Here is a 57671-nt window from a genome sequence, read left to right as displayed (position 1 = left end):
CGGTGCTCGGGGGGCGGCGGCCCGGCGCCGACGACCTGCCGCGCCTGGAGCAAACCCGCGCGGTCGTCACCGAGACGCTGCGCCACTCCCCGCCGGGCTGGCTCTTCACCCGCGTGACCACGCGGGACACGGAGCTGGCGGGACGCCGTCTCCCGCGTGGGACGACGGTGCTGTACAGCCCGTACCTGCTGCATCACGACCCCGCGTCGTTCCCCGAGCCCGAGCGGTTCCTCCCGGAGCGCTGGCTGCCGGGGCGGGCCCCCGCCGGGCGGGAGCACGCCATGGTGCCCTTCGCCGCGGGGAGCCGGAAGTGCCTCGGTGACGGCTTCGCCATGGCGGAGGCGACGATCGCCCTGGCGGTCGTCGCCGGCCGCTGGCGGCTCCGGCACGCGGCCGGTCCCGCCGAGGAGTCGCGCCCCGCGGTGACGCTGGGCCCGAGGGCGCTGCGGATGATCTGCGTGCCGCGTACCCGCGAGCGGGTCGGCACGACGCACCGTACGACGTTCCGTGAACCGGACTCCCGAACGGCAGGTGACAACGGTGTCGACGACGCATGAGGAAATCACGGTTCCCCGGCAGGGCGGAATTCACAGTTCCAGCCTCAGGGAGCTGATCGACGCCCATCTCTACATGCCTTTCCCTTTCCAACGGAACCGGCATGAGGCGGAGGCCACGGCGGGCGTGGAGAAATGGCTCCGGGAGTGCGGACTTGCCGACGAGCCGGGCGTGCTGAACATGATCGCGTACACGCGTCCGGCTGAACTGGCGTCGTTCAACAGCCCGGCCATGGACGCCGAAATCCTGCAGATCATGGCCAATCAGATAGCGTACCAATTCGTCTACGACGACCGAGCGGAGGAGGTCGGCCGCCATTGGCCGGAAGGGCTGCTGCCGATGCTCTGCGAGAGCATCGCGATCCTGCGGGACGACGCGGCCCCCAGTACCGCGCTCGGCTCGGCCCTTGCCGACCTGTACCGCCAGGTCCGGGAACGGTGCACGCCCGCCCAGGCGGCGCGATGGGCCTGGAAGAGCCGTGAGTACGTCCATGGCCTGCTGTACGAGGCGGTGGCGCAGACCCGTTCGGCGCCACCGCCCATCGAGCTGTGCACCTCGGTCCGCTCGCTCACCGCGGGTGTGGAACCGTTCTATCCGCTGTGCGAGGCCTCGCACTCCCAGGAACTGAGCGCCGCGGAACTGCACCACCCCGTCATGCGACGCCTGGAACGGCTGTCCGCCGACGCCGCGGTATGGATCCCCGATCTGTTCTCCGCCGTCAAGGAGCAACGGGCGGGCGAGATGATCAACCTGGCGCTGGCCCACCAGTACACGGACCGGTGCTCCCTGCCGGTGGCGGTCGCGCGTGCCATCGGGCAGATCAACAGCACCATCAGTGAGTTCGAGGGGCTCCACGCGCAGATCGAGCCGGAGCTGAGCCCGGCCGGCGTCTCCTACGTGGAGGGCATGATCGGCTGGATGCGCGGTTGCTACTACTGGTCCCGCACCGTCCCCCGGTACGCGGAGGCGACCACGGCAGCCGTGCTCCAGTGAACTCCGGCGATTGGCCCTCACTCCGAGGGCCAATCTTGCTTGATTACCAGACAGGCGGGTGGTCAAACCAACAGAGTCGTCGATTCACCCATCCTCGTTCTCGTTCTGTATCAATGCGGCCGATTGGGGGACGTTGAGGGCGTACGCTCGGCGCTGCCTGCGAACCAGCGACAGGAAGCGGTAAGGCACATGGCGCCTGAGTCACGGCAATCGACCACCCCGTCCCGGCCGTTGTTCGAACGCCAGAGGGAACTCGACGCGCTCGACGCCGCCATGTCGGAACTGCGTGCCTCTTCACAGAGCGGCGCGCCCGGTCACGGCGGTCTGCTCGCCTTCACCGGTCCGGGCGGCCTCGGGAAGACGGCACTTCTCTCCGCGGCTCGCGCCCGGGCCACGGCCCACGGGTTGCGAGTGCTCTCGTGCCGGGGTGGCGAGGCGGAACAGGAGCTGGCGTTCCGTGCCGTCCGCCAGCTCGTGCAGCCCACTCTGGCCGCAATGGACGAGTCCGCTCTTCACAAGTTCATGGGGAGTTGGTACCCCATCGTCGCCACCACCCTCGGTCTGGAAGCGGCACCCGATGGTCATGTGCCGGACCCGACCGGGGTGCGTGACGGTCTGGACTGGGTGATGACCAGGCTCACGGCGACGAAGGGGCCGCTCGTCCTGCTCCTCGACGACTTGCACTGGGCCGACCTGGAGTCCCTGAGCTGGCTCACCTCGTTCGCTCCCCGCGTCGCAGACCTGCCCGTCCTGATCGTCGCCGCCTACCGGCCCGCCGAACTGCCGCCCGAGGCGGCGGCGTTCCGCGCTCTGATCGAGGACCACGGCCGCCGTCCCTACTCGCTGGCCCCGCTCACCACCGCGGGCGTGGCACGGATCGTGCGGGACGTGGTGGGAGAGCAGGCCGACGACGAGTTCTGCGCGGAGTGCTGTGCGGCCACCGGCGGCAGTCCGTTCGAGACCGTGGAGCTGGCCCACGGGCTCGCCGAACGCAAGTTGAAGGGCACTCGGCAGGACCTCCCCGCCATGCGGGACATCGCGGCGGCGGTCAAGGGCCCGGGACTGCTGGAGCGTCTGCGGGGGCTGGGCACCAGCACCGTCCTCTTCACCCACGCGGCGGTCGTCCTGGGCTCGCCGTTCTCCCCCGAGCTGGCCGCCACGCTTTCGTCGGTCGGCAGCCAGGCCGCTGCCGAAGCGGTCGAGAAGCTGCGCGCCGCCCGCATCGTCGCCGAGGGCCAGGCGCCCGGAGGCGGACTGGACTTCGAGCACCCGATCATCGCCAAGACGATCTACCGGTCCATCTCACCGGCCTTCCGCAGCGGGCTGCACAACGCGGCGGCGGTGGCCGTCCGCGCGGCGGGGCACGGTCCGGCGGCAGCCGCCCGCCACCTGCTCGAAGTGCCTTGCGAAGGCAAGCCTGAAGCGGTCGACAGCCTGCGGGAGGCCGCGCACGAGTACCTGCGCGCAGGGGCGCCGGAGGCGGCCCGGCGGCTGCTGAACCGGGCCTTGCAGGAGCCGCCTCTTCCGGAGCAGCGTGCCGCGCTTCTGCACCAACTCGCGTGTGCGACGTTCCTGATCGAGCCGACAGCCACGGTGCATCATCTGCGGGAGGCCCTGGCGGAGCCCGGTGTCGACCCCGAGCTGCGCGCCTCGATCGTCTACCGGCTGACCCAGGCGCTCGCCCACACCGACCGGATGGCCGAGGCCGCGACGGTGGCCGCCGAGGAGGCGCACAAGGCGGCCCATCCACGGATCCGGCTGCGGATGCAGGCCGACCATTTCGTGTGGAGCATGTTCCGCACCGACGAGACCGACTCGCCCGCGCGCTCGCGCCGGTTGACCCGGCTGGCCGAGCGGCTGCCCGGACGTGGACCCGAGGAACGCTGGATTCTGGGACTGCGAGCCTGGGACGCCCTCCTGCGCGGAGAGCCCCAGAAATCCGTCCTGCGCTACGCCGAGGAAGCCCTGCGCGACGGCATGAGCTGGACCGACGAGAACCGGGGCTTCGAGGTGCCTGTGTCGGTGGCCCTGGCGTTCATGTACTGCGACCGGCCGCGGCGGGCCGAGGAACTGTTCACCAAGGGCATGGCCGAGTGTGAGTCGAAGGGCTGGCGCGGCTCCCACCTGGCCCTTGGACAGACCCTGTTCGGCTACATCCGCTACCGACGTGGCGACCTCATCGAAGCGGAGGAATGGGTCCGCGGAGGCCTGCGCACCGCCGAGCGGGTCGAAGGAGCCGTGCCCGCGCAGTGGTTCGCCATCGGCATCCTCATCCAGACGCTGCTGGCCCGCGGCCGGACCGCCGCCGCGCGCCGGGTCGCCGACGAGCACCACTACGGCGAGGTGGTCCCCAACGCCGTCATCTACCCCGATCCGCGTACGGTCTACGCCGAGCTGCTGCTGGCGGAGGGGCGCCGGGCCGAGGCGGAGCGGTTGCTGACCAAGGTCGGGAAGTGGCTGGACGGGCGGGACTGGCGCAACCCCGCCTGGTGCCCCTGGCGGATGGATCTGTCGACCGCGCTCGCCCGGTCCGCCCCGGAGCGGGCGGTGGAGACCGCCCGGGAAGCCGTGGCGCGGGCCCGGGACTTCGGTGCGGCGTCCGTGATCGGCCAGGCGCTCCGCACCGAGGCCGAGGTGACGGGCGGGCCGGCGGCGCTGGTCGGACACGGCGCCGCGCTGGCCCGCCACGGCCGGCTGCAGGATGCCGCCGACCGGCTCTACCAGGGGCTGGAGGTGGCCGTCCACTGTGGTGCCACGGCGTTGGCCGCCCAAGCCAGGGAAGAGCTGTCGACCGCCGGGCTGCGGCCGTTGCCGTTGCGGTACACGCAGACGGACTCGTTGACGGCGCACGAGCGGCGGGCCGCCGAGCTGACGGCGCAGGGGCAGCCGGCGTCGGTGGTCGCGAAGGATCTGCGGCTCACGGAGCAGGGGGTGCGGCAGTTGCTGTCGGCCGCGTACCGCAAGCTCGGCACCGACCCGGCGGGGCTCGCCGAGGCGCTGGGGGCTTCGCGGGCGCGTCCGTGACGGGGGTTCACTCGTGTGGCGCGGGCGTGGCAGCGGGGTGACGATGGTGGTGTGGATGGCGCCTGGACCTGCGAGAGCTGTGGCCGAGAGGCACCCGCCAGCGCGCAGAAGTGCCGCGTCTGCGGATCGTGGCTGCCGCCTTTCCTGAACGAGGACGAGCGGCCGTGGTGGCGGCGTCGGCGCCGGCGGTCGACCTGGACGGAGCCGCCTCCGGAGAGCACGGTCGGCCGGCCCGTCGTCCGTGACCCGACCGTCGTCACGGAAGACCGGACGGACACGCGGATGAACACGCGGACCGATGACCGGTCCGTGGAACCGCCGCCGCGCCCCGTGAGGCAGCCTCCCCCGTCCCTCGTCCACACCGGCGGCGGCACCATCGAGGGCGTGGCGCAGAACGTGCGGATGCGCACCGAGGTCGACGAGGGTTCCGGCAGCACGGTGGTGTGCGACTTCCGGGTGGAGATCCAGGAGCGGCGGAGCGGTACGCCGCTGCGGCTGGTGGCCGTGGAGATGCGCGGCGACCGGTTCGACGGCGCCGTCCACGACGGCGACTGGGTGCGCGCGACGGGTGAGTTCAAGCGCGGGACGCTGCGGGTGCGGCGGCTGCGGAACCTGACGACCGGTGCGGAGGTGTCGGTCGGCCGGACCAACGTGGTCGCCATCACGGTGATCCTGGTGCTGTTCGTCGCCTACATGGTGTTCCTGTTCGGGTTCGTGGGCCGCTGACGGGGTGTCGTCGGTCACCGGCGGCCGTGGATGGGGACGCGGAGGTCCACCAGTCGGAAGTCGCCGTCGCCGCGCGGCTCGACGTAGGCCAGTGGCGCGTAGTGGTAGTGGACTCCGTGGGGGCGGCGTGGGAGCGGGCGGCCCCCACGGCCGCGGGGCCATTCGACGTCGCCGGTGAGGACTCGGGCGGGGATGAGCCAGTGGTCGCCGTGCCGGTAGACGCGGGAGCGGTCCTCGCCGGGTTCGAACCAGATCTCCACACCGTCCTCCAGGGGCAGCCATTCGGCCTCCCGGACGGGTAGGCCTTCGCCCTGTTCGTCGCCCCAGGCGTTGGTGCCGTGGTCCCAGCGGCGCAGCAGCGGGTGGTGGCGGGCGGACTGGCCGGCGGTTCGCAGGTAGGGGTCGTGTTCGGGTTCGGCGTCGAGGCGGACCTCGTGGCCGCCGTAGTCGATCTCCTGGACGGTGTAGAGCCGGCAGCAGCCCTCGTCGGGGTAGTCGGCGGCGCCGCGGCTCACGGTGGCGTCGTCGACGATCTCCACGACATCGCCGGTGTCCACGCCGAGCTTGTCGTCCCGGCCGAGGGAGTCGAGCAGGACCGTGGGGCCCTGGATGTCGCGGATGGGCAGGACGACGGAGCCGTTCTCCCGTGACCATTTGAAGGTCGCCGTGCCCTCGGTGCCGCCGCGGTGGATCTCCACCCGGTACAGCTGGTTCTCGGGGGCGCGGTAGCCGGAGGACGCGGGCAGGGCGCCGGGGGCGAGGGTGGTGGTCTCCTCGGGGCGCCGGGTGCGGGCGGCCAGCGCGCCGCGTGGCTCGAAGCGCCGGCGGATGCGTTTGCGTACGTAGCGTGCGGCGTCGTGCGCGTCGGGGGCGGAGCCGCCTTCCATGGGGAGCGGGCACAGCTGCCAGACGACGCGGGTGCGGGCGGTGGTGTCGGGGCTGTCGGTGCCGAGGGCGACCTCGCGGATCCAGGGCGCCTCCAGCGCGGTGACGAGGCGTTCCCACACCCGCAGGTAGATCAGGAAGGGGCCGGAGGGGAGCCGGTCGTCGTCCCGGCTGGGGTCGAGGTGGCCGTCGGGCTGCTCCCAGTAGTCGGTGCCGTCGCACTCGCAGAGGATGCCGTCGACGTACATCCGGCCCGGTGCGACGGTGAAGGTCTCTCCGTCGCACCCTTCGACGCCGAATCCGCCGATGCCGTCCGGGTCGTCGTCGGGCGGGTAGGCGGCGGGGCCGAGGACGTCGGCGGCGAGGGTGCGGACGTAGTGCAGGAGGATCGCCGTCTGTTCGTTGAACTCGGCGTCGAGCTGGACGCGGCCCTGCTGGGAGAGCACGGCCGAGAAGCGCTGGGCGGGGTCGAAGGTGACGCGGGAGAAGTCGCCGTGCATGGGGGATGTTTCCTGCCTGTGGGGGGTGGGCCGTGCGGCGGCTGTCAGGTGACGAAGAAGATTCCGGTGTCGCAGCCGGCGGGGGTGTACTCGGCGAGCCGGGTGCGCAGGTTGTCCTCGCGCTGGGGCTGGAACAGGTGGTGCAGGGCGCCGGGTTCGCCTCCGTCGTCGGCGCCGCGGCGGATCTCCTCGGCGCAGCCGTCGGCGAGCCGGACGTAGTCGGGCAGGCCGTACCGGGTGCCGGCGAAGCGCAGCCGGACGCGGTCCGGGTCGCCCGAGTGCTCGGGTTCGCAGCGGAAGCGGGGCGGTGTCCGTGAGCCGTCGGGCACCCAGCAGTGGCGGACGGAGCCCTGGTCGTCGCGGGTGATCCGGACGTCGCCGTCGAGGAGGGAGTTCTCCAGCACGTCGACGGCGCGGGCGCGGACCGCTCCGATGACGGTGGTGCGCCGGGCGGTGAGGAGGACGTCGGCGGGGCCGCCGTGCGGGGCGGAGAGCGCCGTCGCCTCGCGGTGGGTGGCGTCGAGGACGGTGTCGTGGAGGGTGATCCGGCAGGGTGTGTCGCGCCCGGTCACGGTGATGGCGCCGAGGACGCTGTGCCGCACGTCGACCCGGTCCGGGCCGTCGTCGATCTGCAGGGCAGGCGCGTCGGGTGCGAGGGGGGTGCCGTCGGAGGTGACGGCCCAGCCCGGTACGAAGGTGCAGTGCCGGACGGTGAGACGGCTGACGCGGCCGGTGACCCGTACGCTGCCGCCGGTGATCAGGAGGCCGTCGAGGACGATCCGGGCGCCGGGTGTGCCGGGGTGCCCGTGTTCGCTGCCGGTGATCCGCAGGGACCGGGGTTCGGCGGCGTGCCGCCGGGTGAGGCGGACGACGGGGCGGACGCCGTCGGCGGCGCGCAGGGTGAGGTGGTCGCCGGGGTCGAGCCGGATCCGGGTCAGGTCCTCGTGGACGTCGTTGGCGGTGATCTCGACGATCGCCTCGGTGTAGCCGCGGTCGCCCTGTTTCTCGGCGCGCCAGCGTTCGAGGGCGTCGGCGATGCTGTGGTGGTCGTCCGGGTCGGGGCCGACCCGGTAGGTCGCCGTCTTGCCGCTGGTCTCCGTGTCCGGGCGGGGGTATTCGCCGCCGCCGAGGTCGCCGGAGAAGGCGTGGTGGTAGGTGACCCGGACGCCTTGGGCGGGGGCGGCGCCGGTGGGCAGGGCCAGGCGGCCGAGGACGGGGTCGACGGCGACGCGGCCGGGCCGGGGCCGGTACCGCCAGTCGGAGAGGTCGGCGGCGACGATCCGGTCCGGCGCCACCAGGTCGTCGCCGGTCCACACGCACAGGCTCTTGCCGGGACCGTAGAAGTCGTACGGCCGTTCGGCCAGAGCGCGCCGGCCGATCGGCTCCGGGACGTTCGTCTCGTCGGCGACATGGCCGCTGGACGGCTCGGGCACCGGGGACGTGTACAGAGGCGTGTCGAGGGCGAGCACGTTGAAGGTGTAGCAGGCGTCGTCCCGGTCCAGGCAGTACGCGGGGGCGCGTGTCACGGAGTAGGTGCGCAGCCGCCACACGTGCAGGCCCACCGACTGGAGGCCGTACCGGCCGGGGCGGCGGACGGAGCCGGGGCGGGGTACCTCCACGGTGCGGGCCAGCGGGTCGAACGGGCCGCCGACGGAGTCCAGGGCGGCGGCCCGCCGTACGTCGGCCAGGGCGCCGTGGGCCGCTCGGCGGCGGGCGTCGCGGTCGTCGGAGGTGTACCGGCGCACCGGCTGGGTGACGGCGAGCGCGTGGCGGTACTCGACGACCCGGGCGGGCCAGCCGGCCACGCCGGACGCCAGGTCCTCCAGGAGGGCGAGGGTGCCCTTGCGACGGCGGTTGGCGACGGTGTCGGCGACGTCCCGCCGGGGTACGGCGGCAGCCGGCAGGCCGGTGGCGCGGGCGGTGTCGTCGGAGAGTGCGGCGGCGATTCCCGGCAGGACCTCGTAGCCGACGAGGTCGCCGATGTAGGGCGCCACCCAGTCCTCGCAGGTCTCGATGAACCAGTTGTCGTAGAGGCGTTCGATGTCCTCCTGGAGGACGCGGGCCTGTTCGGCGACGACGGTGAGCAGCGCGTGGAGGGGGCGGCCGCGTTCCTCGTCGTGGCGGCGGTGCACCGCGGGCAGCAGCGCGTACAGCTCGTCGGGGGTCATGGGATCCTCCGCAGGATCAGGGTCCCGGGCACGGCGGGGTCCAGCAGGACGAGTTGGGCGGGGCGCAGCAGGGTGCGCGCGGCCGGGCCCGTGGTGCGCGGGCGGGCCGGCCGCGGCCGTCCGGGCCCGTCGAGGACGACCGTGGGGGCGTACGCGGAGTCGACGACGGCGGAGGTGCCCTGCGGGCTCGACGTCTCGCGTACGGCGCGGGGGCCGGCCGGCAGGCCGGGCACGACGGAGACGGCGGACGGGTGGGTGGCGAACCGGGCCACCTCGGCGGCGGTGGTGCCCTCCGGTACTCCGCCGAACGCGTCGACGTCGACGAAGTCCACGCCGGGCACCGAGTGGGCGGCGGCGACCACGGCGCTGAGGTACACGGGCTGGGCCAGGCGGGCCGCGTCGAAGCCCAGCCGGGCGGCCAGCGCCTCGCGCACCCGCCGCTCGACCCGCTCCGGGTTGTGGCCGGGCAGCGTGCGGACGCCGAGGACCAGGACGAGCCGCACCCGTTCGCAGGGCTCGACCCGGACCGGCAGGCCGGGGTCGCCGTACCGGCGCAGTGCGGTGCGCAGCGCGGTCAGCAGGGGTGCGGCGGGGTCCAGGGGGGCGTCGTCGGCGGCGGCGACGGTGATGTGGACGAGTGAGCGGTGGTCGTCGGTGACCCGGCGGGCCACGGCCTTGCCGACGCCGGCGAAGGCGCGTGCGAAGGACTGGTAGTCGCGGACCGAGACCAGCCGGTCGAAGGCGGCGAGCCGCAGCGGGATGGCCTGCCGCAGTTCGGCCGGGCCGTCGGCGTCGGCGCCGCCGGTGGCGGGCAGCGGGTTGGTGACGCCGCGGACGCCGAGCGGTTGGGTGATCACCTGGCTGATCCGGCCCGCCGGGACGTTCCCGGCGCGGCCGCCGCCGATGCGGTAGCGGGCGGTGACGTTCTCGCTGCCGGTGGGCAGGCGCGCGCCGTGCCGGCCGTCGCCGAACTCCACCACGGCCTGGCCGTCGACGGCGGCGGCGAGCCGGTACACGGGGTCGGCCGGGCCCGCCTCGCCCAGGTCGGCGGTGCGCCGCCACGCCACGTCGTCGACGCGGACGGTCAGCGCCTCGTCGCCGCCGTCGGCGGTCGCGGACGGCAGCCAGACGAGCGGCCCCTGCCTGAGCGGCAGCGCCTGCCCGGCCCGGCCGGCGTCACCGCTGCCGAGCACCTCGGTGACGGTCTCCCCGGCGGTCGCCTGGACGACGTTGCCGTGCACGACGGCGGTGTCGCGCCGGTAGCGGTGCGCGAGCGGGGCGGTGAGCAGCAGCGTGGTGCGCACCCGGGCGTCGGCGGAGGTCCCGTCGAAGGCGTGCCGTACCCCGGCGAGGACGGCGAGTTCGGCGCCGGGGACGCCCGGACGGGCGCCCGGGGCCGCGCCGTCCTCGGGCACGATGTCGGTGCGTTCCCCGGCGACGACGACCAGCCGTCCGGGGGCCAGTCCCTCGAAGGTGCCGTCGAGGTCGACGGCGTCGCCCTGGACGTCGGTGAGGTCGGGTGAGGGCGCGAGGACGAGGGGTGCGGGCGCGGCCCACACGGTGGTGGCGCGGCGGGCGGCGACGTCCTCGGCGTCCTCGGTCCACGGTGCGTCCAGGCGCAGCCGGGTCACCCGTACGGCGTCCTGTTCGTTGGCGACGGCGATCCGGTCGGCCTCGGTGACGCGCAGGACACGGGTGCGGGAGCGGCCCGCCACGCGTACCGCGATCCAGCTGCCGGGCTGGATCTCCTCGTACACGGCGTCGAGCAGCAGGACGCGGGCGTCGAGCGCGGCGTCGCCCTCCGCCGGGGCGGGTACGGCGGCGCGCAGCAGGCGTTTCACCCGGGCGTCGTCCGGGACGGCGGCGCCGAGCGGGGTCGTGGCGAGCCGGAAGTGCCAGACGCCCGGCGCCGGTCCGGCCGCCGGGGTGACGGCGGCCAGCGCCTCGTACAGGGCGGCGGTGAGGCCGGGCCGGTTGCCCGCGAGGAGGCGGGGCAGCGCGTCGGAGCCGGGGCCGAGGACGTCGCGGACGGCGGGCGGGCCGCCGGGCGGGGGTCCGCCGCGGCGAAGGGCCTCCAGCAGCGGGCCGACGGTGTGCAGGACCGGGCGGTCCGGTGTCTCCAGGTCCCGCAGCAGCGCGTCCCGCTCGGTCCCGGCGGTCGGCGCCTCGGGTTCCCGGGTCAGACGGCGGACGGCGTCGCGGACGGTGGCGAGGCGTACGGCGGCCCGCTCGGCGAGGGCGTCGGCGTCGAGTTCGTCGGCGGCGGCGGACAGCCGCTCGCGCAGCCGACGCAGCCTGCGGTCGAGGCGGTCGGCGAAGGTTTCCGGGTCGTGCAGTTCCCCGGCGCGCTCGCGGACGTCCCGCAGCAGGTCGAGCAGTTCCTCGAAGGGGCCCCGGGAGCGGGCCCGGCCGGCCGCGTCCTCCATGTCCTCGCGCAGGGCGTCGACCGCCACGTTCAGCTGCCGGGACGGGTCCGGTACCCGCAGCCGTACGGTGGTCCGTCCCAGCGCGGGGTCCCGCTCGACGTCCGCCACCAGGCGGGTCTGGTTCAGCCGGCGGTCGGGGTAGGTGAACAGCAGGCGGTCGCCGGGGCGTACGGGGTGCTGGACGCCTTCGACGTCGACGGCCGCGGTGCGGACCGCCGCGTGCGGGGCGAGCGAGGCCGGGCGGGTGGTGCGGACGGGGAGCCGGTTCCACTCCGCCCTCGCGGTGAGGTCCTTGGCCGTCTCGAACGTCAGGGGCAGGCCGCCCGGTTCGGGCTCGCTCCTCACCTGGGAACCGGCCGGCAGCACACAGGAGGCGCCGGGGTCGAGGGTGTACGCGAGGTGGGTGGCGGCGGCGAGGGCGGGGCGGGGCCGGTGTCCGACGAGCCGGCCGAGCCGGACCAGGGAGTCGTGCTCGGTGGCCGTGCGCAGGAACCCCTCGTTGGCGATCCGCTCCTGGTAGAAGGTCAGCACGTCGGCGACGACGGCCCAGGCGTCGAGCAGGGCGATCGTGGGGTCGTCCGGTTCCCGGGTGGTCAGCGCGGCCAGGGGGCCCTCACGGGACGTTGCGGAGGCGTGGCCCGCCGCGGGCAGCCCCGTTTCGGCGGGGTCGCCGTCCACCAGGGGCAGCCGGGCGAGCATCGCGTCGAGGAACTGCCGGTGGGTGCCGACGCGGTACGACAGGGCGGGCAGCCCGGGCCGGTTGCGCGCCGGGGCCGGGCCGTCGGTCGGGGAGGTGGTCATCGTCCTCCTCTCAGGCGCAGGGTGAGCCGGCCGTTCTCGGGCCGGGTGACGTCACCGTCGAGCCGGGGAATCTCCAGGGGCCGCATCCGCAGCTCCCCGGAGGGCGGCACGTCCGGGACGCGGAGCGCGTCGTCGTGGACCCTGCGCAGGCGGACGACCTCGGCGTGCCGCACACCGGGGACGTCCATGCACAGGGCGACCAGGACGCTGGTCCGCACCGGTGTGCCGAAGGTGAGCGCGGAGGGGTCGAAGAACCCCGGCCGCCCGCCGGAGCCGCGTCCCGGCAGCAGCAGCCGCAGCAGGGCCGCGCGGATGTGGCCGGTGAGGTGGTGCGGGTCGACGAGGACGTCCAGCGCGATGTCGAGGGGCACGAGCAGGGCGGGCCGGGTGACCACGTCGTGGCCGATGCGCCGGTAACGGCACAGGTCGTCGCGTACGTCCTCCAGCAGCCGGGGCGACGGGGCGGTGGCGCCGTCCGGGTCGAGGGCGACGTCGGCCTCGTACCAGCTGCCGGTCCAGCGCAGCGAGGCGGCGGCGCGCTGGACACCGGGCCGCTGGGCGGCGAGGGTGGCGTAGTCCTCGGCGGTGACGGCCCGCAGCAGGGTCCGGAACGGGGCGCGGGGAGCGGCGAGGCGGACCTCGGCGACCGGCTCCGGGTCGGTGCCGCCGCTCGCGGGCAGGGGGTTGCGGACGCCGGTGACGACGCCCCACAGGTGTGTACGACGGGCGGCGATCCGGTTGACGGCCTCCCGGCCGGCGTTGCCGGAGCGGCCGTTGCCGACCCGGTAGACGACGCTGAGACTGCGGCCCGGCTGCGGGGCGCGCCCGCACCGCCCGTCGCCGAAGCGCAGCCGCAGTACGCCGTCGTCGTCGGTCTCGGCCGTCACGTGGCGGTCGCGGGGGCCGCTGGAGAGGAGGTCGCGGCGGGGACGCCACTCGGGTTTGGCGGTGCGTCCGCTCCTCCGACGCCCACTCCCGTCCTCCCCGCGTCTGTTCTGCTCCGCGCGTCCGCTCTCCTCCTCGATGAGGCGCAGGGTGGGCAGGGCCTCGCGGGGGTCGGGGCGCAGCGCGGTGGCCGCCGGGCCGTGCAGGGCCGGGTTGGCGGGATCCAGGGACGCCGCGGCAAGGCCCCGCCAGGTCCGGTCGAACCCCTCGCCCACGTCCGCGGGGTCGAGGACGTACCCGGAGCGGGCCCGGCGGACGAGGCGTTCGACCTGGCGCAGCCTGGGCCGGAGCAGCTCGTCGAAGCGCGACCGCAGGCGCGGCACGAGGCGTTCGGAGTCGGGCCCGCCGGTGAGGGAACGGCCGAACAGGGCGCGGAGGAAGTCCCGGTCCTCGTCGGTCGGCGCCGTCGCGTCGATGGTGCGCAGCCGGTCGCGTGCCTCGGCGGCGAGGTCGAGGAGCCGGCGGGCCTGGGCGGCGGCCACGTCGGCGGGGCGGGGGTACGGCGGTGACCAGGTGACGGGGCTGCCGCTCAGCGTGGCCGTGAAGGGGCGGCGCCGGCCGCGGTCCGGCTCGGGGTCCGGGTCCGGGACCGTGTCCGGGTCCGGGTCCGGGTCGGGGTCCGGGACCGTGACGATCTCGGCGGTGGCCGAGGGCAGCCAGGTGTTCTCCAGGCCGTGCTCGACGAGGACGGCGTTGCCGCACGCCACGGCGGTCCTTCCCGGTCGGCCGTCGCCGTCCGGCGGGTTGCGCAGGGTGAGCGGGAAGGTGAGGGCGTCCTCCTCCGCCCAGGCGATCTTCAGAACGGGTGTGCCGGTGTACGCGTCGACGTCCCTGTCGACCCGGGTGAGCCGGACCGCCTGCCGGTGCGCCGGGTCGGGCGGGCCGCCGTCGGGCCCCTCGGTCTCCTCGATGACGACGAGGTCGCCCGGCACGAACTCCAGTTTCCGGTCCGGGTCGTACAGGGCGGCCCGGGTGGTGCCGACGGGCAGCGGGAAGCCGTCCTGCCCCCAGGCCCACAGCGGGACGCGGTTGTGCTGGGGCCGCAGCCGCAGCTTGTAGTGGCCGAGTGGCTGGTAGACGGGGTGCGGGCCGGCGATGAGGGCTTCGGGGGTCATCACCGGGCCGCTCGCTCCCGTGAGTTCGTCCTCGGGGAGCGCGGTGAACGCCAGCTCCTCGGTGTGCAGGTCGTTCACGGCCGAGGCCGCCTCCAGGCAGACGACCGTGCGGGCGGCGCAGCCGTCGTGCATCGGGTAGCCGACGAGCCGGGCGTGCCGCCGCACCGAGGTGCGCAACCGGGCGGTGTCCAGATAGGCCTCGGTGGCCACGGCGTCCTGCTGGTAGCTGAGCCGGTCCCCGACGTGGGCCAGGATCTCCACCAGGGTGATCCAGAGGTCGGGCACGTGACGTTCGGTCCACTGCGGCATGGTGAGCGACATCCGCTCCAGCAGCAGCCGCCGGAAGCTCGCGTAGTCCTTGGCCAGGTAGTCGATGGCCGGCGCGGGCCGCGGGGGCGGCGCGCCGACGGGCTCCGCCGCGGGTCGCTCCTCCGGGCGGGCGGTCGGCCGGAACGTGAACTCGGCGCGGTCGCGGCCGCCGTGGAAGCCGGGGCCGCGCACCCGCAGCCGGTAGGTGGACTCGTCGCCCGGCCGGTCGAGGGTGAGCCTGAGCCGTCTCGCGGTCCGGTCGCCTCGGGCGTCTCCGTGCCCGTAGCGGTCCTCGCGGTCTCGCCGGTCCTCGCGGTCCCACCGCTCCTCCCGCTCCTCCCGCTCCTCGCGTTCCTCAAGCCCCTCCCGTGCCTCGCGTTCGTCGCGTTCGTCGCGCTCCTCCGTGACGCGCAGGACGCGCAGTCCGACCACGCGGCGGCCGCCCTCGATCAGGAAGTCGTCCCGGCGGAGGAGCCGTGGGGGCGGTCCGGAGAAGGTGACGGTGAGGGTGCGCCGGTCCGGGTGCGCCGTCACCTCTTCGACGCTGACAAGGCCGACGAGACCGGCGCGGTCGGCGGGCCGGCGCAGGTCCAGGTCGTGGAACTCGGTCATGCGACCACTCCCCCGCTCACCATGACGACACGGCTCTCCCCGGTCGCCTTGAGGACGTACGCGACCCGGACCCGGAGGGTGGCCTCCTCCGAGGTCACCGTCAGGGACTCCACCTCCAGCAGGTCGCCGAGCCAGCGCTGCAGGGCCGCCTGGGCGGTCATCTCCAGGGTGGCGGCGAGTTCGGGGCTGTTGCCGGCGAAGACCATGTCGAGGAGGTTGCAGCCGAAGTCGGGCCGGTTGACCCGCTCCCCGGGGCTGGTGAAGAGGACCTGCTCGACCATGTCGCGGACGTGGCCGGGGTGGTCGACGGTGGCCGTGCGGCCACGGGCGTCGACGCGGTAGGGGAAGTCGATCCGCATCCCGGTCACATCCCCCGCACCCGCAGCTGCATGGCCAGCACCATCGGGGGGTTGGGCGGCGGTGTGCCGATGCCCATGGCGGGGGCGGGGCTGACCGGCGGGCTGGGCTGCAGCAGCACGGGCAGGCCGTTGACCAACACGCGGGTGGAGGTGTGCAGCCAGGTGACGCTGGTGCAGGGCGGCGCGCCCGCGGTCATGGCCGGGAACGTACAGCCTGCCACCAGGAACACGTCGGCGCTGGTGGCGACCGGTTGCGGCCCGACGAGCACACGTTGCTGCACGGGGGCCGGGATGGTGACGAGGCCGGGCGGATGGGCGCACATCATCATGGCGCCGAAGTGCATCAGCAGTCCTGGCATGGCGTCCTCACAGTCCTCACAGCCCTCACAGCACCGTCAGGGCACCGCTGTTGACGGTGACCTGGGGTCCGACGAGTTGGATGGTGGCGAGCCCGGGGCCGCAGGACAGCTCGATCGACGTCTCGTTGATCTTGAGGTAGGGCCCGGTGTCACCGTGCAGTTGCAGCTTGATGCCGCCCGCGGGTCCCGGCAGGTCGCTGATGACGAGCGCGTTCCCGGTGGGGGTCGCCAGCACGATCTGCGGGATGCCGGGCGGGGTGGACTTGGCGGCGGGCGGTACGTCCCCGGATCCGCCACGCCGGAACCCGAGCCACACCGGCCGGTCGGGGTCCCCGTCCAGGAACCGCACCCACACCCCGGAGCCGGGGGGCGGCACCACGTACATCCCGCAGTCCCGTCCGGCCAGGGGGGTGAGGGGCGCGGCCCACACCGGGTTGTCGTCGCCCAGGACCTCGGGGACGCGCACCAGGAGCCGGCCGACGCCGGTCGGGTCGACGGCGGAGACGACGACGCCCTCGTACATGCCGTCCCACTGCCTGGCCCGCGCCGGGGTCGTGCTCCCTTGTGCGCCGGTCGTGTCGATCTCGGATGCGGTCATACGGTCACCACCTGGATGTCGGCGCCGAGCCCGTCGCGGACCAGCGTGAAGTGCTGTCGGTAGGTGTCGCGGGTGAGATCGTGGGTCACCGCGGCCACGAGGTACCGCCCGTCGTAGGCCTGCCCCGCCCCACGCACCCCGACCAGGGCGTGCGGGCTGAGGACATGGCCGTAGCGCAGGACGTCGACCGTGCCCCGGCCGGTGACGGGGTCGGCGGCGACGGACCGGCCGAGCCCGGCCAGCAGGGTCTGCGGCAGGGACCGTCCGGTCTGGCCGCGCAGCGCCTCGACGCGCAGGGCGGGGGCGGGGCCGGTGGCGAGGCTGCCTCGCAGCAGCCGGGTCTCCGGGGCGGTGACCTCGGAGGAGGACGCCGACGACCCTTCGAGGCGGTGGGTGCCGTGCCCGGACGCGGCGAGCCCGTCGAGGGCGAACGTCAGCTCCTCCACGTTGTCCGCCGCTCCGCAGCCCGTGGTGAGGGCCGGCTGGAGGGCTCCGTCGCGCTTCTGCGGCCCCCAGTAGGCGGTGCTGACGCCGGGGGCGGGGCCCGGTTCGAGGTGGAAGACGTGCCCGACGTCGGCGGCCATGGAGCGCAGATAGTCGAGGTCGGTCGCCGACTGCACCGGGATCTCCACCAGCGGGTTGGGCTGGTGGGTGAGGACCGGGGCGACGCACCGGGGCGTGATGCCGTACTGCGCGTACCCGGCGCACACGGTCGTCGCCCGCAACTGCGACGGCAGGCCCGGGAAGGCGCGGCGGACGTGCCGGAGATCCATGAGCAGGGTCAGATCCTCGCCGGTGACGACGAGATACGACGAGCCGGGCGTCCGGCCGGCGTGCAGCTCCTGCCGGGTGATCACGCCGTCGACGAGCACATGGCAGCGGCCCGCGAGCACGACGGCCAGCACGACCCGCTTCTTCGGGTGCAGTGTTCCGCCGGGCAGGACCGCGCGGTGCAGCGGTGAGCCGGGGCTGCTCGCGAAGGTCAGCTGGAAGCCGCTCGTGGTGCCGCCGGCGGCGGTGACCCGGGCGCCGTGCAGGGCGTCGATCAGCGCGGCGGGGGCCGGGCTCGGCACGGTGTCCCCGAGGAGCAGCATCAGGTGCAGGCTGTGCGTGGTCACCGGGCCGGCCCGCCCGCGACAGGCGCCGCCGACGCCTCGGCCGGCAGGGTGATCCGCAGCCGGCGGCCGGGCACGGCGGTCAGATCGTCCGGCCGTACCGCCCGGTTGGCGTCCGCGATCCGCCAGGACTGCTCCGGATCGCCGTACCAGCGGGCCGCGATCCGGTCGAGCCGGTCCCCCGCGACGACGACGTGCTCGCCGATCACCGCCAGCTCCTCGGGCTGCGGCAGCAGCCGGCGGCGCAGGTGGGCGACGGTCCGGCCGTCCGGGAGGGTGTGGACGGCCGTCGGGATCCCGCGATATCTGCTGGTGGGCTCGAACATGTCCGATCTCCTCGCTCAGCGGCCCGTGTAGCCGACCGCGCCGGGGCCGTAGCCGACGAGCGCGGCGAAACGTTCCCTGCTCTGCTGGTACTGCAGATAAAGCCCGCCCGCCTTGTGCCGGTGGCCGACGTCGTCGACGGTGAGGATCCGGACGGTGAGCGTCACCCGCGCCCGGATGGGGTTGAGTTCCCCGTCGTACGTCTCCTCCGTCACGTCGATGTCCAGCATCCGCACCGGCAGCACCCGGTGCGGGCCGAGCACCAGCACCGGCAACGGCCCCTGCACCGGGGCGACTTCGAGCATGCCGCGGGCGGCGAGGTCGTTCTGCTGGGTCAGCTGCGCGCCGGTCGGGCAGACGGCGGACTCCAGCGCGGACAGCATCCCGAACAGCCCGCTGCCGACCGGCGGCGCGCCCGCCGGGGCCGTGCCGACCTGGTCGGTCGCGTCGAACTCCGCGTCGATACGGAACGTCTCCCGCGGCGGCCCCTGCAACCGCAGCGCCTCCAGCCGGTCCCCGGCGTCGGCTCCGATGCCGCGCGGCCGTACGGCGCGGGTGATGGTGTCGGGGTTGTACTGAAAGGGCACGACGCGCAGGACGCGCCCCTGCTCGGGGTCGAGGAAGACGAAGCCGCCACGCCGGGGGGCTGCCGGAGTGCTCATGACGCCGCCCCGCCACCTTCCATTTCTCGGGCCCGCAGCGCGGCGTCGTACACGGCACGGGCGATGTGCCGGGCGAGGACGGCGGCGTGGGGATTGGCTGGGACGGTTCGTACGGCGGGTGGTGCCGCGGTTGGCACGGGGGCTGGAGCGGCTGTGCGGGCGCCCGCCGACGTGCCGTCGAGCCCGAGCAGTACGGCCAGCTCGGCCTCGACGGCCGCGCACAGCGCCGTCGGCGACAGCCCGACGTGCGCGTCCGGCTCCAGCTCCAGCCGCCGGATGCGCAACTCGACCCGCGTGCCCGTCATGTGATCACCACCGCCGCCTCGGGGTCGAACCGCTCGGCCCGCTCGTCGGTCAGCGGACTGTCCACCCCGTCGACGCGCAGCCGCAGCGGATACCGGCCGGGCCGCGCGCCGTCCAGCTTGAACCGCAGCTTCCGGGTGGCCTTCTTGGCCATGGGCTCGGCGGGCACCGGCAGATCCCCGACGAGCAGTTCGGCCCGCTGCCCGGGATGCACCGCCGGGACGCAGTCCACGGAGAGCAGCACGGCCCCGGCGCGGTCCCGCTCGACCGTGAGCGGCAGAGCACTGGTGATGCGCGGCGCGATGTGCAGAGGCCGGGGCCCGGTGGTCCGTTCGCTGCCGTCGGGCGCGGCGAGCACCACGACCGCAGACCAGCGCCCCGCGCCCAGCTCCTCGCCCACGGTGGCCGTCACGGTGCCGCCACCGTCGGCGCGCGCGGGCAGCACCACCGGGCCGCCGAGCAGCGGATGCGTCAGCCGCACACTCGGCGTACCGGCGTCGAGCCCCGTACCGCTGAGCACCAGTTCCGCACCGGGGGCGGCCACCGCGGGCCGTACGGCGTGCAGCACCGGCCACGGGACGGTTGCCGTCCCCGGCGCGGCCTCGGGGCCCCGCCCGGAGTCGCCGCGCCGCAGGACCGGCAGCGGCGTCCGCCCCGGCACCGCGCTGTCGATGAACACGACCCGCGCCTCATAGGCCGCCGACAACCGGTAGACGTGGCCCAGCGCCTCCCACAGGCGGTACAGCTCCTCGGCCGCCGGCTCCGCGGGGGTCACCCTGACCGGCTCCCGCTGCAGATGCAGATCGCTGAAACCCGCGGCGGCCCGCAGCTCGGCCGCTCGCAGCACCGGCCGGTCGTGCAGCGCCGCCATCGCCGCGCCGAGCAGCCGCTCCGGGAGCGCGGCGTCCTCGGCCGGGGCGGCGTAGCCGGTGAGCAGGTAGTGCAGTACGAGGGGCAGCGCGGGCTGCCGGGTCTCACCGGGGTGCGTGTTGACCGGGTCGGTGTTCCGCCAGGCGGCGTCGATCGACGTCCGGTACAGGAAGACGTTCAGCGCGGCGGCGACGCCGTCCTCGACACCGGCAGCCTCCGGATGCCGCGCGGTCACCACCGCACCGGGCACAGCCCGCCGCACGGCGTCCTCCAGCACCGCCCTCAACGTCTCCGTCACCGCGGCGACGGCCAACGCGTCACTCACGAGTGCCGCCTCCCCAGGTAGTCGTCGAGGCTCAGGTCCGGGCGGCGGGGAGGGGCGGGGGGTTCGTCGGGGGGTGGCGGTGCGGGGGTGGTGCGGACGACCAGGCGGTCGATGGTGATGCGTACGACTGTTTCTTGGGGGGTGGGGGTGGGGGTGGGTGTGGGTGTGGGGGTGGCGGAGAGGGTGGACGTGGGCGTGGGGGTGGGGGCGAGAGTGGGGGTCGGTCGAGACAGGGGGCTGCGGGAGGGGGCGGTGGGTCTACCGGGGAGGGGGGCTCGTGAAGCGTGTGCAGAGGGGGCTGGTGCGGGTTCGTGTGACCGAGCCGGGGGCGCGCCGGGGGTGGTGGTTCGGGAGGCGGGTGGGTTGGCAGAGGCAGTGGGTGAGGGGTGGGTCGAGTGCCGGGGCGGCGCGTCTTGGGGGCCCGGCGCGGGGGCGAAGGTGTCTCGCGGAGGCATGGAGGAGGAGGTTCGGGAACGGGAGGAGTCGGCTGGGGCGTGCGTCTCGGGAGAGGGGTTCGCGGGTGGGGCGGCGGGCTCCGGCGAGAGGATTGGGGCGGCGCGTCGGACGGCTTCAGCTCGGGGGCGCGGGCCGGCGGAGGTGTCCGCCGAGAGGTCGGCACGGTCCGGCGTGGGGGCGACGGCCTGCGGCGCTGAAGGCGGGAACGACGTGGGCGCCGGGGAGGTGGTGGCGTAGGGCTCGGACGGTACGCGTGAGCGTGAGGACAGCTGAGGCAGGTCGGACCGCGGGGGCAGGTCGGTGGACTTCGGCGGCATGCCTGTGGGTTTCGGCGGCAGTTCGTCAGTTGCCGGCCGCTTCGCTGCGGGCCTCGGCGAGTGCTCATCGGATGCCGGCCGCATCTCTGAGGGGCCCGGCGAGAACTCGTCTGACGCCGACCGCATCCCTGAAGGCTTCTGCGGCAGCTCAACGGACGCCGGCCGCCTCTCTGAGGGCTTCCGCAGCGGCTCGCCGGACACCAGCCGCTTGCTGGATGGCTTCCGCGGCAGCTCAGCAGGCGCCGACGGCGCGTCTGAGAGCGTCAGCGGCAGCTCGGCAGCCGCAGGCCGCTCGTCTGAAAAGCTCGGGGGAAGCTCACCTGACGGCATCAGCGGCAGACCGTCAGCCCGCGACAGCACGCCTGACGGCCTGAGCGGCGACTCGCTCGGCGCCAACGGCGTGCCTGAGGGCTTCGGCGGCAGCCCACTGGACGCCAGACCCTTCTCTGAGAGCCTTGGCGGCAGCTCAGCCGCCCGCTCGAAGGACAGCGCTTCAGCCCCTGACAACGCATCACCTGCCGACCTCAGCGGCAACTTCCTCGGCGGCGACGGCCTGCCTGAAGGCTCCGGCGGCAGCCCACTGGACGCCAGACCCTTCTCTGAGACACCCGGCGGGAGGTCGCCCGACTGCTTCAGAGGCAGTTCGTCAGCCCCCCACAATGCATCTGACGGCCTGAGCGACGGCTCCGCCGACGCCGACGGCCTGCCAGAAGACTTCAGCGGCATCTCGCCGAAAGCCAAACCCTTCTCCCGGGAGCCCGGCGGAAGTTCACGCGCCCGCTTCAAGGGCAGCTCGTCACCCCCCGACAGCACTCCTGGCCGCCTCAGCGGCGTCTCCACCGAGACCGTCGGCTCGCCTGAGGGCTTGTCCGGAGGGCTCACCGGCTCGGGCTGCGTAGCTGCGGATTGCGTCGACCGGCGGTCCGTCCTCAGCCGCGCGGCTGAGGACCCCGCCGACAGATCGTCGCCCTCGGGCCGCAGAGCTGCGGACTTCGGAGAAGTTCCCTCGGATTGCGACCGCACTGGGGCAGATGGCTGCGAGAAACCCTGGCGCTCCGATCCCGCCGCCGCAGCCCTCGGCGACAAATCCTCTCGCTCAGGCTCCGCAACCACGGATCCCGGCGGCAGGCCCTTGGAAGCCGACCTCACTGGGACAGGCCCCGGCGACAGAGCATCGCCCTCTGGCTTCACAGCCGCAGCCCCCGGCAAAGGCCCCCTGGACTCCGACCCCACAGGCAGGCCACCAGGCCCCGGCCCCATAGGCGCAGTTCCCGGCGACGAGCCCTGGCGCTCCGCCTTCACCGCCGCAGACCCGGGCGACGAACCCTGACGCACCGATTCCACCGTCGCGGATCCCGACGACGTGCCCTGACGCTCCGACCCCACCACCGCGGCCCCCGGCGCCAAACCCTCCCGCTCGGGCTGCACCACCGTGAACCCCGGCGTCAGGCTCGCGGACTCCGACCGCACACCGACCGACCCCGGCGGCAAACCTTCACCCTTTGACCCCGCCGCCCCCGCCCCCGGCGAAGGCCCCCCAGCCTCCGTCCCCGCAGCAGCGATCCCCGCAGGCGGTGCCTCAGCCTTCGCCCCCACATCCCTGAGCCTCGAAGGCGCACCCTCACTGTCCGACCCCACTGCCGCAGAACCTGACGACGAGCCCTCTGGCTTCGCTTGTTCAGCTGCGGGGTCAGAGGAAAGACGACCGAGCCCCGGCTGCCGCCCGGCCCCAGACGTCGGCGACGGACCGCGAGACGGCAGCGACTCCGCCGAAGCGGTCCGGTGCTGAGCGGCGGCTTCGTCGGCCGGTAGTGGGCCGAGACTGTGTGATGCCGTGGCCGACCCGTGCGGCAACGGGCCAGAGGACGAATCGTCGTAGGAGCCAGACGGCCCGTCCGCCGCACTGGGTACCGGACCGGCGACCGTGGAAGCCTCTTCCGCCGGACGCGCCGCGCCCTCTCTCTCCCGCACCTGACCAGGCCGCGACGGCGTTTCCGAGCCGCCCACACCGCCCCGCGGCAACACGTCCGACCCCGGCAGACCCCACCCGGGAGTGGCTGACCGACCCGCTTCTCCACCCGCCGAAGGCATCGTGACCTCGCCTCGGCCGACGACGCCTGCTCCGGTCGTACGACTGTGCGGTTCCCTTCCCGGAACCTGCCCCGGCGTCATCGCCTGCCTCTGCCCACCACCCCGCACGGCGTCCGACGCGGAATCCCCGGCTCCCGCCGCACTCTCACCATGCCTCGGCGCGTCCCCGGCACCGCCGAGCCGACGAGTCCCACCCGGCGCCGCCGGGCCCATGGGTTCAACCTCTCCCTCACCCTCATCACCCCCCGGCGTCCACATCGACTCCAACTCAGACACGGCCGACACCACACTCCCCGCAGCCCCCGCCACAGCCGCGGTGCCGCCGACGACCTCCACCCCCCGGCCCGCCGATCCCGATGTCAATCCCCGTCCCGCTTCCGCTTCGCTCTCCTCCCACCCCTCATCAACCACCTGCCCACCGGGCAACCGCGGTGCCGCGGGGTCGAAGACGTTGGGTGCCAGGGGCCGCAGCCACGGTCCCGGTGCCCCGAGCAGCCGGGCCACGAAGTCGCTCATTCCGCGGTCGCCTCCAGGTAGAACTGCCGCCGCACCGGGCTGACGGCCAGCGCGTCGGCCTCCGACCAGCCGTAGGCCCGGGCCAGGGCGTGCACCTCGTGCAGCAGCCGGTGTGCGTAGCCGCTGACGTCGGTCCACAGGTGGTCGGCGATGTCGAGCGGCGCCTCCCACCGGTGCTCGCACTGCGGGCAGTCCAGCGTGAACAACGGATCCGCGCCGGGGTCCAGGCCGGGCAGCCTGCGGGCGATCTCCTCCAGGACCTGGTCCGGGATCTCGCCTTCGCTCGGGGAGACGTCGACCACGCAGCGCCGCAGCAGCAGCTGGCGGGCGCGGGGCGCGGCGGGGTCGACGGACCGTACGTCGCGGGCGGTGAGCGCGCGGAAGGTGATCTCCATGCCGTGCGCGGTCAGCGTCGCCGTGGCGGGTTCGGCCCGTTCACGGGTAGCCGGGGCGGCCCGTGAGGCCCACTGCGCCCACAACTCGCCCGTGGAGACGGTGACATCGAGGCTCTCACCGCACTGGGGGCAGTCGGTGACGCAGGGCAGCCGGTGGCCGAACGCACCGGACCGCAGTTCCAGCAGCAGGGCGTTGAGGGCGCTGAGCGGCAGGTCCGCGACGTCGTGACCCGCGGGCGCCGCCATCGAGGCGAGCAGCAGGGCCCGGACCGCCGGCGTGCGGCCGAGCCCGCTCTCCCACACGTCGAGGACGTTCGCCTCCGTCAGCGACCGCGGCACGGCTCATCACCCGGCGATGTCGGTGAACTGGGAGTCCTCGGGTGGGCTGGTCTTCTCCCGCACCCAGCCGTGGTGCTCCACGGTGATGCGTTCGAAGGCGACCCCGGCGGACCCGGCGTCGAGTTCGGGCAGTCCCTGGTACTCCGACACCCAGGCCTCGCGGACGGAGTAGGACAGCACCTGCTTTCCGGCCTCGTCGAAGACGTCGATGATGAGGTCCCGGCGGAAGTCCTTGAGGGAGGTCTCCAGGCCGCCGGCGGAGTTGCGGAGGCTCCAGATGCGGTTGGCCCACTCCTCGAAGGCGGTGTCGACGGTGCATCCGCGTTCCAGGGTGATGGCCTCGTACTCGGTGCGGCCCGGCAGTTTCCGGCTGGTGCCGGGGTCGCCACCGTCGCGGTGACGGATGACCTCGGTCGTCCGCTTGAGCCCGCTGACCTTGCTGATTCCCGCGATGTAGGCGGTCTCCCCGCTGAACTTGACCTTGAAGCGGAAGTTCTTGAAGGGGTCCCGGCGCGTCACTTCCGGCATCGTCGTCCTCCTAGACCTGGATCTGGCCGGCGAGCTGCTGGATGTGGACGATCACGAACTCGGCGGGCTTGAGCGGTGCGAAGCCGACCTGGATGTTGACGATTCCGCGGTCGATGTCGTTCTGCGGGTTGGTGTCCTTGTCGCACTTGACCAGGTAGGCCTCCTGGGGGGTGCGGCCCTGGAAGGCGCCCGCGCGGAACAGGGAGTTCATGAAGGCGCCGACGTTGAGGCGGATGGACGCCCACAGCGGCTCGTCGTTGGGTTCGAACACCACCCAGTGGGTGCCGCGGAACAGGCTCTCCTCGATGAAGAGGGCGAGCCGGCGCACCGGGAGGTACTTCCATTCGTCGGCGAGCCGGTCGGCGCCGCGCAGGGTGCGCGCTCCCCAGGCGACCGGGCCCGCGGCGGGCAGGCGGCGCAGGCAGTTGACGCCGAGCGGGTTGAGCCGGCCGATCTCCAGGTCGGTCAGCGGCACCTCGAGTTCGCTGACGCCGTTGAGTGAGGCGTCGGTGCCCGCGGGCGCCTTCCACACTCCGCGCTGGACATCGGTGCGGGCCAGCACGCCGGCCATCACGCCGGACGGCGGGAAGGCCCGCAGGGCGCCCTGGCGCAGGGGGTCGGGGGCGAGGATCTGGGGGTAGTAGACGGCGGCGTTCTTGCCGGAGTCCCCGACCTCGACCGCGTCGATCTTCTCCACCACGAAGCTCACGGCGTCGGCCGAGGAAGCGGGTTGTGCCGGGTCCCATGCGGGTGGCGGGTCGACCAGCAGAATGGCCCGCCGGTCGACGCACAGTTCCAGCGCGGCTGTCCGGAGATCTTTCGTGTCGCCGCCCTTGACCGCCAGATGCTGGGCGAGCCAGTGCATGTCGGGAAGGCAGAGGATGTTGAAGATGTCGGTCTTCAGGAGCTGGTGCAGGCCCGTCTTCTTCTGCGGGCTGCCCAAGTAGTCGGTCAGCCCCAGGGAGGTCCGCTCGTCCTCTTCCGGCTTCCGTGCGGTCTCCTGTTCCGGGGCGTAGTACAGCGGCCGGGTGTCACCCCGTGCGACCTGGTTGGACTCCAGGCTGAACGGGTCGACGCCTGCCTTCTCCGGCAGCCCGTTCGCCTCGGGAATCGCGTCGAGCGGGGCGTCCGTGTCGACCCGGACCAACCGCGAGGTCTTCAGCAGGTCGGCGAGGTTACGGGGGTGGTCGGAGCGCACGCTGACGTTGAGGTACCTCTCCTCGGCGCCGGTCTCCATGTCACGGACGGTCAGGTTGAACAGTTCCCGCCGGGCCTTCGGGAGGTCCGGTCCTTCGGACGTGTCGTAGTCGACACGTGCCCGCAGACTCCGTCCCCACCGCCCGGGCGAGGCGGCGACGAGGCCGGGCGCGGTGGAACGGGGCCGGTTGCCGGAACGCTCGGTGGCGGCCGTCTCTCCCGCTCCCTTTCCGCCCTTCCTCTTGTCATCGGCCGCCGCGTCTCCGCCCTCGCCTTCGGCTGCTGCGTCCCCGCCGTCGTTCCCCTTGGGGGGCGCGGCGGCCGGGCGGGCCGGGGTCTCCTTGGGGGACGTACTCGGCCCGAGCGGCAGACGGACGGGCTTCTCGTCCTCCTTGACCACCCGGACGATCTCGGCCTCACTGCCCCCGTTCAGATAGAACTGGTAGACGGCGTAGCTCATCGGGCAGTTGGCCTGGAGCCCGCCGAAGGCGGCCTCGTAGTCGGCCCAGCCCGTGATGTGTACGGGCCGGTCGGCGGGACCGCGTGGCGCGTAGCCGACGAAGGCGGCGACCGATGTCGGTACGCCCGTGATCGTCCGTACGGAACTCTTGACCTCGTCGATGTAGACGCCCGGGTAGGTGACGTTCACGGGCATGCCAGCCTCTTTCTCTCCACGCCGAACGGGAGCGACGCCGCTCGTGGTCCACGATCACCGTATGCAGACAATCCGGACATCGCGCTCCGGGGAGCGGTCCGACTGCTTCGATCAGGTGAGGATGATCGTCTGATCAGACCGGTCTGGGCGGGGCAAGGCAGGGCAGGGCATGACCGCCGTGCCCGCGAATTCGGCGCGGGACGCGTCGAGCGCGCGCCCCGCACCCCTCGTCAGCCGAGGAAGCTGAGCCGGACCTTCCGGTTCGGGTTGTCCCGGTTGGTGTCCACCAGACACACCGACTGCCAAGTGCCCAGCTCCAGGCGGCCGTCGAGCACCGGCAGGGTGGCGTGCGGCGGGACGAAGGCGGGCAGGACGTGGTCGCGGCCGTGGCCGGGGCTGCCGTGGCGGTGCTGCCACCGGTCGTCGGCGGGGAGCAGGGTGTGCAGGGCGGCGAGCAGGTCGTCGTCGCTGCCCGCGCCCGTCTCGATGATCGCGATGCCGGCGGTGGCGTGCGGGACGAAGACGTTGAGGAGGCCGTCGCGCCCGGCGGCCGCTTCCTGGAGGAAGGCCTCGCAGTCGCGGGTGAGGTCGACGACGGTCTCCGCGGAGCCGGAGGCGATGTTCAGCACTCGGGTCGTGAACGCATCTGACATGCCCCCATCCTGACCCATCCGCCCCCCATCCTGACCTATCCGCCCCGCGCCCGTGCCCCACGACCGCCCCAGGACCACCCGGCTTCCGATATCGCGAGTCCAGCGAGCGAGACGTCCGCCGACCGTCGCAGCTCGGCCTCCTCGACGCCCTGGGCCGGGAACGGCGCGGGGCCCCGATGACCGGCCGAGACCACTGCGGGAAGATCCATGACCTCACCCCTGTTGGTAGAAGCGTGAACAACACACGCGAGGTCGAGGTAGTCGTCATAGGCGCAGGTCAGGCCGGACTTGCCGGCGCCTATCACCTGCGCCGGACCGGTTTCGAGCCGGACCGCGACTTTGTGGTGCTGGACCACTCCCCCGGCCCGGGCGGCGCCTGGCAGTTCCGGTGGCCGTCCCTGACGTACGGCAAGGTGCACGGGATGCACGCGCTGCCGGGGATGGAGCTGACGGGGGCCGATCCGGCGCGGCCGTCGGCGGAGGTCATCAGCGAGTACTTCGCCACGTACGAGCGGGCCTTCGACCTGCGGGTGCGGCGGCCCGTCGACGTACGGGCCGTCCGGGAAGGCCCGGACGGGCGGCTGCTGGTGGAGACCTCGGCGGGGACCTGGGCGACGCGGGCGCTGATCAACGCGACCGGCACCTGGGACCGGCCCTTCTGGCCGCGCTATCCCGGCCAGGAGTCCTTTCGCGGGCGGCAGTTGCACACCGCTCAGTACCCGGGGCCCGAAGAGTTCGCCGGGCAGCGGGTGATCGTGGTCGGCGGGGGCGCCTCCGGCACGCAGCATCTGCTGGAGATCGCGCCGTACGCGGCGGCCACCACCTGGGTGACGCGGCGGCCGCCGGTCTTCCGGGAGGGGCCGTTCGACGAGAACGCGGGCCGCGCGGCAGTCGCGCTGGTCGAGGAGCGGGTGCGGCAGGGGCTGCCGCCGAAGAGTGTGGTGTCGGTCACCGGGCTCCCGCTGAACGACGCGATCCGGCAGGGGCTGGCCGACGGGGTCCTCGACCGGCAGCCGATGTTCGACCGGATCACCCCGGACGGGGTGGCGTGGCAGGACGGGCGGCACGTGGAAGCCGACGTGATTCTCTGGGCGACCGGGTTCCGCGCCGCGATCGACCATCTGACGCCGCTGAGACTGCGGGAGCCGGGTGGCGGCATCCGCGTCGAGGGGACGCGCGCGGTCGTCGATCCGCGCGTTCATCTGGTCGGCTACGGTCCGTCGGCGAGCACCATCGGCGCCAACCGGGCGGGCCGCGCCGCCGTACGGGACATCAGGAGACTGCTCGACGGGGAACCGGTCCCGGCGTGATGTCCCGCCGGGCGCCGGCTCACCCGTTCGGGCTCTGGCTCTTCCGCGCGGCATCGGCGCTCTTCCGCCGCGCTTCGAACTCGGCCAGATTGCGCTGGTGCTCTTCGTACTCGGCGGTGAAGCGGGTGTCGCCCGGCTTGACCGTGACGTAGTACAGCCAGTCGCCCGGCGTCGGGCTGATCGCGGCCCGCACCGCCTCCTCGCCCGGGTTGTCGATCGGGGTGGGCGGCAGGCCCATGCGCTGGTACGAGTTGTAGGGGCTGTCGATGCGGGTGTCCTCCAGCGTGGTCGACGCCGGTGCCCGGTCGAGGGCGTAGTTGATGGTGGAGTCCATCTGCAGGGGCATGCCGCGTTCCAGCCGGTTGAAGATCACCCGGGCCACCTTGCCCATGTCGGCCTTGGTGGCGGCCTCGGCCTGGACGAGGCTGGCGATGGTGACGGCCTGGTAGACGTTCATGGCGTTGCGCTGGGCGCCGGCGGCGATCGGGGCGCCGTTGAACTTCTTGTTCCCGGTGTCGACCATCGCCGTCAGCAGTTCCTCGGGCGTGGTCTTCTCCGCCAGCGGATACCTCGCCGGGAAGAGGTAGCCCTCCGGGTTGCCCTCGGCGTCGATCGGCAGCTTGAGGTCGGCCTTGTCCAGGGACTTCTTGGTGGCGCCCGGGGGCAGTTCGAGGGCCTTGTCGACGGCCGCGTAGACCTGGGCGGCGCGCCAGCCCTCGCGGATGACGAGGGAGGTGGGCTTCTTCTCCTCCTCCTGGTCCTGGACGGTCAGCAGCGGCACCGCCACGGCGGTGCCGGCCACGACGGCTCCGGTCGCGATGAGGGCCAGGCGGCCCCGGCGCGTCAGTCGGATCGTTTTCCGTGACGGAGTGTTCATCTGCATGCGGGCACGGTAACCCGCACATCGTCACAAACCCGGCATACTCCGGCATATCTTCATCTTGTCGGCTCCAGTTGGGCGTCCCTGCGCACCAGCGCCGCGTAGCGCCCGTCCAGCGCCAGCAGCTGCTCGTGCGTGCCCCGTTCGGCCGCGCGGCCGGAGTCGAGCACCACGATCTGGTCGGCACCCCGGACGGTGGACAGGCGGTGCGCGATGGTGAGCGTGGTACGGCCCGCCGAGAGCGCGTCGATCGCCTGCTGCACCGCGTGCTCGGTGCCGGTGTCCAGGGCGCTGGTCGCCTCGTCGAGGATCAGCACCGGCGGATCGCGCAGGATGGTGCGGGCGATGGCCAGCCGCTGCTTCTCGCCGCCCGAGAACCGGTGGCCGCGCTCGCCGACCACGGTGTCGTACCCGTCGGGCAGGGCCGCGATGTGGTCGTGGATCTGGGCGGCGCGGGCCGCCTCGTGCAGTTCCTCGTCGGTGGCGTCGGGCTTGGCGAAGCGCAGGTTGTCGGCGACGGTCGCGTGGAACAGGTACGTCTCCTGGGAGACCACGCCGACCGCGCGGGCGAGGGTGTCGAAGTCGAGGTCGCGCACGTCGACGCCGTCGAGGGTGACCCGGCCGCCCGTGACGTCGTACAGCCGGGGCACCAGGTAGCCGAGGGTGGACTTGCCGGCACCGGTCGGGCCGACGATGGCGAGACTGCCGCCGGCCGGGACGGTGAGGTCGATGCCGTCGAGGACGGGGGCGCCCTGGTCGTCGTAGCGGAACTCGACGTTCTCGAAGCGGACCTCGCCCTTGACCTTGTCGAGACGGACCGGGCTCTCCCGCTCGGTGATGTCGATCGGCAGGTCGAGGTACTCGAAGATGCGCTGGAAGAGCGCCAGCGAGGTCTGGATCTGCACGCCGGTGCCGAGCAGGCTGACCGTCGGACGGAACAGGCCCTGCTGGAGGGAGACGAAGGCGACGATCGTGCCTAGGGAGACGTCCGGACCGCCGAGGGCCAGGGCGAGGCCGGCGGTCCAGTAGATGACGGCGGGCAGGGCGGCCATGACGATCGTGATCACCGCCATCCGCCAGCGGCCCGCCATGTTGGACCGGACCTCCAGGTCGACCAGGCGCTCCGACTCGTCGGCGAACGACTTCGTCAGCGACTCCGCGCGGCCCATGGTGCGGCCGAGCAGGATGCCGCTGACCGACAGCGACTCGGTGACCGTGGCGGCCATGGTGGCCATCTGTTTCTGGCGCTGGGTGGTGATCTTCCGGCGCTCGTTGCCCACCCGGCGGCTGATCCACACGAAGACCGGCAGCAGGATCAGCGAGACCACGGTCAGCCGCCAGTCCAGGGCGATCATCGCGACGATCGTGGCGATCACGCCGGTGAGGTTGGAGACCAGCGAGGTCGCGGTGGAGGTGACGGTGGCCTGCATGCCGCCGATGTCGTTGGCGATGCGGGACTGGACCTCGCCGGTGCGGGTGCGGGTGAAGAACGCCAGCGACATACGCTGCAGGCGGCCGTAGACCGCGGTGCGCAGATCGTGCATGACCCGCTGCCCGACCGTGGTGGAGACCAGGGTCTGCAGCACGCCGAAGACGCTGGTGAGGACGGCGCTGAGGATCATCCCCAGCGCGAGCAGGGTGAGCAGGCCGGTGCGCTGCTGCGGGATCGCGACGTCGAGGATCGCCTTCAGCAGGAACGGCGTGGCCACCGAGACCACGGACGAGGCGCCGACCAGCAGGCCGACGACGGCGAGACGGCCGCGGTAGGGGCGGAAGAGCGCGAGGATGCGGCGCACCTGCCGGGGTTGTTCCTTGGCGTCGGCGGTCGGGCTCCAGGCGGGTTCGTTGTCGGGGTGCATGGGCTCCTACGGAGGGACGGGACCGATTGAGGATCGTAGCTCATTGTTACCTATACTCACAATGAACGGTGTCCTGATATTGTTCCCGTATGACCACGCCCGATCCCGACGCCCTGCTCGCCGAGCAGCTGCTGCGGCTCACCCGCCGGGTGCACCGCATCCAGAAGCGTCATCTGGAACAGCGCGGCCTGGGTATCACCCCCGCCCAGTCCCGGCTGCTGCGCACGCTCGCGCACTATGGCTCGCCGCCCCGCATGGCCGACCTCGCGGAGCGCCTGGAGGTCGTGCCGCGGGCCGTGACGACGCTGGTCGACGGGCTGGAGGCAAGCGGCAAGGTGCGCCGGGTGCCGGATCCGGCGAACCGGCGGGTGATCCGCATAGAGCTGACCGACGACGGCCGCGAGGCGCTGCGCGAACTGCGGGGCGCGCGGCGTTCCGCGGCCGACGAGATCCTGGCGCCACTGTCGGATGATCAGCGGAGCATGCTCGAGGGGTTGCTGGACACGTTGGTGGACGGGGGCGGCGAGCGGAGCTGCTGAAACCTTTCTCGCTCGTCTCGGCAGCTTCGCCTCAGCAGTCGGCCCGGTCCTCCGTGAGCACGCCCTGAACGGTCGTGAGCGTACGGCCGTAGCACCCGGACCGGCCCGCCTGCGATCCGTACAGCCGGTAGCGCTCGCTCGTCGTGCCGACCGCGTGCCGCTGGTCGCGCGGTACGTTCGCGGTGTAGGTGGCGTCACCGGTGTAGGTGTCGTCGAGCCGTGACCAGGCGGTGCGCCGGCCGCCCTGCGCGGTGACGGCCGTGGCCCGGTCGCCGAGGGTCAGCACGGTGCGGAGCCGGTCCCCCGCGCCGAGCGTGGTCGTGCCGTCCATCGTGTACGTCCGCTCGGTGCGCGTGGAACGGGCCGGTCCGCGTCCGTCGACGGTCACGGTCTCGGCGTCGCTCCACTCGGCGTCGAGCGCGTCCGTGCTCTCGCCGTCGGTCCAGCGGTGCGTGGAGGTGTGGGCCAGGGTGCGGCTGACGGTGGTGGTGACCCGGCCGTGCGAGGTGTCGACGTACCCGGAGACGGTCAGCCGGCCGCCGCCCACGGTGTCCACGCGGTGCTCATGGTCCTCCGAACCCGGCGTGTACGTCGAGGAGTTCACCGGAGCGCCCGCCTGGGAGGTGACGAGCCCGCCCGGCACGTGAGCGCGCTTCTCGTCCTGCCAGACCAGGACGTTGACGGGGGTGCTCCAGCCGTCGCGGCCCTCGGGCAGGCCGGCGACGGAGACCTCGATCCGGTGCGGGCGGCCGTCGTTGAGGAGTCCGGCGAAGGGGGTGAGGTCGTAGGTGAGGGGCTTGACGTCGAAGGCGCGCGGGCCCGGGACGACGTACCAGAGGAAGGGGTTGGACCAGCCGCCGGTCCACACGGTCGGGAACGGCGCGGCGATTCCGGCCGGTTGCCCGTCGACCCGGATCCGCACCTCGCGGTACGGGCCGTCGTCGGCCTGGCAGGAGTAGGGCGCGGCGGGCGGCACCGTCAGGTACCAGTACTCCTCGCAGCCGCCGCCGGAGCCCGTGGCGTACACCTCGGCGATGACGCGTTCGCTGTTGCGCGGGGTGGTGAGGGTCGAGTCGGCGCTGAGGGTGAGGACGCGGTCGGGTATGCCCCGGTCGGCCACTGCCGGTTCGGCGGGGCCGGCGGTGTGGTCGTCGCGGCCGTCGGCGTAGAAGGTCAGCGTGACCTCGACGTCGATGACGCCCGTGTACGTGTCGTCGACGACGTTGCCGATCAGCATCTCGACGTCCTGGGCGCGGCGGAGGGTGGGGGTGTAGCGGGTGACGTCCTTCTCGACGGACCACTCGATGCCGTCCGGTGACGGCTGCGGGGTCGAGGTGCGGAAGATCTCGACGCCACCGACGCTGACGTATCCCAGACGGTCGTACTGACGGCCTTTCACGTTGCCGTCGAGGCGCAGGACCACCTTGCTCCAGCGGTCGCCGCAGTCGTCGGGCGGGGTGTAGGTGCCGCGGTAGGGGGTGAAGTCGCGGAACCGGGCCTCGGCGAGGGTCACTTCGCAGGACTTGGTGTCCGGCCTGGGGACGGGCGGTGCGGCGGTGACCGGGTCGTGCCAGTCGGTGCCGAATTCGGCGGGCACGTCGGCCGCCCGGGCACCGGTCGCGCCGACCAGGGTGCCGGCCAGGAGGGCCGCTCCGGTGAGCATGGACATGATAAACCGGCTTCTCATGGCGGGTGTTCTACGGGAGTTCGGCGGCACCCCGCAACGAGGCCCCCTCGGCCACCCGTCGGCCACCTCCCGCCCCTCCCGCCACCACCCGCCACTCATCACCCGGCCACGGGTTGCCTGTTTCGTGCGCTCCGGTGGAAAAGCGCTTGCTATCGGCCTGCGCCGGACGTCAACCTTGCACGGTTTGCTGTCGCCGTTCATCCCTTGACACGAGCCCCTGGGACGTCATGCAGATCCAAGACCTTCCGTTCCCCGACCCGGGTGTGCCGGACGCGCGCTCGGGGCCCCGATTCCTGTGGTGGCTCGGCCGGAACCAGCTGGGCGGCCAGCTGAAGTCGCTGGCCTGGGGCCTGTTGCACTTCCTCTCCGTCTCCATGCTGCCGTTCTGCGTCGGGATCGCCGTCGAGGCCGTCGTCGACCGCTCCGGCTCCCGGCTCGCGCTCGCGGGCGGACTGCTGGCGCTGTGCGGGATCGGCGTCGCGGTCGGCGACACCTTCCTGCACCGGGCCGCCGTCACCAACTGGATCACCGCGGCCGCCCGCGTCCAGCAGCTGCTGGCCCGCAAGGCCGCACAGCTCGGCTCGGCACTGACCCGGCGGGTCGCGGCCGGTGAGGTGGTGGCCGTCTCCACCGGTGACGTGGAGAAGATCGGCTGGTTCGTGGAGGCCGTGTCCCGGTTCACCGCCGCCGCCCTCACCGTCGTGCTGGTCGCCGTCGGTCTGGTCGTCTACCAGCCCGCGCTCGGAGTCGTCGTCGCGATCGGCCTGCCCGTGTTGGCACTCGCGGTACTGCCGCTGCTCCCCCGCGCGACCCGACGGGCCGACGTCCAGCGCGAGAAGGCGGGGCGGGCCACCGAACTGGCCTCCGACACCGTGGCGGGCCTGCGGGTGCTGCGCGGCATCGGCGGCGAGGAACTGTTCCTGGACCGCTACCGCCGCGCCTCCCAGGAGGTCCGCCACGCGGCCGTGCGCAGCGCCCGCATGTGGTCACTGATCTCCGCGATCCAGGTGCTGCTGCCGGGACTGCTGCTCGTCACGGTCGTCTGGTACGGCGTCCACCTGGCCCGTGAGGGCCGGATCAGCGTCGGCGAACTGGTCACCGTCTACAGCTCCGTCATGATCATGACCTACCCGCTGCGGCACTTCGAGGAGATCGCGATGGCGTACTCCTTCTCGCGCCCCTCGGCCCGGCGGGCCGCGCGCGTGCTGTCGCTGGAGCGGGCCACCGACACCGAGGGATCACGCGCCGCCGAACTGCCGGCCGGAGACCTGTACGACCCGGTCACCGGTCTGCTCGCCCCCGCCGGCCGGTTCACCGCGGTGGTCTGCGGCGACCCGGACGCGGCCGGACGGCTGGCGGAGCGGCTGGGCGGGCACTCCTCCGAGGCGGGCACGTCCGCCCTGCTCGGCGGGGTGCCGCTCGACGAACTGCCGCTCGACTCCGCCCGCACGGCCGTCCTCGTCCAGGACAAGGACCCGGTGCTCCTCTCGGGCACCCTGCGGGACCTGCTCGACGTGCCTGCCTCGGGCGTGGTCGGCGCCGCCGCGGCGCTGGCGGCCGCACAGTGCGAGGACGTACTGGCCGCCCTCGTGCAGGGTTCGCTCGGAGCCGACGACCCGATGGACGCCCGGATCACCGAACGCGGCCGGTCCCTGTCGGGCGGCCAGCGCCAGCGGCTGGCACTCGCCCGGTCGCTGCTCACCGACCCCGAGGTGCTGGTGCTGGACGAGCCGACGTCGGCCGTCGACTCCCACACCGAGGCGCGGATCGCCGAGGGTCTGCGGGACCTGCGGGACGGCCGTACGACGGTCGTGTTCACCTCCTCGCCGCTGCTGCTGGACCGCGCGGACCGGGTGGTGCTGGTGCACGAGGGCGAGGCCGCGGCGGTCGGGACGCACCGGGAGCTGGTGCACGAGGAGCCGCGGTACCGCGCGGTGGTGACCCGCGAGACGGACGAGGAGACGGACGAGGAGCAGGCCTCGGCCGGTGACGTCCTCGACGAGCTGGATGAGCTGGACGAGTTGAACAAGTTGAGCAAGTTGGACGAGCTCGAAGAGATCGAGGAGACCGCATGATCGGCGTGGCGCCACCGGCCTACGACCCGGCGGCCCCGACGACGGCGAACACCCTGCCCGTCGGCGCCCCCGCGACCGTCCGCGCCTACGTGGCCGAACTGTTCCGCCGGCACCGCCGTGCCTTCCTGCTGCTCATCGGCGTGAACACGGTCGCCGTGGTCGCCTCCATGGCGGGCCCGTACCTGCTGGGCGGGCTCGTCGAGCGGGTGTCGGACGGCGACCGGGAACTGCGGCTCGGGCTCACGGCGACGCTGTTCCTCGTGGCCCTGCTCGTGCAGGCCGCGTTCGTCCACCAGGTACGGCTGCGCGGAGCGATGCTCGGCGAGCGGATGCTGGCCGATCTGCGCGAGGACTTCCTCGTCCGCTCGGTCGGCCTGCCGCCGGGCGTCCTGGAACGGGCCGGCACGGGCGATCTGCTCTCCCGGATCACCACCGACATCGACCGGCTCGCCAACGCCATGCGCGAGGCCGTGCCCCAGCTGGCGATCGCCGTGGTGTGGGCGGTTCTGCTGCTCGGCGGACTGGTCGTCACCGCGCCCCCGCTGGGCGCCGCCGTGCTGCTCGCCCTGCCGCTGCTGGTGGCCGGCTGCCGCTGGTACTTCCGCCGGGCGCCCTCCGCCTACCGCTCCGAGGCCGCCGGGTACGCCGCCGTGGCCGCCGCGCTCGCCGAGACCGTGGACGCCGGCCGCACCATCGAGGCGCACCGGCTGGGCCGGCGGCGCATCGAGCTGTCGCAGCGGCGGATCCGCGAGTGGACCGCCTGGGAGCGGTACACCTTGTGGCTGCGGTCGGTGCTCATCCCGGTCATCAGCCTCACCCACGTGACGATCCTCGGCTCGGTCCTCATGGTCGGTGGTGTCTTCGTCCTGCAGGGCTGGATGGGCGTCGGGCAGCTCACCACGGGCGCGCTGATCGCCCAGATGCTGGTCGACCCGGTCGGGCTGATCCTTCGCTGGTACGACGAACTCCAGGTCGCCCAGGTTTCGCTGGCCCGGCTGGTCGGGGTCCGGGACATCGAGCCGGACGCCGGTGACGCGTCGGTGGTGCCGGACGGCCGCGACGTGCACGCCGACCAGGTGCGCTTCGGCTACCTGGAGGGCGTCGACGTCCTGCGCAAGGTGTCCCTGGAGGTCGCCCCCGGCACCCGGATGGCACTGGTGGGCCCCTCGGGCGCGGGCAAGTCCACCCTGGGCCGGCTGCTCGCCGGGATCTACGCGCCCCGCGACGGCCGGATCACCCTCGGCGGCGCCGAGCTGTCCCGGATGCCGGCCGAGCGGGTCCGCTCCCACGTGGCCCTGGTCAACCAGGAGCACCACGTCTTCGTGGGCTCCCTGCGCGACAACCTGCTGCTCGCCCGCACGGACGCCGCGGACGCCGAGCTGTGGGCGGCGCTCGGCGCGGTGGACGCCGACGGGTGGGCGCGGGCCCTGGACGACGGCCTGGACACCGAGGTCGGCTCGGGCGGACTCGCGCTCACCCCGGCGCAGGCCCAGCAGATCGCCCTGGCCCGCCTGGTGCTGGCCGACCCGCACACACTGGTGCTGGACGAGGCGACGTCCCTGCTCGACCCGCGCGCCGCCCGCCACCTGGAACGGTCCCTGGCCCGCGTCCTGGACGGCCGTACCGTCGTCGCCATCGCCCACCGGCTGCACACCGCCCACGACGCCGACGTCATCGCCGTCGTCGAGAACGGCCGTATCAGCGAACTGGGCAGCCACGCGGAACTGGTCGCCGCGAACGGGGCGTACGCGGCGCTGTGGAGGTCCTGGCACGGGTGAGCCGCTCGTCCCACGGGGCGTCCCACGGGGGCTGAGCCCCATCACGTCCGCCGGGGCTGGGGCTGCCGGTGCCGGGGCGTTCGTATCCGGTGCAGCCGCGTTCCGAGCGGCCGCGTTCGGTGCCGGCCGGCGTGCCGACCGGGTGGCCGGCCTCAGCTCGCCGAGCGTGCGGGGAACCGTCCTGGAGCCCCGGCGGCCGCCTCCCGGCCCCTTGCCGTTGCGCGGTTCCGAACAGGGGTGGAAGGCTGGATAGCGGCGGCACCGGCTCGGGGGCACGCTCGCGGTCCCCGGCGGGCAGAGCCTGTGCCCCCGGCACGGACGGTCGCGGTCCGCCGCCCGACGCGGTGAGAACGACCCCGTCCCCACCTTCTGGAGGTTCCCGTGAACAGCGCCGACGGATGGGGAGACGACGTCTACCAGCCCGACGCGTCCGACCAGCGCGAGGACACCGGGCTGCTCGACGCGGAGGACACCCTCGAGTACGACGGTGTCGAGGATCCCCTCGACCGGGGCTGGTCCCCTCCGGAGCGGCCGTGGGCCGTGGAGCACACCGGTGTCACGGCGGCCGAACGTCAGGCCGGTGAGACCCTGGACCAGCGGCTGGCGGAGGAGCAGCCCGAGCTCACCGCCCCGGACGGCGACGGCCTCGGAGACAGCACGGAGACGGACGGGGAACTCCTGGACAACGAGGTCGGTGCCGCCCGCTCGGGCCGTCTCGTCGCCCCCGACGAAGGCGCGCACGAGGACGAGGAGGCCGCGCTGGTCGCCACGGACGTCGGTATCGACGGCGCCGCCGCCTCCGCCGAGGAGGCCGCGGTGCACATCGTCGACGAGGAGTCCCTGTCCGGCTGACCGACCGGCCGACCGGCCGGCCGCCCCCGCCGTCCTCGGCCCCTCTCCCCTGCCACCGCCCCACCAGGAGCAGCCATGCAGCAGGACAAGCACCCCGAGTACCACCCCGTCGTCTTCCGCGACCGGGCCGCCGGCTACGCCTTCCTCACCCGGTCCACGGCGACCAGCGACCAGACCATCGACTGGGACGACGGCGAGACCTACCCGGTCGTGGACGTGGAGATCTCCTCCGAGAGCCACCCCTTCTACACCGGCAAGGCCCGCACGGTGGACACGGAGGGCCGCATCGCCCGCTTCGAGCGGCGCTACGGCGAGAGCACCGGGCAGAGCTGAGCCGGACGCGTCGGCCCGCCGGGCGGCGGCGCGCCTCGGATGACGTTGAGTGCGGCGGCGCCGCCCACTCCCCCGAGCAGCATGAACGCCGGCATCAGCACCTTCAGCTCGACCCAGCTGCCCGCCCGGAAGCGCATCGCCCTGGGCGGGCCCACCGGGTACCAGCGCTTGCGCCCGATCGGGATGGGCCACAGGATCGGGCAGCCCGAGACGGTCAGCGCGTCCCCGATGTCGTGCACCAGCGCGCCCAGCACGATCGGCAGCCCCAGCCACAGGTACTCCTGACCGGGCCCGGTGAACAGCCAGTCCGACCCGTTGCCCGGCTTGTCCAGCACCCCGGCGAGGATCCACGCGCTGGTCGCGGCCAGCAGCCACACCAGGACGTCGCTGCTGGATCCCCGGGCCGCCCGCCACAGCAGCCCCTCGATCGCCAGCACCATGTGCACGAAAAGCAGCGCCAGCACCGCCCAGCGCCCGCCGGTGATCGCCAGCGCCGAGGCGCCACCGCCGATCAGCACCGCCCACACCCAGGTGTGCGTCAGCGTGCGGTGCCCCCCGGAGCGACGCGGGTCCCCCTGCTTCCTGGTGGACTTGTAGACCGCGTACGACAGCTTGTCGACGATCTCGCACAGGCCGCGTGAGAGGGGGCCGAAGGCGCGTGAGATGGTCGCCGCCTTGTGGTCGAGGTCGGGGGCGAGAGCGGCCCCGGCGCAGATCAGCGCTCCGGCCAGCAGCACCGGCCAGGGCATGGTGTGCCCCGCTGCGGCGGCGGCCGCCCCCACGCCGAGCCAGGCCGCGGCACCGGAGAGTGAGTGTGCTGGTCCCATCATCGCCGTTGCCCGCCCTGTTGCTCGTGTGCCGCTGTCCAGTTGACCCGCCGCGCTGACGCCGCGTCGGCGACACAGCGTAGCGTTCGCGATCTTCGTACGGGCATCCGATTCCCGCATCGAGCGGGAGGCCAGGCAAGATGGGGGCGTGACCCTCATCGATCAGCTGCCGCCGACCGCCGACCCCGACGCCCTGTACGAAGCCTTCGAGTCGTGGACTCAGGAGCGCGGTCTGACCCTCTACCCCCACCAGGAGGAGGCGCTGATCGAGGTGGTCTCCGGCGCGAACGTGATCGTGTCGACGCCCACCGGCTCCGGCAAGAGCATGATCGCCGCCGGTGCCCACTTCGCCGCGCTCGCCCGTGACGAGGTCACCTTCTACACGGCCCCGATCAAGGCGCTGGTCTCGGAGAAGTTCTTCGAGCTGTGCAAGCTGTTCGGCACCGAGAACGTCGGCATGCTGACCGGCGACGCGTCCGTCAACGCCGACGCCCCGGTCATCTGCTGCACCGCCGAGGTCCTCGCGTCGATCGCGCTGCGCGACGGCAAGCACGCGGACGTCGGCCAGGTCGTCATGGACGAATTCCACTTCTACGCGGAGCCGGACCGCGGCTGGGCCTGGCAGATTCCGCTCCTGGAGCTGCCGCAGGCTCAGTTCATCCTGATGTCGGCGACGCTCGGCGACGTCTCGATGTTCGAGAAGGACCTCACCCGGCGCACCGGCCGGCCGACCTCGGTGGTCCGCTCGGCGACCCGCCCGGTCCCGCTGTCCTACGAGTACCGGCGCACGCCGCTCACCGAGACCCTGACCGAACTGCTGCAGACCCAGCAGGCGCCCGTCTACATCGTGCACTTCACCCAGGCGCAGGCGGTGGAGCGGGCGCAGGCGCTGATGAGCATCAACATGTGCTCGCGTGAGGAGAAGGAGCAGATCGCCGAGCTGATCGGCAACTTCCGCTTCACCACGAAGTTCGGCCGCAACCTCTCCCGGTACGTGCGGCACGGGATCGGCGTGCATCACGCCGGCATGCTGCCGAAGTACCGGCGTCTGGTGGAGAAGCTGGCCCAGGCCGGTCTGCTGAAGGTCATCTGCGGCACCGACACGCTCGGCGTCGGCGTCAACGTCCCCATCCGCACGGTGATGTTCACGGCGCTGACCAAGTACGACGGCAGCCGGGTGCGCACGCTGCGCGCGCGGGAGTTCCACCAGATCGCGGGCCGTGCCGGGCGCGCCGGTTTCGACACGGCGGGCTTCGTGGTGGCGCAGGCCCCCGAGCACGTCATCGAGAACGAGAAGGCGCTCGCCAAGGCAGGCGACGACCCGAAGAAGCGCCGCAAGGTGGTCCGCAAGAAGGCGCCCGAGGGGTTCGTGGCGTGGTCGGAGGACACCTTCGAGAAGCTGATCGCCTCCGAACCGGAGCCGCTGACGTCCCGCTTCCGGGTGACGCACACCATGTTGCTGTCGGTGATCGCGCGGCCCGGCAACGCCTTCGAGGCGATGCGTCATCTGCTGGAGGACAACCACGAGCCGCGCAAGCAGCAGCTGCGGCACATCCGGCGCGCGATCGCGATCTACCGCTCGCTGCTGGACGGCGGCATCGTCGAGAAGCTGGACGAGCCGGACGCCGAGGGCCGCATCGTGCGCCTCACCGTGGACCTGCAGCAGGACTTCGCGCTGAACCAGCCGCTGTCCACCTTCGCGCTCGCCGCGTTCGAGCTGCTGGACCCGGAGTCGCCGTCGTACGCGCTGGACATGGTGTCCGTGGTGGAGTCCACGCTGGACGACCCGCGGCAAATCCTCGTCGCCCAGCAGAACAAGGCGCGTGGTGAGGCGGTGGCCGCGATGAAGGCGGACGGCGTCGAGTACGAGGAGCGCATGGAGCGCCTCCAGGACGTCACCTACCCGAAGCCCCTGGAAGAGCTGCTTTCCCACGCGTACAACACGTACCGCAAGAGCCACCCCTGGGTCGGTGACCATCCGCTGTCGCCGAAGTCCGTGATCCGGGACATGTACGAGCGGGCGCTGTCCTTCACGGAGCTGGTGTCCTACTACGAGCTGGCGCGCACCGAGGGCATCGTGCTGCGGTACCTGGCCGGTGCCTACAAGGCGCTCGACCACACCGTCCCCGACGACCTGAAGTCCGAGGACCTCCAGGATCTGATCGAGTGGCTGGGCGAGATGGTGCGCCAGGTCGACTCCAGCCTGCTCGACGAGTGGGAGCAGCTGGCCAACCCGGAGGAGATGACGGCCGAGGAGGCCCAGGAGAAGGCCGACCAGGTCAAGCCGGTCACCACCAACGCGCGGGCCTTCCGGGTCCTGGTCCGCAACGCGATGTTCCGCCGGGTCGAGCTGGCCGCCCTGGACCGGATCGACGAGCTGGGCGAGCTGGACGCCGAGGCCGGCTGGGACGCCGACGCCTGGGGTGAGGCGATGGACAAGTACTGGGACGAGTACGAGGAGCTCGGTACCGGTCCGAACGCGCGTGGCCCCAAGCTGCTGCTGATCGAGGAGGAGCCGCAGAACGGCCTGTGGCGGGTCCGCCAGATCTTCGACGACCCGAACGGCGACCACGACTGGGGCATCAGCGCCGAGATCGACCTCGCCGCGTCCGACGCCGAGGGCCGCGCGGTGGTCCGGGTCACCGACGTCGGCCAGCTGTGAGCGCAGGAGAACGACACCCATGACGAACCCCGCCGAAAGGCTCGTCGACCTGCTCGACCTTGAGCAGATCGAGGTCAACATCTTCCGTGGCCGCAGCCCCGAGGAGTCCCTGCAACGGGTCTTCGGCGGCCAGGTGGCCGGCCAGGCGCTGGTCGCCGCCGGCCGCACCACGGAGGGCGACCGACCGGTGCACTCGTTGCACGCGTACTTCCTGCGCCCGGGCCGGCCGGGCGTGCCGATCGTGTACCAGGTCGAACGGGTCCGCGACGGGCGGTCGTTCACGACCCGCCGGGTCACGGCCGTGCAGCAGGGCCGCACGATCTTCAATCTCACCGCCTCCTTTCACAAGCCTGAGGAAGGGAGCTTCGAGCACCAGTTGCCGCCGGCCCGGAAGGTGCCGGTCCCGGAGTCTCTGCCGACGGTCGTCGACGAGATCCGTGAGCATCTGGGCGCGCTGCCCGAGCAGTTGGAGCGGATGGCACGCCGCCAGCCGTTCGACATCCGCTATGTGGACCGGCTGCGCTGGACGCCCGACGAGGTCGAGGGGGCCGAGCCGCGCAGCGCGGTGTGGATGCGGGCGGTCGGTCCGCTGGGGGACGATCCGCTGGTGCACACCTGCGCGCTGACCTACGCCAGTGACATGACCCTCCTGGACGCCGTCCGCATTCCGGTCGAGCCGCTGTGGGGCCCGCGGGGCTTCGACATGGCGTCGCTGGACCACGCGATGTGGTTCCACCGGCCGTTCCGCGCGGACGAGTGGTTCCTGTACGACCAGGAGTCGCCGATCGCGACGGGTGGCCGGGGCCTGGCCCGTGGCCGGATCTACGATCTTCAGGGCCGTCTGCTGGTGTCCGTCGTCCAGGAGGGGCTGTTCCGGGCTCTGTAGTTCAGGAGCTTCTGCGGCGCAGCCATCGAAGCAGGCCGCGCTGCCGCTCCGGCTCGCACGCGGGCTCCGGCTCGCACGCGGGCTCCGGCTCGCACGCGGGTTCCGGCTCGCGCTGGTCGGGCTCGTGCCCGGGGTGGAGGGGCGCGGGCGGTGTCCGCCGTGGTGCCGGGCGAGGTGCGGGTCGCTGTTCGCGGGCTTCCGCCAGGGCCTGGGTCAGGTCGGCGCGCAGCCAGGCGATCTCGTCGGGGTCGTCGGCCGTCGCGATCCGCGCGGCGAGCTGGGCGGCGGGAGAGCCCGGTGTGCTCTGCCCCGGAGGATCCGGCCGGAAGCGGTTCAGGTGAGCGCGTTCGTACGGGTCCTTGACGAGTTCCGCGATCTGGACCGGGTCGAGCAGGGCGGCCGGCGCCGCGGCCCGCTCCCAGGGGTCGTGGGCCTGTCGCAGCAGGAACCCCAGGTGCCGTCCCCGCCAGTTCCGGGGCCGCAGGTCGAGCCCGGCGTTCAACTGGTCCCGCAGGCCTTCGGGTACGCGGCCCTTCAGCAGCGCGGTGTTCTCCTCGTCTGCGGTGAACTGCCGTAGCTCGTCGGCCAGATAGAGCCATACCAAGGCTCGATAGCGGTTCACGTAGAAGCGCACCGGCGCCACCAGCCCCAGGCGTGCGAGGCGGGTGAACCTGGTCTCCGTGATGCCCATGACGGCCGCGGCCTCGCGTGTGCCCACCGTCCGCAGGCTGTCGAGGAGCGCTTCGGGGAAGCCCTCCGCCGAGCGCAGCCGGTCGATCTCGGCGTGTGGGACACGGAGGCCGCCGCCCCCTTCGTCGGGCACCGTGCGGATGCGGCCGAGGTGCACCGCGAGGTCGAACTCGGTGCGCTTGAGGCCCAGTTCGCGGGCGGCGCGGCCCGGTGCCCAGGTGAGGTGGTCCGTCGTGGTGATGGTGTCGCCTGACATCGATGGTCTCCCCCGTGGAGTCGTCCGCTCACGCTCCGTGCGTTCGCGGTGACACAAAGGTATCCGGAACGGCCGACAGCGCGGCGAGCCTGTGGATAACTTCGCGGAGGAGGTCGAACGCGCAGGTCAGCGGTCGACGGCAGGGGCCCGTTCCGGTAGGCGGGCGTCCACGCCGAGGTGTTCTCCGACCCGGTTGACGAGCAGTGTCATCTCGTACGCGATCTGGCCGATGTCGGCCTCCGCGCCGCTGAGCACGCACAGACAGCTGCCGTTGCCCGCGGCGGTGACGAACAGGACCGCGTCGTCGAACTCCACCATCGTCTGGCGGACGCCGCCCGCGCCGAAGTGGCGGCCCGATCCCTTGGCGAGGCTGTGCAGTCCGGACGCGACGGCGGCCAGATGTTCGGCGTCCTCTCGCCGCAGTCCCGTGCTCGCGCCCGTCACCAGTCCGTCGTTGGACAGGACCAGTGCGTGCCGCACTTGTTCGACGCGCTCGGTCAGGTCGTCCAGCAGCCAGCCAAGTCCCCGGTTCTGCGCCATGATCCGGTCTCCCCGTGTGATGTCTCCCCCTGGCCGGAGGATCTCTCCGCCAGCCTTCCCCAGGAGCGACGCGCGGGCAAGGAGGATGGCGGCATGGCACACAAGATGACCGACACGCAATGGCGGGAGTTCGTCTCGCACGGCACCCGCACCGGAAAGCTGTCGACCGTCCGGGAGGACGGGAGCCCCCACGTGGCGCCCATCTGGTTCCTGCTGGACGGCGACGAGGTGGTGTTCACCACGGGCAAGGACACCGTGAAGGGGCGCAACCTGGCCCGCGACGGCCGGGTCGCCCTCTGTGTGGACGACGACCGGCCGCCCTTCGCCTACGTGGTGCTGCGGGGCCGCGCGCGGCTGTCGGAGGACCTGGACGAGCTGCGGCACTGGGCGGCGCGGATCGGAGCGCGGTACATGGGCGACGACCGCGCCGAGGAGTACGGAGCGCGCAACGGCGTACCCGGCGAGGTCCTGGTGCGGGTCACCCTCGACAAGGTGCTGGCGGAGGGCGGCGTGGCCGAGTGACGCCGGCCGTTCGCCACGCCGCTCCGGTCAGCTGACGGAGTCGAGCAGCCGGGCGGTGTGCATCCGCCCGGCGTACTCGACGAGCCGGATCAGCACCTCCTTGCCGGAGTCGCGGTCGCGGGCGTCGCAGAGCACGACGGGGGTGCCCTGGTCCAAGTCGAGGGCGCGGGAGACGTCGTGGCCGCCGTAGGTGCGGGCGCCCGCGAAGCAGTTGACGGCCACCACGAACGGGATGTGCCGGTGCTCGAAGTAGTCCACCGCGGGGAAGCAGTCCTCCAGGCGGCGGGTGTCGGCGAGGACGACGGCGCCGAGGGCGCCCTGCGACAGCTCGTCCCACAGGAACCAGAAGCGGTCCTGGCCGGGTGTGCCGAACAGGTAGAGGGACAGTCCCGACCGGATGGTGATGCGGCCGAAGTCCATGGCGACGGTCGTCGTGACCTTCTGGTCCACTCCGTCGGTGTCGTCCACCAGTTGTCCGGCCTGGCTGAGCAGTTCCTCGGTGCGCAGCGGCCGGATCTCGCTGACCGCGCCCACCAGGGTCGTCTTGCCCACGCCGAAACCACCGGCGACCAGTATCTTCAACGCCAGCGCGGTGTTGTCGCCGCCGAGGGCGTCGGAGTTATCGGAGACCATCGATCACTTCTCTCTGGTGTGCCGGCATTGTCTGACGACCGTGCGTCTACAGGGCTCGCAGTCCTTCGATCACCTCGCGCAGAATCCGCTCGTCGGGCAGCTGCGCGGGGGGTACGGGGCGGCTCACGGTGACGCGGCCGAGTTCCAGCAGGTCTCCGAGGAGCACCCGGACCACCCCGACGGGCAGGTCGGCACCCGCGGCGAGTTCGGCGACCGACTGGGTCTCCGCGCGGCACAGCTCGATCAGGGCGCGGTGTTCCGGTCCGAGCATGCCGTCGCCGTCGGGGCCGGCCGCGCCCGGGTCGAGCGTGACGAGGGCGATGAGGTCGAAGGGGACCCCTGTGGGGCCGGGTTTGGTGCGCCCGCCGGTCATGGCGTACGGACGTACCAGGGGCCCTGCCTCGTGGTCGTACCACTGACTGTCCCGCTCGCTCGGGGCGTCGGCCGTGTCGGGCCTGTCGGGCCTGTCGGTCGTCTCGGTCGTGTCCTCGGTCATCGCTGCGGACCGCCCTTTCGGCTCATCCGGCGGCGGGCGGCCGCGCGGAGGCCCGCGGTGGTGTGTACAGGTGCTCGCCGACCCGCTTGACGAGCCGGGCCATCTCGTAGGCGACGAGGCCGATGTCCGCGGTCACGGCGGTCATGACGGCGAGGCAGGTGCCGTCGCCGGCGGCTGCGACGAACAGGAAGGCGTCGTCCATCTCGACCATGGTCTGGCGTACGCCGCCGACGCCGAAGTGCCGGCCGGCGCCTTTGGCCAGGCTGTGGAAGCCGGAGGCGACCGCGGCGAGGTGTTCGGCGTCCTCGCGGCCCAGGTCGCTGGAGGCGCCCACGGCGAGTCCGTCGTTGGAGAGCACCACGGCGTGCCGTACCTCGTGCACCCGCAGCACCAGGTCGTCGAGCAGCCAGTCGAGTTCGCCGGACCGCTGGGCGGCCCTCGGGTCCTGGATCATGCGGGGTCTCCTTCACTGCTGTCACGGCCGGGGCGCCGGCCGCCGCCTCGGGCCCAGCCGTCGCGGTAGGCCGTCATGCGGTCCCGTACGAGTTCCGGGGTGCGCGTCTCGTCGCCGTGCGGCCCTGGCGGTCGGGCCGGTTCCTCGGGGCGTCGGTCGCGCAGTTGGGGGACGAGATGGGTCTGCCGTACCCGGCGGGGGAGGTCGTCGGGGCTTTCGGGAGTGTCGGGCGGTCGGTGCAGGCGCAAGGCGGTGACTCCCGGGGGCGGGGGTTCGGGGCTGTGCTCCGCCACGGCCGGGGCGGGGGCTGGGGCCACCAGCACGGGCCGGTCGGCAGTTGCCGGAACGGCTTGGACGGACGCCTCCTGGTGGCCCGAGCCGTCGGGCACGCGCGCGTAGGCGCGTTCGGTGTCCTGTTCCGCGGTGGCCGGCTCGTCGGGGGCGCGTTCCGGCGCGCCGTTGTGCAACAGCGCTTTCGGCAGCAGGACGACGGCCGTGGTGCCGCCGTAGGGCGAGGTCCGCAGGTGGACCTTGATGTCGTGCCGTGCCGCGAGCCTGCTGACCACGAAGAGGCCGAGCCGGTCGCTGTCGAACAGGTCCAGCGCCTCCGACTGCTCGATACGGCGGTTGGCCTCGGCCAGGGTCTCCGGGCCCATGCCCAGGCCGCGGTCCTCGACCTCGACGGCGTATCCGTTGCCGACGGGTTCGCCGGTGACCCGCACGCGCGTGTGGGGCGGCGAGAACTGGGCGGCGTTCTCGATGATCTCGGCGAGGAGGTGGGTGAGGTCGGCGACGGCGGCGCCGATGACGGACGCCTCGGGGAGTTGCCGTACCTCCACGCGCGCGTAGTCCTCGATCTCGGACACGGCCGCGCGGACCACGTTGGTCAGGGACACCGGCATGCGCCAGGCCCTGCCGGGGGCGGCGCCGGAGAGGATGATCAGGCTCTCGGCGTGCCGCCGCATGCGGGTGGTGAGGTGGTCGAGCCGGAACAGGTCGCTCAGCTCGTCGGGGTCGTCGGAGCGGCGTTCCATGCTGTCCAGGAGGCTCAGCTGCCGGTGGACGAGGACCTGGCTGCGGCGGGCGAGGTTGACGAAGACGCCGGAGATGCCGCTGGCGAGTTCGGCGCGTTCGACAGCGGCCCGCAGCGCCGCGCGGTGCACGGTGCCCAGTGCCTCGGCGACCTGTCCGGTCTCGTCCTCGGCGGGTGGTCCGGGCGGGGCCTCCGCGCGGATGTCGATCTCCTCGCCGGCCCGCAGTCTCAGCATCGCCTCGGGGAGTTTGCGGCGGGCGATCTCCAGGGCGCCGTTGCGCAGGCTGACCAGTTCGACGACGAGGCCGCGGCCGATGCGCACCGAGATGACGAGGGAGGCGGCGACGGCCGCGAGGCCGAGGAGGACGGCGGCTCCGGCCGGGGTGAGCAGGCCGCGGGTGAACGGGTCGGCGCGGTCGGCGACGCCGCGCGCCGCGTCGCGCTCGATGGTCCGCATACCGTCCTGGACGTGCCCGTGCGCCTTCTGCCAGGCGGCTTCCGGTGCCGCCGCGACCGCGCGGGCGCCCGCGCTGCTGGCCAGGACCCGGTCCTCCAGAGCGCCCACGGCGGCGTAGTCGGCGCCTTCGGCGAGGTCGAGCCAGGCGGTGCGTTCGTCGCCGCGCAGGTCGGCGACGGCGGCCTCGGTGAGGGTGCGCCGGGTGTCGACGGCGCCGGTGAACAGCCGCAGCCGCTCTCCGGTGAGTCCGTCGGCGAGGCGGGCGCTCGCCAGCAGGACGTCCTCCTGCGCCAGGGCCTCGCCCGCGCGGGAGAACTCCAGCAGCACGCGCGCGTCGGAACCGAGTTCGGCGTCCTGGACTCCGGTGAGCGCGCCGGTCACGCCGAAGGCGTGCGCGATGGTCTCGGTGTACCGCTCGTACGTCTCGTTCCAGCCGGTGCGGTGGTCGAGCACGGCGGTGCGCAGCGGGCGCAGCTCCCCGGCCTCGGTGACGAACGCGACGAGGCGTCGGGCGACCTCGGCGGGCAGTTCCTGGCCGTCGGCGACGGTTCCCCGCTCGCCGAGGCGGAGTCTCGCCACCGCGCGGTCGGTGTGTTCCGCGAGCCGGTCCAGGTCGCCCCTCCCGCCGGCCGACGGGTCGGTCGCGTACCGCACGGCGGCGGCACGCTCGGCCTGAAGGGCGGCGACGGCGTCCGCGACGGGGGTGCGGACCTCGGCGTCGACGCGCTGCAGCTGGCGCAGCCGGGAGATGTCCTGGGCGGTGGTGACGGTGGCGTACGCCCACAGCGCCAGCAGCGACACGACGGGCACCATCAGCAGGCAGATGATCTTGGCGCGAACGGTACGGGGCCGTATCCGCCAGCGTGTGTCACGCGTGCCCGCGCGGTCCGCCGGTATGCCGGCGGCGTCCGGGCCCTCGTCCGCCGGTGGGCCGGCGTGCGCGCGGCGGCCGCGCACCGCGGGCCGGGGGGTCTCGGCGCCGGCCGTCGGGGTCCTTCGGGATGTAGGCATGGCCTCCTGCCTCGGCAAGGGGGTTCGGGCGGTTCAGCGGGCAGCGGTCTCGACCGGTCGCTGTGCGGAGGCGGAGGCCTCGCGCTCCCCCGCCGTCGGCGACAGAGCGACGAATGCCGAGGTCAGGAAGAGATAGGACCCGAGGCCGACGGCGAGGGGGAAGACGAACTGCATCGCCGTGGCCCCGGGCAGCGGATCGCCGGCGGGCGTGACCCGCACCTGGACCGCGAGCATGCCGGTGTAGTGCATGCTGCTGACCGCCGCGCCCATGACGAGGGAGGCGACGGTGACCGCGGCGGGCGCCTTGATGTTGAGCGCCGCCCAGAGGGCCGCCGTCGCCGCGACGACGGCGATCAGCACGGAGAGGCCGACGAGCACCGGGTCGTAGGTCACGTCACCGTGCAGTCGTACGGCGGCCATGCCCAGGTAGTGCATGCTGGCCACGCCCAGTCCGGTGGTGAGTCCGCCGAGCAGGAGGGCGCGGGTGCGGTCACGGCCGTAGCCGACCGCGAAGACGCCGGCGCAGACGACGATCATGGCCACCAGCAGGCTGAGCACGGTCGGTGCGACGTCGTAGCGGATCTCGGTGCCGCTGACGCGGAAGCCCAGCATGGCCACGAAGTGCATGGTCCAGATGCCGGTGCCGATGGCGGAGGCGGCGGTGATCAGCCAGTTGCGGCGCGAGCGCCCGGTGGCACCGAGGGCGCGCACGGTGCAGCGCAGCCCGAGGGCGGCGCCTACGCAGGCCATGGCGTACGACAGCACGGGGGTCAGCCAGCCGAAGGCGGCGTGGTCCAGGTGTCCCATGGCCCCGGGACGCTAGCCGGGGCACAGGCGCACGAAGGGGGCGCATTTCGAAAGCTGTTGGAATATGACACACAGAGGTACCTGAACGATCGCGTCCAGCTCGAACATGCACACCGCGACGTCATCCGTGCCGGTGAGGGATCATGCGGAACATGAGCGACGACCGTACGCACGTCCAGGAGTTCTTCACCGCCCGCGCCGCCGACTGGGACAGCCGCTTCCCCGACGACGGCCCGGCCTACGCGGCCGCGGTCGCCGAGCTGGGACTGCGCGCGGGCGACCGCGTCCTCGACGCGGGCTGCGGCACCGGACGCGCCCTGCCGCCGCTGAGGGCGGCCGTCGGGCCGTCCGGAGTGGTGCTCGGGGCCGACCTGACCCCGGCGATGCTCCAGGCGGCCGTACGGGCGGGCAGAGGCCGGGACGGGCTGCTGCTGCTCGCGGACGTGGCCGCCCTGCCGCTGCGGGCCGAGGCGCTGGACGCGGTCTTCGCGGCGGGCCTCATCGCCCATCTGCCCGATCCTGCCGCGAATCTGCGGGAGCTCGCGCGTGTCGTGCGCCCCGGGGGCCGGCTCGCCCTGTTCCATCCGATCGGCCGCGCGGCGCTGGCGGCCCGCCACGGGCGGCGGATCACCCCGGACGACCTCCGCGCGGAGCCCAATCTCCGGCCCCTGCTCGCCGGTTCGGGGTGGCGGATGACGTCGTACGTCGACGAGGACGCCCGGTTCCTGGTCCTCGCCGATCGCGAGGGCTGAGCCCTCACATCCGCCCGGCGACCGCCGCCGCGAAGGCGTCGGGGTTGTCGAACATGACGTTGTGCCCGGCTCCGGGCACGGTCACGACGCGTACCCCGGCGGCCTCCAGCGTCCGCCGCCCGTCGAGCTCCCCGCTCAGCTCGCCCTGCAAGTAGACGCGGTCGACGGTCAGTTCCTCCAGGATGGCGCGCATCATGGGCTGCGATCCGCGGCGCAGTCCGACGGCGCTGCGATGCAGGGCGCGCGGGTCGGCGTGCCGCATGGTCGACGCCCACAGGGGACCCACTTTCTCCAGCACGCGCGCGTACCCGCCGTCGACGAAATCGTCCTCCTCATAGGAGGCGATTCCGCTGCTGCCCGCGGTGGGTGGCGGGAAGGCGTCGAGGTTGGCTTCGGTGAGGACCAGCCGGGAGACGAGGTCGGGCCGCCGGTGGGCCAGCACCAGGGCGACGGCGCCGCCCATGCTGTGCGCGATCAGTTCGGCGCCGCCCACGCCCGCGGCGTCGAGTGCGGCCGCGAGGGCGGCGGCGTGCTCCTCGAGGCTGTAACCGAAGCCGGCGGGCCGGTCGCTGATGCCGTGCCCGGGCAGGTCGACGAAGAGGCTGCGCCGGCCCGCGAGTTCCGGCCGGGCCGCGATATGGGCGTGATAGGCGGCGGAGGCCGAGCCGAGCCCGTGGACGTACACCCGCGCGGGTTCCGCCCCCGGTGTCTCCGTCCACCGGATCCGGCTGCCCTCACCGTCGAACTCGGCTTGCCGCATGGCGCCTCCCTCATTGATCCACCGTCGTTGTCGGCTCACCCAGGAACATACATCGGTTACGAGGTATAGAGAAGCCGGGGTATGACTCAGGGGTAGTACTCCAGATCAGATGTACAGCGGGATTGGAGTGCGCGAGAATGCCGCCATGCTGGAGCTGGCCATCCTCGGATTTCTTTACGACACCCCGCTGCACGGCTATGAGCTGCGCAAACGCATCACAGCGCTGACGGGCCACGTGCGGCCGGTCGCGGAGAGCACGCTGTACCCCGCGATCAAGCGCCTGGAACAGGCGGGCCTCCTGGAACGGGCCACCGAACCCGGATCGGTGGCCGCGCCCCGGCATGTGCTGTCGCTGACCGACAAGGGCAAGTGGGAACTGCGCCGCAGGCTCGCCGAGCCCACCCGGCGTGACATCACCGACGAGAACCGCTGGTTCACGGTGCTCGCCTTCCTCCGCCACCTGGACGACGCCGGCGCCCAGGCGGCAGTACTGCGCCGCAGACTTGCCTTCCTGGAGGAGCCCGCGAGCTTCTTCTACGACGGTGACCGGCCGCTCGCCGCGGAGGAACTGGACGACCCGTTCCGGCAGGGCATCCTGACCATCGCCCGCGCCACCTCGCGGGCCGAACTCGGCTGGCTGCGCGCCACCCTGGAATCACTCGGCGACTGACCCCTGCGCACCACCCGGGGCGACGCCGGTCCGAAGCGCTTCACCGCGCCGTCCCTGCGCCCTTCCTCTTCTGCCGCCGAAGCTTCAACTCTACGTTGAAGGGCAACGTTTGTACGATCAGCGACGAGACCTCACAGGGGGAAGGCGGTCGGCATGTTCGGCAAGATGCGGGAGTCCTGGAGCAGATTTCGCGGTGCGGGGCGGGAGGAGCGGGCCGCCACCCGTGACGCACGGACGCACAACCTCTTCGAGGCGGCCGCCGTCTATGTGGCGGCCAACGCCGAGGACGACCAGGACCGGGTCGACGAGGCGGCGGGCTGGGTGTCGCCGGAGGCGTTGTCGTTCGGGGTGAACGAGCTGGCGTGCCGGGCCGTGATCGCCCTCGCGCGGGAGCGCGGCGAGTCGCCACAGGCCGTCGCCCGAGACCTCCTCGGGCTGCCTGCGGCCTGAGGCGGGTCGCCCCGGGTGGTTGATTCGTCCGGTCTCCACCGGATCACCGCAGCTCCGCGCGGCCGACGGAGTCGTGACAAGGGGCTCTCGGTCGCACTACGGTGCGCGCCGTTGGGACAAACCCCTGGGGAGGCTGTGATGGCCGGAACGGACGAGTACGCCGTCACCGCCACGGACGACGCGCTGTATGTGCTCACAGCGGTGCTGCTGACACCGGCGAAGTTCCCGAGCGTGCTGGGCGACGACTACCCGGAGGCCTGCGCGGCGCTCGGCCTCGCCCCGCTCGCCGACGGGTACGGCCTGGTGCTGGGCCAGGACGGCGACGGCGCGCGGTGGACCGCGGTCACCGACGACGTGTCCCTGGTGGCCGTCGCGATCGCCTCCTGGGACTGCGGCATGGAGTACGACCTGTCGCCGGACGAGCGCAGTGTGGTCGCGGCGCTGCCCGGCTGGCCCCTGGCGGTCGCCGTGTCGGCGCCCGGTGTGCCCGCGCCGCACGACCCCGATCCCTCGGTCGACGACCGTCGCCCGCTGGCGCCCCCGGACACCGATGTCTGGGGTCCCGCCCAGCGCCGCCTCGGCGCAGACGAGATCGCGCTCCAGTGGGCGCAGTGGCGGGAGCAGATCGACGACGCCGAGTTCGTCACGGCCGGCGCCGGCGAGGCCGGGGAGGGAGCCGAGGCGGGCACCGGGCGGGCCGGTGTGCGGCGTGTGCTGGCCGAGGCACGCGCGTACGTGGACACCCCGCCGCCGCTCGGCCGGGTCCGCTCGTCCTTCGCGCCGGGCGACGCGCGGACGCTGCGCGCCGACGGCCCCGGCTGGTCGATGGTGGCCAGGACCGACGACATCGCGTTCGTGCTGCTCGACGAGGCGCCCGGGGAAGTCCTGCCGGTGGGACGCGGTCCGGAGCTGCCGGGGCTGCTGGAGGCGCTGGACAAGATGGCCGTACGGCCGACCTGAGCGGCCGGGCCGGGCCACGGCGCGTGCCGCGGCCCGGCGGGTGGGTGTCCCACTGAGGTCAACCGGCTTCACGGAGGCGCGGGCGCCCCCTAGGGGGCGTCTCGTCGATCAGGCCGGATCAGGGAGCGGCGTCTGGTGCCGTGCATCGCAAGGCGGAGGAGGGAGCCGATGCGGCGCATCGGGGACCGACGACAACGCGGCGAGGCGCGGTGCCAGACGCCGCGAGCCCGGCATGATCGACGAGACACCCCCTAGCGGCCGAGCTCCTTGCGGGTGACGCGGCGCAGCCGGCGCCGCTGTGACGGGTCCAGGGCGAGGTACGCGGCGGCCGGGACGCCCAGCACGATCAGCAGCGCGGCCCACCAGGGCAACCAGATCAGCAGAATGAGACCGGCCGCCACACCCCCTGCGGCGATCTTCGCGTTCTTCGACATGTGTGTCGCCTCCTTCGCGGCCACTGCCGCTCTCTGCTGTGAAAACGGCCCCGCGCCCGCGGCGGTTCCGTGCCGCGCCCCTGAGACATCCCTGACGCGCACCCCTTAGGGATTCCCCCACAGCCCGAATTCAGTGACTCAGCTCACACCCATTGCATGCGAGGTCGACCGGCTCCGTCCTGTACCCTCGGCCGCTCACCCTCCAGGTAGTCAAATTTGAGGAATGCGACCACACTGTGCAGAGCACTCCCCCGGCAACCTCCTCCGACATCCACGAACTGGCCCACTGCTGCGCGGTGTTCGTACCGGGCGACCCGGCCCGTACCGGCGGGGTCGCCTTCTGGCGGCCCGACGGCGAGGCTCCGCCGGCTGTCGCCGCAGGGGCCCTCACGGACCTGACTGTCATCCTCCCCGGTGAGACCGGCGTCGAGCCGGTCACCGTGCCGGCCGTCGTGCTCCCGATGGGCGCGGCCCTGCCCGTCCTCACCCACGCACGGACCGCCGGACAGGGACATCGCGCGGCCGTGTTCTGGGGCGCGGCGGCCCTGCTGGCCCTGCACTTCACGGCACGCGGTCTGCTGCTGCCCGGCCTGTCCACGGGCGAACACGACGCCTGGCGTGTGGGACCGCTCCGCTCGGAGGACACCGAGCGGATCCGCCGGCTCGCCGCCGCGATGCCGCCCGAGGCGCACGCCGTCGCGCCGGACCTCACCGAACCCCTGCGGCTGCCCGACCCGGAAGGGCTGGTGCGGGCCTTCCTGGACGCCGTCGCCGACACCCTGCCGCGCTCCCCCGCCGCCCCGCTCGTCACCGGCGGCCCGGCCTTCGCGGCACCGGAGCCGCAGCACCGGCCCGACCTGCGCCCCTGGGCCGCGGACATCGCCGCCGGGCACGACGCGGGCGTGCGGATCTCGCTGCGGATCGAAGTGACCGGCCTGACCGACGCGGCGGAGGAGGCGACACCCGCGTTCCGGGCCGTCCCGCAGGTGCACCTGGCCGGCGACCCGTCCGTCGTCGCGGACGCGGCCACCGTGTGGGCCGCGTCGGACGCCACCGGCAGGGCCTTCGGGCCGGGTGCCCGGATGGACACGCTGGTGGCACTGCGCCGCGCGGCACGCGCGTGGCCGGCGCTCGGCCCGCTGCTGTCCGCCGCCGTGCCGGACGCCGTTGAACTCGCCGATGAGGAGGTCACCGAGCTGCTGGGCGAGGGCGCCGCCGCCCTGGCGGCCGCCGGGGTGGATGTGCACTGGCCCAGGGAGCTGGCCCGCGAACTGACCACCCGCGCGGTCGTCGGTCCGCCGGACGACGAGCCGGACCCGGGCAGGCTCGCGTCGGACACGCCGTCCTTCCTGTCCGCCGACGCGCTGCTCGCGTTCGACTGGCGGTTCGCGCTCGGCGACCGGCAGCTGACCCGCGAGGAGCTGGACCGGCTCGCGGAGGCCAACCGCCCCGTGGTCCGGCTGCGCGACCAGTGGGTGCTGCTCGACCCCCGGGAGGCGCGTCGCGCCCGCGAACGGCAGGACCACAAGGTCACCCCTGTCGACGCGCTCGGCGCGGCGCTCACCGGCTCCACGGAGGTAGACGGCCACCGGGTCGAGGTACATCCGACCGGGTGGCTGGCCGCGCTGCGCGAACGGCTGTCCGAGCCCGAGGGGCAGGATCCGGTGGCCCAGCCGGCCGCCCTCGCCGCCGACCTGCGGGACTACCAGCGGCGTGGTCTGAACTGGCTGGCCCGGATGACGTCGCTGGGGCTGGGCTGCTGCCTGGCCGACGACATGGGCCTCGGCAAGACCATCACCCTGATCGCCCTCCATCTGCACCGGCAGACCGACCCGTCGTCCGCCGGTCCCACCCTGGTGGTCTGTCCCACGTCCCTGATGGGCAACTGGCAGCGGGAGATCGAGCGGTTCGCGCCCGGCACGCCGGTACGCCGCTTCCACGGCGCCGGGCGCGACCTGGACGGGGTGACCGACGGGGAGTTCGTCCTCACGACGTACGGCACCATGCGCCTGGACGCGCGCCGGCTGGCCGGGGTGCCGTGGGGCCTCGTGGTGACCGACGAGGCGCAGCACGTGAAGAACCCGTACTCGGCGACCGCGCGGGAGCTGCGTTCGATCGGCGCTCGCGCACGTGTGGCGCTCACTGGCACCCCGGTGGAGAACAACCTCTCGGAGCTGTGGGCGATCCTCGACTGGACGACCCCCGGGCTGCTGGGGCGGCTGGGCACCTTCCGCGCGAGGTACGCGCAGGCGGTCGAGGGCGGCCAGGACCCGGCGGCCGCGGACCGGCTGGCCCGGCTGGTGCGCCCGTTCCTGCTGCGCCGCCGCAAGTCCGACCCCGGTATCGCGCCGGAACTGCCGCCGAAGACGGAGACCGACCGCGCGGTGTCGCTCACACCGGAGCAGACGGGTCTCTACGAGGCAGTGGTGCGCGAGACGCTCGCGGAGATCGCGGGTGCCGACAGCATGGCGCGGCGCGGGCTGATCATGAAGCTCCTGACGGGTCTGAAGCAGATCTGCAACCACCCGGCGCAGTACCTCAAGGAGGAGCGGCCCGTGATCGCCGGGCGCTCCGGGAAGCTGGAATTGCTGGACGAGCTGCTGGACACGATCCTCGCCGAGGAGGCGGGCGTCCTGGTCTTCACCCAGTACGTGCAGATGGCCCGGCTCATCGAACGGCACCTCTCCGCGCGGGGTGTGCCCTCGCAGTTCCTGCACGGCGGAACGCCCGTGCAGGAGCGGGAGGCGATGGTGGGGCGGTTCCAGGACGGCGAGGTGCCGGTGTTCCTGCTGTCGTTGAAGGCGGCGGGCACCGGTCTCAACCTCACCCGCGCGGAACACGTCGTGCACTACGACCGCTGGTGGAATCCGGCCGTCGAGGCGCAGGCGACCGACCGCGCGTACCGCATCGGGCAGACGCGGCCCGTGCAGGTGCACCGGCTGATCGCGGAGGGGACGATCGAGGACCGCATCGCCGGGATGCTGAGCCGCAAGCGGGAGCTGGCCGACGCGGTGCTCGGCGCCGGCGAGGGCGCGCTCACCGAGCTGACGGACGCCGAACTGGCCGATCTGGTGGAACTGCGAGGGAGCACGCGATGAACCGGTACGACAACGACACCGAGCGCACCTTCGCCGCGCTGCCGCCCGCGCGGGGGCAAGGTTTCGCCCGCACCTGGTGGGGTCAGGCCTGGCTGAGGGCGCTGGAGGACGCGGCTCTGGACTCGGGGCAGGTGAAGACGGGCCGCCGGCTCGCCCGCGCGGGCGCGGTGGGCGCGGTGTCGGTGCGGCCGGGGCGCATCACCGCGGTCGTCCAGGACCGCGACCGCACGGCGCACCGGGCGGACGTCCTGCTGGAGGAGCTGTCCGCCGAGCAGTGGGACCGTTTTCTGGAGCTGGCGGTCGAGCGGGCCGGGCATGTCGCGGCGCTCGTCGACCGGGAGATGCCGCCGCATCTCGTGGAGGACGCGGCGGTGGCGGGCATCGAGCTGCTGCCGGGGCTGGGCGATCTGGAACCGCGGTGCGACTGCGGTGTCTGGGATCACTGCGGGCACACGGCCGCGCTCTGCTACCAGATGGCGCGGCTGCTCGACGAGGACCCCTTCGTTCTGCTGCTGATGCGGGGACGCGGTGAACGGGCCGTCGTCGACGCGCTCCAGGCGCGTGACGCCGCCTCCGCCTCCGCCCCCGCCGAGCAATCCGGGGCTCCCGTCGGCGTGGACGCCGCGGAGGCGTACGCGGCCGGCGACATCCTGCCGCCGCTGCCTGCCCCGCCCGAGCTGCCCGAGCTGCCCGGACTGCCGCCGTCCCTGGACGCCGAGGCCCCGCCCGCGCCCGGGGTCGACCCGGCCGCCCTGGAGTTCCTGGCGGCCAGGGCGGCCGCGGCGGCGCACCGCATGCTGGCCGAGGCACTGCGGCCCGACGCCGACGTGTCCCGACCC

The 57671-nt window shown here is 73.1% G+C and carries 47 protein-coding genes and 1 pseudogene (2 of these 48 only partly in view); 19 read left to right on the top strand and 29 right to left on the bottom strand.

Annotated elements, in window-relative coordinates:
* The 4 genes from AMK31_RS29085 to AMK31_RS40505 form a co-directional block, all read left to right on the top strand.
* Positions 1-557: the 3' portion of a cytochrome P450 gene (locus AMK31_RS29085; protein ID WP_073943641.1), read on the top strand. Its footprint begins 889 nt before the window's first position; 557 of the gene's 1446 nt are visible here — the last part of the coding sequence; its start codon lies off the left edge, out of view; it ends in the stop codon at positions 555-557.
* On the top strand, positions 508-1548 hold the full coding sequence (locus AMK31_RS29080; RefSeq protein WP_241842746.1) for a (-)-alpha-amorphene synthase: 1041 nt from the start codon (positions 508-510) through the stop codon (positions 1546-1548). The genes AMK31_RS29085 and AMK31_RS29080 overlap by 50 nt, the downstream gene beginning before the upstream one ends.
* Positions 1549-1737: 189 nt before the next feature.
* Positions 1738-4572: an ATP-binding protein gene (locus AMK31_RS29075; protein WP_073943639.1), complete on the top strand. Its 2835-nt coding sequence runs from the start codon at positions 1738-1740 to the stop codon at positions 4570-4572.
* A gap of 330 nt (positions 4573-4902) precedes the next feature.
* Entirely contained in the window at positions 4903-5298 is a 396-nt protein-coding gene (locus AMK31_RS40505) for a hypothetical protein (RefSeq protein ID WP_143204264.1), read from the top strand.
* Between the two features lie 14 nt (positions 5299-5312).
* Here AMK31_RS40505 and AMK31_RS29065 read toward each other — a convergent pair whose 3' ends face one another.
* The 16 genes from AMK31_RS29065 to AMK31_RS28980 form a co-directional block, all read right to left on the bottom strand.
* Complete coding sequence (locus AMK31_RS29065) at positions 5313-6683, bottom strand: DUF6519 domain-containing protein (protein WP_073943637.1); 1371 nt, start codon at positions 6681-6683, stop codon at positions 5313-5315.
* A 44-nt stretch (positions 6684-6727) separates the two neighbouring features.
* Complete coding sequence (locus AMK31_RS29060; RefSeq protein WP_073943636.1) at positions 6728-8851, bottom strand: hypothetical protein; 2124 nt, start codon at positions 8849-8851, stop codon at positions 6728-6730.
* A complete protein-coding gene (locus tag AMK31_RS29055; RefSeq protein ID WP_073943635.1) occupies positions 8848-12078 on the bottom strand; it encodes a putative baseplate assembly protein in 3231 nt (1076 codons plus the stop codon). The genes AMK31_RS29060 and AMK31_RS29055 overlap by 4 nt, the downstream gene beginning before the upstream one ends.
* Positions 12075-15059 carry a putative baseplate assembly protein gene (locus tag AMK31_RS29050; RefSeq protein WP_073943634.1) on the bottom strand — a complete coding sequence of 995 codons (2985 nt, stop codon included), beginning with the start codon at positions 15057-15059 and terminating at the stop codon, positions 12075-12077. Before AMK31_RS29050 ends, AMK31_RS29055 begins: the two co-directional genes overlap by 4 nt.
* Entirely contained in the window at positions 15056-15418 is a 363-nt protein-coding gene (locus AMK31_RS29045; protein ID WP_073943633.1) for a GPW/gp25 family protein, read from the bottom strand. The genes AMK31_RS29050 and AMK31_RS29045 overlap by 4 nt, the downstream gene beginning before the upstream one ends.
* A gap of 5 nt (positions 15419-15423) precedes the next feature.
* Entirely contained in the window at positions 15424-15777 is a 354-nt protein-coding gene (locus tag AMK31_RS29040; protein ID WP_073943632.1) for a hypothetical protein, read from the bottom strand.
* 25 nt (positions 15778-15802) lie between these two features.
* Entirely contained in the window at positions 15803-16375 is a 573-nt protein-coding gene (locus AMK31_RS29035) for a phage baseplate assembly protein V (RefSeq protein ID WP_079186971.1), read from the bottom strand.
* Entirely contained in the window at positions 16372-17493 is a 1122-nt protein-coding gene (locus AMK31_RS29030; RefSeq protein WP_241842745.1) for a hypothetical protein, read from the bottom strand. The genes AMK31_RS29035 and AMK31_RS29030 overlap by 4 nt, the downstream gene beginning before the upstream one ends.
* Positions 17490-17816, bottom strand: a complete 327-nt coding sequence (locus AMK31_RS29025; RefSeq protein ID WP_073943631.1) for a LysM peptidoglycan-binding domain-containing protein — start codon at positions 17814-17816, stop codon at positions 17490-17492. The genes AMK31_RS29030 and AMK31_RS29025 overlap by 4 nt, the downstream gene beginning before the upstream one ends.
* A 15-nt stretch (positions 17817-17831) precedes the next feature.
* Positions 17832-18476, bottom strand: a complete 645-nt coding sequence (locus AMK31_RS29020) for a hypothetical protein (RefSeq protein WP_073943630.1) — start codon at positions 18474-18476, stop codon at positions 17832-17834.
* Complete coding sequence (locus tag AMK31_RS29015; RefSeq protein WP_073943629.1) at positions 18473-18781, bottom strand: hypothetical protein; 309 nt, start codon at positions 18779-18781, stop codon at positions 18473-18475. The genes AMK31_RS29020 and AMK31_RS29015 overlap by 4 nt, the downstream gene beginning before the upstream one ends.
* Positions 18778-19974, bottom strand: a complete 1197-nt coding sequence (locus AMK31_RS29010; protein WP_073943628.1) for a DUF4255 domain-containing protein — start codon at positions 19972-19974, stop codon at positions 18778-18780. Before AMK31_RS29010 ends, AMK31_RS29015 begins: the two co-directional genes overlap by 4 nt.
* Before the next feature lie 3376 nt (positions 19975-23350).
* Positions 23351-24088, bottom strand: coding sequence for a hypothetical protein (locus AMK31_RS28995; protein ID WP_073943626.1), 738 nt, complete (start codon positions 24086-24088; stop codon positions 23351-23353).
* Between the two features lie 6 nt (positions 24089-24094).
* A complete protein-coding gene (locus AMK31_RS28990; RefSeq protein WP_073943625.1) occupies positions 24095-24616 on the bottom strand; it encodes a phage tail protein in 522 nt (173 codons plus the stop codon).
* Between the two features lie 10 nt (positions 24617-24626).
* Positions 24627-26468, bottom strand: a complete 1842-nt coding sequence (locus AMK31_RS28985) for a phage tail sheath family protein (RefSeq protein WP_073943624.1) — start codon at positions 26466-26468, stop codon at positions 24627-24629.
* A gap of 230 nt (positions 26469-26698) precedes the next feature.
* Positions 26699-27121 carry a secondary thiamine-phosphate synthase enzyme YjbQ gene (locus AMK31_RS28980; protein ID WP_073943623.1) on the bottom strand — a complete coding sequence of 141 codons (423 nt, stop codon included), beginning with the start codon at positions 27119-27121 and terminating at the stop codon, positions 26699-26701.
* 233 nt (positions 27122-27354) lie between these two features.
* On the opposite strand from AMK31_RS28980, the gene AMK31_RS28975 reads away from it, so the two are divergent.
* Positions 27355-28431: an NAD(P)-binding domain-containing protein gene (locus AMK31_RS28975; protein WP_073943622.1), complete on the top strand. Its 1077-nt coding sequence runs from the start codon at positions 27355-27357 to the stop codon at positions 28429-28431.
* A 19-nt stretch (positions 28432-28450) separates the two neighbouring features.
* Here AMK31_RS28975 and mltG read toward each other — a convergent pair whose 3' ends face one another.
* Positions 28451-29314, bottom strand: coding sequence for an endolytic transglycosylase MltG (gene mltG, locus AMK31_RS28970; RefSeq protein ID WP_073943621.1), 864 nt, complete (start codon positions 29312-29314; stop codon positions 28451-28453).
* A 53-nt stretch (positions 29315-29367) separates the two neighbouring features.
* Entirely contained in the window at positions 29368-31170 is a 1803-nt protein-coding gene (locus AMK31_RS28965; protein ID WP_073943620.1) for an ABC transporter ATP-binding protein, read from the bottom strand.
* A gap of 89 nt (positions 31171-31259) precedes the next feature.
* Between AMK31_RS28965 and AMK31_RS28960 the strand changes: the two genes are divergently transcribed.
* On the top strand, positions 31260-31709 hold the full coding sequence (locus AMK31_RS28960) for a MarR family winged helix-turn-helix transcriptional regulator (protein WP_073943619.1): 450 nt from the start codon (positions 31260-31262) through the stop codon (positions 31707-31709).
* Between the two features lie 31 nt (positions 31710-31740).
* On the opposite strand, the gene AMK31_RS28955 is transcribed toward AMK31_RS28960, so the two are convergent.
* Entirely contained in the window at positions 31741-33396 is a 1656-nt protein-coding gene (locus AMK31_RS28955) for a peptide-N4-asparagine amidase (RefSeq protein ID WP_073943618.1), read from the bottom strand.
* A gap of 227 nt (positions 33397-33623) precedes the next feature.
* On the opposite strand from AMK31_RS28955, the gene AMK31_RS28950 reads away from it, so the two are divergent.
* The 4 genes from AMK31_RS28950 to AMK31_RS28935 all read left to right on the top strand — a co-directional run bounded on the left by AMK31_RS28950 (position 33624) and on the right by AMK31_RS28935 (position 38434).
* Positions 33624-35471, top strand: a complete 1848-nt coding sequence (locus AMK31_RS28950) for an ABC transporter transmembrane domain-containing protein (RefSeq protein ID WP_073943617.1) — start codon at positions 33624-33626, stop codon at positions 35469-35471.
* Positions 35468-37249, top strand: a complete 1782-nt coding sequence (locus AMK31_RS28945) for an ABC transporter ATP-binding protein (RefSeq protein ID WP_073943616.1) — start codon at positions 35468-35470, stop codon at positions 37247-37249. The genes AMK31_RS28950 and AMK31_RS28945 overlap by 4 nt, the downstream gene beginning before the upstream one ends.
* 381 nt (positions 37250-37630) lie before the next feature.
* A complete protein-coding gene (locus tag AMK31_RS28940; RefSeq protein WP_073943615.1) occupies positions 37631-38101 on the top strand; it encodes a DUF5709 domain-containing protein in 471 nt (156 codons plus the stop codon).
* A gap of 75 nt (positions 38102-38176) precedes the next feature.
* A complete protein-coding gene (locus AMK31_RS28935; protein WP_073943614.1) occupies positions 38177-38434 on the top strand; it encodes a type B 50S ribosomal protein L31 in 258 nt (85 codons plus the stop codon).
* Between the two features lie 38 nt (positions 38435-38472).
* Here the strand turns inward: AMK31_RS28935 and AMK31_RS28930 are convergent.
* Positions 38473-39264 (bottom strand): annotated as a pseudogene (locus AMK31_RS28930) (metal-dependent hydrolase); the annotation flags it as partial.
* A gap of 145 nt (positions 39265-39409) precedes the next feature.
* Between AMK31_RS28930 and AMK31_RS28925 the strand changes: the two are divergent.
* Both AMK31_RS28925 and AMK31_RS28920 read left to right on the top strand, forming a co-directional pair.
* Positions 39410-41923 (top strand): DEAD/DEAH box helicase, encoded by a 2514-nt coding sequence (locus tag AMK31_RS28925; RefSeq protein ID WP_073943613.1) that lies wholly within the window; start codon positions 39410-39412, stop codon positions 41921-41923.
* Positions 41924-41942: 19 nt separating this feature from the next.
* Positions 41943-42809: an acyl-CoA thioesterase gene (locus AMK31_RS28920; protein WP_073943612.1), complete on the top strand. Its 867-nt coding sequence runs from the start codon at positions 41943-41945 to the stop codon at positions 42807-42809.
* A 1-nt stretch (position 42810) separates the two neighbouring features.
* On the opposite strand, the gene AMK31_RS28915 is transcribed toward AMK31_RS28920, so the two are convergent.
* Complete coding sequence (locus AMK31_RS28915) at positions 42811-43755, bottom strand: DUF6397 family protein (RefSeq protein ID WP_073943611.1); 945 nt, start codon at positions 43753-43755, stop codon at positions 42811-42813.
* Between the two features lie 126 nt (positions 43756-43881).
* Positions 43882-44295 (bottom strand): roadblock/LC7 domain-containing protein, encoded by a 414-nt coding sequence (locus AMK31_RS28910; protein ID WP_073943610.1) that lies wholly within the window; start codon positions 44293-44295, stop codon positions 43882-43884.
* A 93-nt stretch (positions 44296-44388) separates the two neighbouring features.
* Here AMK31_RS28910 and AMK31_RS28905 point away from each other — a divergent pair, with 93 nt between their 5' ends.
* Positions 44389-44817 carry a PPOX class F420-dependent oxidoreductase gene (locus AMK31_RS28905; RefSeq protein WP_073943609.1) on the top strand — a complete coding sequence of 143 codons (429 nt, stop codon included), beginning with the start codon at positions 44389-44391 and terminating at the stop codon, positions 44815-44817.
* A 27-nt stretch (positions 44818-44844) separates the two neighbouring features.
* Here the strand turns inward: AMK31_RS28905 and AMK31_RS28900 are convergent, their stop codons facing one another.
* Genes AMK31_RS28900 through AMK31_RS28880 form a run of 5 tightly spaced genes read right to left on the bottom strand, consistent with a single transcriptional unit; the run spans position 44845 to position 49708 of the window.
* A complete protein-coding gene (locus AMK31_RS28900) occupies positions 44845-45450 on the bottom strand; it encodes a GTP-binding protein (protein ID WP_073943608.1) in 606 nt (201 codons plus the stop codon).
* A gap of 46 nt (positions 45451-45496) precedes the next feature.
* Entirely contained in the window at positions 45497-45946 is a 450-nt protein-coding gene (locus tag AMK31_RS28895) for a DUF742 domain-containing protein (RefSeq protein ID WP_073943607.1), read from the bottom strand.
* 22 nt (positions 45947-45968) lie between these two features.
* The gene (locus AMK31_RS28890; protein WP_073943606.1) at positions 45969-46400 is read right to left on the bottom strand and encodes a roadblock/LC7 domain-containing protein; all 432 of its coding nucleotides are present in this window, start codon (positions 46398-46400) and stop codon (positions 45969-45971) included.
* The gene (locus tag AMK31_RS28885) at positions 46397-48901 is read right to left on the bottom strand and encodes a sensor histidine kinase (protein ID WP_073943605.1); all 2505 of its coding nucleotides are present in this window, start codon (positions 48899-48901) and stop codon (positions 46397-46399) included. Before AMK31_RS28885 ends, AMK31_RS28890 begins: the two co-directional genes overlap by 4 nt.
* Positions 48902-48934: 33 nt before the next feature.
* Positions 48935-49708 (bottom strand): MHYT domain-containing protein, encoded by a 774-nt coding sequence (locus tag AMK31_RS28880; RefSeq protein WP_073943604.1) that lies wholly within the window; start codon positions 49706-49708, stop codon positions 48935-48937.
* A 152-nt stretch (positions 49709-49860) separates the two neighbouring features.
* Here AMK31_RS28880 and AMK31_RS28875 point away from each other — a divergent pair, with 152 nt between their 5' ends.
* A complete protein-coding gene (locus AMK31_RS28875; protein WP_073943681.1) occupies positions 49861-50460 on the top strand; it encodes a class I SAM-dependent methyltransferase in 600 nt (199 codons plus the stop codon).
* 4 nt (positions 50461-50464) lie between these two features.
* Here AMK31_RS28875 and AMK31_RS28870 read toward each other — a convergent pair whose 3' ends face one another.
* Positions 50465-51220 carry an alpha/beta fold hydrolase gene (locus tag AMK31_RS28870; protein ID WP_073943603.1) on the bottom strand — a complete coding sequence of 252 codons (756 nt, stop codon included), beginning with the start codon at positions 51218-51220 and terminating at the stop codon, positions 50465-50467.
* A gap of 145 nt (positions 51221-51365) precedes the next feature.
* Between AMK31_RS28870 and AMK31_RS28865 the strand changes: the two genes are divergently transcribed.
* From AMK31_RS28865 to AMK31_RS28855, 3 genes are all read left to right on the top strand, one after another.
* Positions 51366-51890: a PadR family transcriptional regulator gene (locus AMK31_RS28865; RefSeq protein WP_073943602.1), complete on the top strand. Its 525-nt coding sequence runs from the start codon at positions 51366-51368 to the stop codon at positions 51888-51890.
* A gap of 153 nt (positions 51891-52043) precedes the next feature.
* Positions 52044-52340 carry a hypothetical protein gene (locus AMK31_RS28860; protein ID WP_073943601.1) on the top strand — a complete coding sequence of 99 codons (297 nt, stop codon included), beginning with the start codon at positions 52044-52046 and terminating at the stop codon, positions 52338-52340.
* Positions 52341-52478: 138 nt separating this feature from the next.
* Positions 52479-53300 carry a hypothetical protein gene (locus AMK31_RS28855; protein ID WP_073943600.1) on the top strand — a complete coding sequence of 274 codons (822 nt, stop codon included), beginning with the start codon at positions 52479-52481 and terminating at the stop codon, positions 53298-53300.
* A gap of 251 nt (positions 53301-53551) precedes the next feature.
* Here AMK31_RS28855 and AMK31_RS28850 read toward each other — a convergent pair whose 3' ends face one another.
* Positions 53552-53734, bottom strand: coding sequence for a hypothetical protein (locus AMK31_RS28850; RefSeq protein ID WP_073943599.1), 183 nt, complete (start codon positions 53732-53734; stop codon positions 53552-53554).
* A gap of 236 nt (positions 53735-53970) precedes the next feature.
* On the opposite strand from AMK31_RS28850, the gene AMK31_RS28845 reads away from it, so the two are divergent.
* Both AMK31_RS28845 and AMK31_RS28840 read left to right on the top strand, forming a co-directional pair.
* On the top strand, positions 53971-56832 hold the full coding sequence (locus AMK31_RS28845) for a DEAD/DEAH box helicase (RefSeq protein ID WP_073943598.1): 2862 nt from the start codon (positions 53971-53973) through the stop codon (positions 56830-56832).
* On the top strand, positions 56829-57671 hold the 5' portion of the coding sequence (locus tag AMK31_RS28840; RefSeq protein ID WP_073943597.1) for an SWF or SNF family helicase. It continues 432 nt past the right edge of the window; 843 of the gene's 1275 nt are visible here — the first part of the coding sequence; its start codon is at positions 56829-56831; its stop codon lies beyond the right edge, outside the window. Before AMK31_RS28845 ends, AMK31_RS28840 begins: the two co-directional genes overlap by 4 nt.

The organism is Streptomyces sp. TSRI0107, assembly GCF_001905845.1.
Lineage (GTDB): Bacteria > Actinomycetota > Actinomycetes > Streptomycetales > Streptomycetaceae > Streptomyces.
This window is presented reverse-complemented; position numbering and strand designations above follow the sequence as displayed.

Bases quoted from the DNA above. Each gene is read 5' to 3' on its own strand.
- AMK31_RS29075 (WP_073943639.1), top strand. From the start codon at position 1,738: ATGGCGCCTGAGTCACGGCAATCGACCACCCCGTCCCGGCCGTTGTTC.
- AMK31_RS29065 (WP_073943637.1), bottom strand. From the start codon at position 6,683: ATGCACGGCGACTTCTCCCGCGTCACCTTCGACCCCGCCCAGCGCTTC.
- AMK31_RS29060 (WP_073943636.1), bottom strand. From the start codon at position 8,851: ATGACCCCCGACGAGCTGTACGCGCTGCTGCCCGCGGTGCACCGCCGC.
- AMK31_RS29055 (WP_073943635.1), bottom strand. From the start codon at position 12,078: ATGACCACCTCCCCGACCGACGGCCCGGCCCCGGCGCGCAACCGGCCC.
- AMK31_RS29050 (WP_073943634.1), bottom strand. From the start codon at position 15,059: ATGACCGAGTTCCACGACCTGGACCTGCGCCGGCCCGCCGACCGCGCC.
- AMK31_RS29045 (WP_073943633.1), bottom strand. From the start codon at position 15,418: ATGCGGATCGACTTCCCCTACCGCGTCGACGCCCGTGGCCGCACGGCC.
- AMK31_RS29040 (WP_073943632.1), bottom strand. From the start codon at position 15,777: ATGCCAGGACTGCTGATGCACTTCGGCGCCATGATGATGTGCGCCCAT.
- AMK31_RS29035 (WP_079186971.1), bottom strand. From the start codon at position 16,375: ATGACCGCATCCGAGATCGACACGACCGGCGCACAAGGGAGCACGACC.
- AMK31_RS29025 (WP_073943631.1), bottom strand. From the start codon at position 17,816: ATGTTCGAGCCCACCAGCAGATATCGCGGGATCCCGACGGCCGTCCAC.
- AMK31_RS29020 (WP_073943630.1), bottom strand. From the start codon at position 18,476: ATGAGCACTCCGGCAGCCCCCCGGCGTGGCGGCTTCGTCTTCCTCGAC.
- AMK31_RS29015 (WP_073943629.1), bottom strand. From the start codon at position 18,781: ATGACGGGCACGCGGGTCGAGTTGCGCATCCGGCGGCTGGAGCTGGAG.
- AMK31_RS28990 (WP_073943625.1), bottom strand. From the start codon at position 24,616: ATGCCGGAAGTGACGCGCCGGGACCCCTTCAAGAACTTCCGCTTCAAG.
- AMK31_RS28985 (WP_073943624.1), bottom strand. From the start codon at position 26,468: ATGCCCGTGAACGTCACCTACCCGGGCGTCTACATCGACGAGGTCAAG.
- AMK31_RS28980 (WP_073943623.1), bottom strand. From the start codon at position 27,121: ATGTCAGATGCGTTCACGACCCGAGTGCTGAACATCGCCTCCGGCTCC.
- mltG (WP_073943621.1), bottom strand. From the start codon at position 29,314: ATGCAGATGAACACTCCGTCACGGAAAACGATCCGACTGACGCGCCGG.
- AMK31_RS28965 (WP_073943620.1), bottom strand. From the start codon at position 31,170: ATGCACCCCGACAACGAACCCGCCTGGAGCCCGACCGCCGACGCCAAG.
- AMK31_RS28960 (WP_073943619.1), top strand. From the start codon at position 31,260: ATGACCACGCCCGATCCCGACGCCCTGCTCGCCGAGCAGCTGCTGCGG.
- AMK31_RS28955 (WP_073943618.1), bottom strand. From the start codon at position 33,396: ATGAGAAGCCGGTTTATCATGTCCATGCTCACCGGAGCGGCCCTCCTG.
- AMK31_RS28950 (WP_073943617.1), top strand. From the start codon at position 33,624: ATGCAGATCCAAGACCTTCCGTTCCCCGACCCGGGTGTGCCGGACGCG.
- AMK31_RS28945 (WP_073943616.1), top strand. From the start codon at position 35,468: ATGATCGGCGTGGCGCCACCGGCCTACGACCCGGCGGCCCCGACGACG.
- AMK31_RS28935 (WP_073943614.1), top strand. From the start codon at position 38,177: ATGCAGCAGGACAAGCACCCCGAGTACCACCCCGTCGTCTTCCGCGAC.
- AMK31_RS28920 (WP_073943612.1), top strand. From the start codon at position 41,943: ATGACGAACCCCGCCGAAAGGCTCGTCGACCTGCTCGACCTTGAGCAG.
- AMK31_RS28915 (WP_073943611.1), bottom strand. From the start codon at position 43,755: ATGTCAGGCGACACCATCACCACGACGGACCACCTCACCTGGGCACCG.
- AMK31_RS28910 (WP_073943610.1), bottom strand. From the start codon at position 44,295: ATGGCGCAGAACCGGGGACTTGGCTGGCTGCTGGACGACCTGACCGAG.
- AMK31_RS28905 (WP_073943609.1), top strand. From the start codon at position 44,389: ATGGCACACAAGATGACCGACACGCAATGGCGGGAGTTCGTCTCGCAC.
- AMK31_RS28900 (WP_073943608.1), bottom strand. From the start codon at position 45,450: ATGGTCTCCGATAACTCCGACGCCCTCGGCGGCGACAACACCGCGCTG.
- AMK31_RS28895 (WP_073943607.1), bottom strand. From the start codon at position 45,946: ATGACCGAGGACACGACCGAGACGACCGACAGGCCCGACAGGCCCGAC.
- AMK31_RS28890 (WP_073943606.1), bottom strand. From the start codon at position 46,400: ATGATCCAGGACCCGAGGGCCGCCCAGCGGTCCGGCGAACTCGACTGG.
- AMK31_RS28885 (WP_073943605.1), bottom strand. From the start codon at position 48,901: ATGCCTACATCCCGAAGGACCCCGACGGCCGGCGCCGAGACCCCCCGG.
- AMK31_RS28880 (WP_073943604.1), bottom strand. From the start codon at position 49,708: ATGGGACACCTGGACCACGCCGCCTTCGGCTGGCTGACCCCCGTGCTG.
- AMK31_RS28875 (WP_073943681.1), top strand. From the start codon at position 49,861: ATGAGCGACGACCGTACGCACGTCCAGGAGTTCTTCACCGCCCGCGCC.
- AMK31_RS28870 (WP_073943603.1), bottom strand. From the start codon at position 51,220: ATGCGGCAAGCCGAGTTCGACGGTGAGGGCAGCCGGATCCGGTGGACG.
- AMK31_RS28865 (WP_073943602.1), top strand. From the start codon at position 51,366: ATGCTGGAGCTGGCCATCCTCGGATTTCTTTACGACACCCCGCTGCAC.
- AMK31_RS28860 (WP_073943601.1), top strand. From the start codon at position 52,044: ATGTTCGGCAAGATGCGGGAGTCCTGGAGCAGATTTCGCGGTGCGGGG.
- AMK31_RS28855 (WP_073943600.1), top strand. From the start codon at position 52,479: ATGGCCGGAACGGACGAGTACGCCGTCACCGCCACGGACGACGCGCTG.
- AMK31_RS28850 (WP_073943599.1), bottom strand. From the start codon at position 53,734: ATGTCGAAGAACGCGAAGATCGCCGCAGGGGGTGTGGCGGCCGGTCTC.